Source organism: Vibrio sp. RE88 (assembly GCF_013113835.1).
Taxonomy (GTDB): domain Bacteria; phylum Pseudomonadota; class Gammaproteobacteria; order Enterobacterales; family Vibrionaceae; genus Vibrio.
Genome location: NZ_VTYQ01000004.1, coordinates 1 through 57,671, shown reverse-complemented (window position 1 = coordinate 57,671; position 57,671 = coordinate 1). Strand labels below are relative to the sequence as shown.

General features: G+C 45.1%; 47 protein-coding genes (1 of these 47 running past the window's edge). 18 read left to right on the top strand and 29 right to left on the bottom strand.

Annotation, left to right across the window (positions count from 1 at the left end):
• Positions 1 to 425 carry the end of a threonine/serine exporter family protein gene (locus tag F0265_RS10350; protein WP_065742155.1) on the top strand. It extends 739 nt beyond the left edge of the window, so the window shows 425 of its 1,164 coding nt (coding positions 740-1,164); its start codon lies beyond the left edge, outside the window; it ends in the stop codon at positions 423 to 425.
• A 47-nt stretch (positions 426 to 472) separates the two neighbouring features.
• Here F0265_RS10350 and F0265_RS10345 read toward each other — a convergent pair whose 3' ends face one another.
• A complete protein-coding gene (locus tag F0265_RS10345; protein ID WP_171748819.1) occupies positions 473 to 685 on the bottom strand; it encodes a ribosome alternative rescue factor ArfA in 213 nt (70 codons plus the stop codon).
• A gap of 379 nt (positions 686 to 1,064) precedes the next feature.
• Between F0265_RS10345 and F0265_RS10340 the strand changes: the two genes are divergently transcribed.
• From F0265_RS10340 to F0265_RS10330, 3 genes are all read left to right on the top strand, one after another.
• On the top strand, positions 1,065 to 1,274 hold the full coding sequence (locus F0265_RS10340; protein WP_006960450.1) for a cold-shock protein: 210 nt from the start codon (positions 1,065 to 1,067) through the stop codon (positions 1,272 to 1,274).
• 74 nt (positions 1,275 to 1,348) lie between these two features.
• Positions 1,349 to 1,888, top strand: a complete 540-nt coding sequence (locus F0265_RS10335) for a YaeQ family protein (protein WP_171748818.1) — start codon at positions 1,349 to 1,351, stop codon at positions 1,886 to 1,888.
• A complete protein-coding gene (locus F0265_RS10330; RefSeq protein ID WP_171748817.1) occupies positions 1,881 to 2,417 on the top strand; it encodes a hypothetical protein in 537 nt (178 codons plus the stop codon). Before F0265_RS10335 ends, F0265_RS10330 begins: the two co-directional genes overlap by 8 nt.
• Before the next feature lie 38 nt (positions 2,418 to 2,455).
• Here the strand turns inward: F0265_RS10330 and hmpA are convergent, their stop codons facing one another.
• The gene (gene hmpA, locus F0265_RS10325; protein WP_171748816.1) at positions 2,456 to 3,628 is read right to left on the bottom strand and encodes an NO-inducible flavohemoprotein; all 1,173 of its coding nucleotides are present in this window, start codon (positions 3,626 to 3,628) and stop codon (positions 2,456 to 2,458) included.
• A 244-nt stretch (positions 3,629 to 3,872) separates the two neighbouring features.
• Here hmpA and norR point away from each other — a divergent pair, with 244 nt between their 5' ends.
• The 9 genes from norR (at position 3,873) to F0265_RS10280 (ending at position 13,419) form a co-directional block, all read left to right on the top strand.
• Positions 3,873 to 5,462, top strand: coding sequence for a nitric oxide reductase transcriptional regulator NorR (gene norR / locus F0265_RS10320; protein WP_171748815.1), 1,590 nt, complete (start codon positions 3,873 to 3,875; stop codon positions 5,460 to 5,462).
• Between the two features lie 105 nt (positions 5,463 to 5,567).
• Complete coding sequence (locus F0265_RS10315; protein ID WP_065742161.1) at positions 5,568 to 5,927, top strand: glutathione S-transferase N-terminal domain-containing protein; 360 nt, start codon at positions 5,568 to 5,570, stop codon at positions 5,925 to 5,927.
• 21 nt (positions 5,928 to 5,948) lie between these two features.
• Positions 5,949 to 6,581 (top strand): HAD-IA family hydrolase, encoded by a 633-nt coding sequence (locus F0265_RS10310; RefSeq protein WP_171748814.1) that lies wholly within the window; start codon positions 5,949 to 5,951, stop codon positions 6,579 to 6,581.
• An 81-nt stretch (positions 6,582 to 6,662) separates the two neighbouring features.
• Positions 6,663 to 7,283, top strand: a complete 621-nt coding sequence (locus F0265_RS10305) for an NAD(P)H-dependent oxidoreductase (protein ID WP_065742163.1) — start codon at positions 6,663 to 6,665, stop codon at positions 7,281 to 7,283.
• On the top strand, positions 7,280 to 9,199 hold the full coding sequence (locus tag F0265_RS10300) for a monovalent cation:proton antiporter-2 (CPA2) family protein (RefSeq protein WP_171748813.1): 1,920 nt from the start codon (positions 7,280 to 7,282) through the stop codon (positions 9,197 to 9,199). The genes F0265_RS10305 and F0265_RS10300 overlap by 4 nt, the downstream gene beginning before the upstream one ends.
• Positions 9,200 to 9,251: 52 nt before the next feature.
• Entirely contained in the window at positions 9,252 to 10,586 is a 1,335-nt protein-coding gene (locus tag F0265_RS10295; protein WP_171748812.1) for an MATE family efflux transporter, read from the top strand.
• 199 nt (positions 10,587 to 10,785) lie between these two features.
• The gene (locus tag F0265_RS10290; RefSeq protein WP_171748811.1) at positions 10,786 to 11,709 is read left to right on the top strand and encodes a DMT family transporter; all 924 of its coding nucleotides are present in this window, start codon (positions 10,786 to 10,788) and stop codon (positions 11,707 to 11,709) included.
• A 143-nt stretch (positions 11,710 to 11,852) separates the two neighbouring features.
• Positions 11,853 to 12,743, top strand: coding sequence for a DMT family transporter (locus F0265_RS10285; protein ID WP_171749127.1), 891 nt, complete (start codon positions 11,853 to 11,855; stop codon positions 12,741 to 12,743).
• 52 nt (positions 12,744 to 12,795) lie between these two features.
• The gene (locus tag F0265_RS10280) at positions 12,796 to 13,419 is read left to right on the top strand and encodes a glutaredoxin (RefSeq protein WP_065742167.1); all 624 of its coding nucleotides are present in this window, start codon (positions 12,796 to 12,798) and stop codon (positions 13,417 to 13,419) included.
• 55 nt (positions 13,420 to 13,474) lie between these two features.
• Here F0265_RS10280 and F0265_RS10275 read toward each other — a convergent pair whose 3' ends face one another.
• Entirely contained in the window at positions 13,475 to 13,828 is a 354-nt protein-coding gene (locus F0265_RS10275) for a hypothetical protein (RefSeq protein ID WP_152472519.1), read from the bottom strand.
• A gap of 63 nt (positions 13,829 to 13,891) precedes the next feature.
• Positions 13,892 to 15,070 carry a multidrug effflux MFS transporter gene (locus F0265_RS10270; RefSeq protein ID WP_171748810.1) on the bottom strand — a complete coding sequence of 393 codons (1,179 nt, stop codon included), beginning with the start codon at positions 15,068 to 15,070 and terminating at the stop codon, positions 13,892 to 13,894.
• Positions 15,071 to 15,183: 113 nt separating this feature from the next.
• Between F0265_RS10270 and F0265_RS10265 the strand changes: the two genes are divergently transcribed.
• Together F0265_RS10265 and F0265_RS10260 are read left to right on the top strand one after the other, a co-directional pair.
• The gene (locus tag F0265_RS10265; RefSeq protein WP_171749126.1) at positions 15,184 to 16,077 is read left to right on the top strand and encodes a LysR family transcriptional regulator; all 894 of its coding nucleotides are present in this window, start codon (positions 15,184 to 15,186) and stop codon (positions 16,075 to 16,077) included.
• Between the two features lie 111 nt (positions 16,078 to 16,188).
• Complete coding sequence (locus F0265_RS10260) at positions 16,189 to 18,048, top strand: GGDEF domain-containing phosphodiesterase (RefSeq protein WP_171748809.1); 1,860 nt, start codon at positions 16,189 to 16,191, stop codon at positions 18,046 to 18,048.
• 34 nt (positions 18,049 to 18,082) lie between these two features.
• On the opposite strand, the gene F0265_RS10255 is transcribed toward F0265_RS10260, so the two are convergent.
• Complete coding sequence (locus F0265_RS10255; RefSeq protein WP_171748808.1) at positions 18,083 to 18,571, bottom strand: hypothetical protein; 489 nt, start codon at positions 18,569 to 18,571, stop codon at positions 18,083 to 18,085.
• Between the two features lie 30 nt (positions 18,572 to 18,601).
• Positions 18,602 to 19,114 carry a nicotinate-nicotinamide nucleotide adenylyltransferase gene (locus tag F0265_RS10250; RefSeq protein ID WP_171748807.1) on the bottom strand — a complete coding sequence of 171 codons (513 nt, stop codon included), beginning with the start codon at positions 19,112 to 19,114 and terminating at the stop codon, positions 18,602 to 18,604.
• 110 nt (positions 19,115 to 19,224) lie between these two features.
• Here F0265_RS10250 and nadE point away from each other — a divergent pair, with 110 nt between their 5' ends.
• A complete protein-coding gene (gene nadE, locus F0265_RS10245; RefSeq protein WP_171748806.1) occupies positions 19,225 to 20,052 on the top strand; it encodes an ammonia-dependent NAD(+) synthetase in 828 nt (275 codons plus the stop codon).
• 51 nt (positions 20,053 to 20,103) lie between these two features.
• Here the strand turns inward: nadE and F0265_RS10240 are convergent, their stop codons facing one another.
• The 4 genes from F0265_RS10240 to F0265_RS10225 form a co-directional block, all read right to left on the bottom strand.
• The gene (locus F0265_RS10240; protein ID WP_171748805.1) at positions 20,104 to 20,772 is read right to left on the bottom strand and encodes a LuxR C-terminal-related transcriptional regulator; all 669 of its coding nucleotides are present in this window, start codon (positions 20,770 to 20,772) and stop codon (positions 20,104 to 20,106) included.
• 177 nt (positions 20,773 to 20,949) lie between these two features.
• Entirely contained in the window at positions 20,950 to 21,939 is a 990-nt protein-coding gene (locus F0265_RS10235; protein ID WP_171748804.1) for a trypsin-like serine protease, read from the bottom strand.
• Between the two features lie 67 nt (positions 21,940 to 22,006).
• Entirely contained in the window at positions 22,007 to 23,002 is a 996-nt protein-coding gene (locus F0265_RS10230) for a trypsin-like serine protease (RefSeq protein WP_171748803.1), read from the bottom strand.
• 239 nt (positions 23,003 to 23,241) lie between these two features.
• Positions 23,242 to 26,091: a beta-prism lectin domain-containing protein gene (locus F0265_RS10225; protein WP_171748802.1), complete on the bottom strand. Its 2,850-nt coding sequence runs from the start codon at positions 26,089 to 26,091 to the stop codon at positions 23,242 to 23,244.
• A 269-nt stretch (positions 26,092 to 26,360) separates the two neighbouring features.
• Between F0265_RS10225 and F0265_RS10220 the strand changes: the two genes are divergently transcribed.
• On the top strand, positions 26,361 to 27,575 hold the full coding sequence (locus F0265_RS10220) for a right-handed parallel beta-helix repeat-containing protein (RefSeq protein WP_171748801.1): 1,215 nt from the start codon (positions 26,361 to 26,363) through the stop codon (positions 27,573 to 27,575).
• A 117-nt stretch (positions 27,576 to 27,692) separates the two neighbouring features.
• Here the strand turns inward: F0265_RS10220 and F0265_RS10215 are convergent, their stop codons facing one another.
• The 18 genes from F0265_RS10215 to F0265_RS10130 form a co-directional block, all read right to left on the bottom strand.
• The gene (locus F0265_RS10215) at positions 27,693 to 28,766 is read right to left on the bottom strand and encodes a glycosyltransferase family 4 protein (protein WP_171748800.1); all 1,074 of its coding nucleotides are present in this window, start codon (positions 28,764 to 28,766) and stop codon (positions 27,693 to 27,695) included.
• A 103-nt stretch (positions 28,767 to 28,869) separates the two neighbouring features.
• Positions 28,870 to 29,331: a hypothetical protein gene (locus F0265_RS10210; protein WP_171748799.1), complete on the bottom strand. Its 462-nt coding sequence runs from the start codon at positions 29,329 to 29,331 to the stop codon at positions 28,870 to 28,872.
• Between the two features lie 17 nt (positions 29,332 to 29,348).
• Positions 29,349 to 29,819, bottom strand: a complete 471-nt coding sequence (locus F0265_RS10205) for a winged helix-turn-helix domain-containing protein (RefSeq protein WP_171748798.1) — start codon at positions 29,817 to 29,819, stop codon at positions 29,349 to 29,351.
• Between the two features lie 227 nt (positions 29,820 to 30,046).
• On the bottom strand, positions 30,047 to 31,570 hold the full coding sequence (locus F0265_RS10200; RefSeq protein WP_171748797.1) for a thiamine pyrophosphate-binding protein: 1,524 nt from the start codon (positions 31,568 to 31,570) through the stop codon (positions 30,047 to 30,049).
• Between the two features lie 73 nt (positions 31,571 to 31,643).
• Entirely contained in the window at positions 31,644 to 31,898 is a 255-nt protein-coding gene (locus tag F0265_RS10195) for a hypothetical protein (protein ID WP_171748796.1), read from the bottom strand.
• Between the two features lie 10 nt (positions 31,899 to 31,908).
• The gene (locus tag F0265_RS10190) at positions 31,909 to 32,736 is read right to left on the bottom strand and encodes a hypothetical protein (protein ID WP_171748795.1); all 828 of its coding nucleotides are present in this window, start codon (positions 32,734 to 32,736) and stop codon (positions 31,909 to 31,911) included.
• A 409-nt stretch (positions 32,737 to 33,145) separates the two neighbouring features.
• A complete protein-coding gene (locus tag F0265_RS10185; protein WP_171748794.1) occupies positions 33,146 to 33,964 on the bottom strand; it encodes an RbmA protein in 819 nt (272 codons plus the stop codon).
• Between the two features lie 196 nt (positions 33,965 to 34,160).
• Complete coding sequence (locus F0265_RS10180) at positions 34,161 to 34,892, bottom strand: WecB/TagA/CpsF family glycosyltransferase (protein ID WP_171748793.1); 732 nt, start codon at positions 34,890 to 34,892, stop codon at positions 34,161 to 34,163.
• The gene (locus F0265_RS10175; RefSeq protein ID WP_171748792.1) at positions 34,889 to 36,055 is read right to left on the bottom strand and encodes an aspartate-semialdehyde dehydrogenase; all 1,167 of its coding nucleotides are present in this window, start codon (positions 36,053 to 36,055) and stop codon (positions 34,889 to 34,891) included. Before F0265_RS10175 ends, F0265_RS10180 begins: the two co-directional genes overlap by 4 nt.
• Positions 36,052 to 37,161: a glycosyltransferase family 4 protein gene (locus F0265_RS10170; RefSeq protein WP_171748791.1), complete on the bottom strand. Its 1,110-nt coding sequence runs from the start codon at positions 37,159 to 37,161 to the stop codon at positions 36,052 to 36,054. Before F0265_RS10170 ends, F0265_RS10175 begins: the two co-directional genes overlap by 4 nt.
• On the bottom strand, positions 37,137 to 38,465 hold the full coding sequence (locus F0265_RS10165; protein ID WP_171748790.1) for a phenylacetate--CoA ligase family protein: 1,329 nt from the start codon (positions 38,463 to 38,465) through the stop codon (positions 37,137 to 37,139). Before F0265_RS10165 ends, F0265_RS10170 begins: the two co-directional genes overlap by 25 nt.
• Before the next feature lie 11 nt (positions 38,466 to 38,476).
• Positions 38,477 to 38,977, bottom strand: a complete 501-nt coding sequence (locus F0265_RS10160) for a DapH/DapD/GlmU-related protein (RefSeq protein WP_171748789.1) — start codon at positions 38,975 to 38,977, stop codon at positions 38,477 to 38,479.
• Positions 38,970 to 40,214 (bottom strand): VpsF family polysaccharide biosynthesis protein, encoded by a 1,245-nt coding sequence (locus F0265_RS10155; RefSeq protein WP_171748788.1) that lies wholly within the window; start codon positions 40,212 to 40,214, stop codon positions 38,970 to 38,972. Before F0265_RS10155 ends, F0265_RS10160 begins: the two co-directional genes overlap by 8 nt.
• Positions 40,204 to 41,634 carry an oligosaccharide flippase family protein gene (locus F0265_RS10150; protein WP_171748787.1) on the bottom strand — a complete coding sequence of 477 codons (1,431 nt, stop codon included), beginning with the start codon at positions 41,632 to 41,634 and terminating at the stop codon, positions 40,204 to 40,206. Before F0265_RS10150 ends, F0265_RS10155 begins: the two co-directional genes overlap by 11 nt.
• Positions 41,631 to 42,767, bottom strand: coding sequence for a VpsD family glycosyltransferase (locus F0265_RS10145; protein ID WP_253809416.1), 1,137 nt, complete (start codon positions 42,765 to 42,767; stop codon positions 41,631 to 41,633). The genes F0265_RS10150 and F0265_RS10145 overlap by 4 nt, the downstream gene beginning before the upstream one ends.
• Positions 42,768 to 42,829: 62 nt before the next feature.
• Positions 42,830 to 44,071 carry a UDP-N-acetyl-D-mannosamine dehydrogenase VpsB gene (vpsB, locus tag F0265_RS10140; RefSeq protein ID WP_171748786.1) on the bottom strand — a complete coding sequence of 414 codons (1,242 nt, stop codon included), beginning with the start codon at positions 44,069 to 44,071 and terminating at the stop codon, positions 42,830 to 42,832.
• Between the two features lie 17 nt (positions 44,072 to 44,088).
• Complete coding sequence (gene wecB, locus F0265_RS10135) at positions 44,089 to 45,207, bottom strand: UDP-N-acetylglucosamine 2-epimerase (non-hydrolyzing) (RefSeq protein WP_171748785.1); 1,119 nt, start codon at positions 45,205 to 45,207, stop codon at positions 44,089 to 44,091.
• Between the two features lie 209 nt (positions 45,208 to 45,416).
• Complete coding sequence (locus tag F0265_RS10130; protein WP_253809414.1) at positions 45,417 to 45,890, bottom strand: low molecular weight protein-tyrosine-phosphatase; 474 nt, start codon at positions 45,888 to 45,890, stop codon at positions 45,417 to 45,419.
• A gap of 411 nt (positions 45,891 to 46,301) precedes the next feature.
• Between F0265_RS10130 and F0265_RS10125 the strand changes: the two genes are divergently transcribed.
• Positions 46,302 to 47,630: an anaerobic C4-dicarboxylate transporter gene (locus F0265_RS10125; RefSeq protein ID WP_171748784.1), complete on the top strand. Its 1,329-nt coding sequence runs from the start codon at positions 46,302 to 46,304 to the stop codon at positions 47,628 to 47,630.
• 69 nt (positions 47,631 to 47,699) lie between these two features.
• Here the strand turns inward: F0265_RS10125 and F0265_RS10120 are convergent, their stop codons facing one another.
• Entirely contained in the window at positions 47,700 to 57,656 is a 9,957-nt protein-coding gene (locus tag F0265_RS10120; protein WP_301338226.1) for a cadherin-like domain-containing protein, read from the bottom strand.
• Positions 57,657 to 57,671 lie beyond the last annotated feature (15 nt).

The window sequence follows — 57,671 nt, the reverse complement described above, 5'->3', positions numbered from 1 at the left end:
TACCGACATGGCTCCACATCTCAGGATTGTTTTTGATATCCGTCTCCCTTGGTGTGATATTCAATGCCAGACCTAAAGATATTTTGCTCGGTTTACCTGTTGCGGTACTGGGCATGTGGGGACCGTTTTACTTAGGCTTCGAAAGTGGTTGGGTCGTGGGTACTTGGATTACCACCGTACTGATCACGCTCTATGGTACTTGGGTGGCGAAGAAGATGGATCTCACGGGCTCTATTTACATCGTCCAAGGCATCATCATCTTGGTACCGGGTAGCCGAGTTTTGGTCAGTGCTGGCCAATCTGTGTTTGAACAGTCCATTTTACCTATTCCAAGTATTGGTCTCTCAGCGCTATTTATGTTCTCAGCAATTGTTGCTGGTCAGGTTACGGCTTACTCGATCTACTCGCCGCGAATCGAACGATAGTCGCACTCAATAGATAAAAGAAAAGAGCCCTATTCGAAAGTTGCTGTTTAAGCGGCTTTTGAATAGGGCTCTTTACCCTTATGTTTTAGCTTACGAGAGAAGCTCCCTTTCCCCTTTTTCGACTTCTCTACCCGCGTTTTAAAAAGTTGGCTGGTGACGACGGCTTTTAACGCATTGTCTTGTATTTCACCTCTCCCAACCTCCAAATTGGCTTGAAGGGAAGCGGCATCCCTAAATATTTTTCTGGCACTCTTGCCCATAATTTTGTCCTGCTTTGATTTTACAAACGACTAGTACTTGGTGATAAATCACTCATCAAACCCGTATTTGACAGAATAAATCACCACACAAACGAATGTTACACTATCTATAGCCCAATCAGTAATATTTCCGAAACTCTACCTAGCGCAAATTTCGAATGAAAAGAGCATGGTAACGAAAAAGTATCATATGAATTTTATTGACTTAGTGCCACTTAGCTTTAGACTAGACGGCAGCTAGAAAACGGTTCTTGTTTTTATTCCGCCGTTTCGTTGGATTTCTTGTATTTCTTCCGTAACGTCGTGCGCAATAGCAATCTCCTTTTCCACGCTATCGTTGCCGTCATGGCTTTTACAAGATTTATCAAGGATATACATTATGTCTAACACTGTTACTGGTACAGTTAAATGGTTCAACGAAACTAAAGGTTTCGGTTTCATCCAACAAGAAAACGGCCCTGACGTTTTCGCTCACTTCTCTGCAATCACTGGCGACGGTTTCCGTACTCTAGTTGAAGGTCAAAAAGTTGAGTTCACTGTATCTCAAGGTCAAAAAGGCCCACAAGCTGAGAACATCAAACTAGTTTAATTTTTAACTAGCTAGATAAAGTTTTACAATAGCCAGCTTCAAGCTGGCTATTTTTTTATGTGTAGTAAACGACTATGGCACTCAAACCCACTATCTATAAGTTTCGAATTTCGCTCTCGGACACTAACCGCGACGTCTACGATTCTCCGCAACTGACTATCGCGCAGCACCCATCAGAAACCATCCCGCGAATGATGGCGCGTATTCTGGCTTACTGTATTCAATATCAACCGGAACTAGCATTCACTAAAGGTCTATCTTCAATTGAAGAGCCGGACCTCTGGATCAAATCACTTGATGATACGATCCTACACTGGATTGAAATTGGTGAACCATCCCTTGATCGCATTAAGAAAGCCACTCGCTTAGCCAAGAGAGTCGACATCTTCACCTTTACCAGCAAATCTGACGTCTGGTGGGCACAAACCAAAAACAAATCTCACCAATATGACGCCAACATATACCGACTCAGTGCAGAAGGCATCGATGCTTTGTCTGAAGTAGTTGAACGCGGAATGGATCTATCCGTGATGATTACTGGCAGCAGCCTGTTCATTGACTGTGACAAAGGCTCATTTGAAGTTCAGATCGAGACTCTACAATCTAATGACTGATCTGGAACAGGCATTCATAGCGATTGGCGCAGAGTCACTAGACGCCGTAAAGGAACATCCCAAACTGTGGCAGCAGTTTTTGCAACAACAATCGGCCTTGTTTGACAAAGTAAAACAGAATAAGCCCGATAGCGCGGATGAGTCCCATTTACTCGGCATCATGACAAAAGCGCATATTGAGTGCCTTTCCCGCGTTGAAGCTAACCGAGAAGCGGTTCAAGCCATGTGGAAAGCATTACACGATAACCTTGGTGAGCAACATGCCAAACGATTCGAGTATCAGGATTATCAAATGCTGACTCTGGTAACACATGTTTGGCTCTATATTCAGGGCTACCTGAAAATGGATTTCAGCCTAGCGAATGACCATGCTGAAACAACCGCTCATCTGCAAAGTGATCTTTCGGGTCTAGATGTAAATGCCATCCGGACACAGTATCTCGCGAGCTACTACTTGGGAAGCGACAACTCCCCAGTAGCGCAGCGACACAACCCTATTTGGAGTTGGTTCAAACGCACCTTCGGTTAATTAAAAAGGGCTTCCTAATGGGAAGCCCTTTATCAATCTTACAGATAGGTATGAGGTCCAAACACTTCGTAGTGAATTCGGTCTCTTGTTACACCCAATCCTTCCAACTGCTTAACCACTGCTTCCATAAAGGCTACTGGCCCACAAAGATAGAAGTCGGCACTGTTTAACGGTAACTCGCTTTCCACTAAGGACAGGTTCATCTGCCCTTCGAAATGAGCCTGATCGTTTAAATACCATGTAAACTGCTGCCAACCACGCTGTGAAATCAGCTGTTCCGTTTCACTCTTGAAGGTATGTTGATCAGCACTGTTACAAGCGTAAAGGTACGAGACGTCTTGTTTATCCGCTGCTGCTAACGTTTGTAGCATCGACTGAATTGGCGTCGCACCAACACCTGCAGAAATCAGAACCACTGGCGCGCCTTTTTCTTGGTAGTAGAAATCACCCGCCGGCGCATATAAATGGACGGTATCGCCTTCGTTTACTTCGTCATGCATGAAGTTAGACACCAAGCCATTGTGCTGTCCCACTTCACGTTTAACTGAAATTCGGTAGTTTTTGCCATTAGGTTTCTGAGACAACGAGTACTGACGTATCTCATTGTGCTCACCTGTAGAAGGTTTAACTTCAACACCAACGTACTGGCCTGGATTGTAGTCCAACACCTCACCACCATCCTGTGGCTCAAGAACGAAACTGGTGACGTATTCTGATTCAGGTTGCTTCTGTTTAACCACAAACTGACGTGCGTTTTCCCAGCCACCAATCGCTTGCTTACGTTGAAGATACAGCTCACCTTCGCGATCAATAAATACTTTTGCCAAGAACAGATATGCTGCCGTCCATGCCTCTTCCACTTCTTTGGTAAATGCCTCTGACGCCAATTCACGTAACGTTTCAATTAGGTGATGACCAACAATCTGGTAGTGTTCAGCTTGAATGTTAAAGCTGGTGTGTTTATGAGCAATACGCTCAACCGCTGATGTCAGTGCTTCAAGGTTTTCAATGTTCTTAGCGTAAGCCGCCACCGCTTCAAACAGTGCAACACTTTGACGACCGGTTTTCTGGTGCGTCATATTGAAGATGTCTTTAAGCTCAGGGTTGTGCGAAAACATTCGTTGATAAAAATGCTGTGTTAAAGCCGGGCCGGCACTTTCGAGCAAAGGAATAGTACTTTTTACGACTTCGATATGTTGGTTGTTGAGCATCTTTATTTTCTCCTCATATGGGTATTATCTTTTTCCCTTCTAAGAGCACGATTGATGCCAAGTTTAAACATCTCCTAATTACTTGGATTATCGAGCATTATTCACTGTCAAAAAGTCATAATGACCCAGTTGAAATATGTCGAAATGACTCTAAAATATAATAATCACACGTTAGCACTGGTTACTTTTAACTCACATCGTTCTGTGAGGAGTCACCTACCGTCATTTGGAGCCCTACCGCACCATGCAAGATATCTCTGTTTCGACTTTAATCGATATGACCATCGGCCTAGCAACAGGCCACAATGAGCACGATCGTTTCAACAAACTGCTTGATGCCATTCGCAAAGCCATCCAATGTGACAGTGTGGCGCTGCTGTCTTTGCAAGGCGATACCTTAGTCCCCTTAGCGATTCAGGGCTTAACGCGTGATACGCTGGGTCGTCGCTTTAAGGTCGATGAACATCCTCGCTTTGACGCAATCTGTGCCTCAAAAGCCGCTGTGCGTTTCGACGCAGACTGCGAACTGCCCGATCCGTTCGATAACTTACTGCTTGATTACGATGGCGATTTGCCAATGCATGCTTGTATGGGCCTTCCTCTGCTCTATGCTGACAAACTGCTTGGCATTCTGACTCTGGACAGCCTAACACCTAATGTCTTTGACCAAATCCCTACTCGCAGTTTAGACGCTCTATCGGCGATTGTGGCATCAACTCTCAAAGTTGCTATGACCGTTAGTCAGTTAGAACAACAAGCTAAGCAGACTCAACAACGTTTCGAAGAACTCAATGAGGATGCATGGGAGCGTGAAGGCGGCGAGATCATCGGTGCCAGCGAAAAAATGACGACGCTGAAGTCCGATATCGATGTCGTCGCTCCATCCAATTTCAATATTCTGATCAATGGCGAAACTGGTGTAGGTAAAGAGCTTGTCGCTCGAAGCCTTCATCACCTATCCAATCGCCGTAAGCAACCTCTTGTTTATGTCAACTGCGCAGCCATTCCTGAAAACTTGGTAGAAAGTGAACTATTTGGTCACGTTAAAGGAGCGTTTACGGGAGCCGATAAATCGCGGCTAGGCAAATTTGCCTTGGCAGACGGCGGCACTCTATTTCTTGATGAGATTGGTGAACTGCCTCTTACAGCACAGAGCAAAATTCTTCGTGCATTGCAAAACAACGAGATTCAACCCGTTGGTCAAGATAAAGTGGAGACAATTGATGTTCGCGTTTTGGCCGCGACCAATCGTGATTTGAAAGAAGAAGTCAGCGAAGGTCGTTTTCGCTCAGATCTTTATCATCGCCTTAGCGTGTATCCGATCAGCGTCCCACCACTTCGCCAACGCGAAGGCGATATCGTTCTGCTCGCGGGTTACTTCCTGGAACAAGCGCGGCGTAAGCTTGGTATCGTCCAAATCAAGCTGGGCAAAGAGGCTCAGCTCCTCTTATCGCGTTATAACTGGCCGGGCAATGTGCGTGAGTTAGAACACGTCATTAATCGAGCGGCTCTAAAGGCAAGAGCAAGAGGCAACCACGGCAAACTGATTACTGTCTCCATTGATGACATCGGTGATCTCCACTCTCTTCCCATTGAGGAGTCATCAAGCAACCTCTCCGCCACCAGACATACAAACACCATCGATTGGACAAAAGGCCTACGTGAGTCCACCGAAGAGTACCAGCGACATATTATCACCCTCGCTTTGACCGACGCTGACTTCAACTGGGCAAAGGCAGCAAGGCAGCTGAAAACTGACCGTGCGAATCTGACGCGATTAGCGAAACGATTGGGTATTACCGTGACTAAGCAGCACAAGATAAGTACTAATTGATGAACAACTTGGTTACAATGCAAACACTAGTTAATCACGATATAAAAAGTGGGTGAAACAACCCACGTTTAAGTCACCCTATTTGTTGTATTGTAAAGGAATGTTATGAAGTTTATCCGTTGGTTTTTAGGCCGCGTAATCCTATTGCTTAACTTTGTATTTTCACCAAAAGGCGTCAAGCGATCGGCAGAGAGTCAGCAGGCAGTCAATGACAAAGCCCAATCTATGGCTCTGTACCAGTTCGAAGCGTGTCCATTTTGTGTCAAGGTTCGTCGTGCGATGAAGCGTCAATCGGTCAATATCGAACTGCGCGATGCCAAAACAAATCAGGCGCATCGCTCTGAACTCGAAGCTGGTGGTGGCAGAGTTAAAGTGCCTTGCCTAAGAATCGAGAAAGAAGGCAAGGTCGAGTGGATGTATGAATCTTCTGATATTGTTGCTTACCTAGAGCAGGAATTCGCCTAAAACCAACGAAAGGAAAGTGCCATGGATGTAGTGACTCTGGAGATAGGCGAAATCAAAGCGATTGTCTTTGATTTGGATAACACCTTAGTCAGCTCCAATCTGGACTTTCATTGGTTAAGAACACAAGTCGGCTGTCCAAAAGAGGTCGACTTGCTCACCTTCATTGACGAATTGGATTGCTCTCAGTCAGCTATTCGAGCAAAACAATTGGTACTGCAGCACGAACTGGATGACGCCGATCACTCCTCTCCGATGCCCGGCTGTCATGACCTACTTCACTTCATCACACACCATAACCTTCACACCGCGATTATTACGCGCAACTGCGCACAAGCGTCAGAACGCAAAATTGAGCATAACCAACTCAATATTTCGCGTGTAATCAGCCGTGAACATTTCCCACCTAAGCCCGCTCCAGATGCACTTCTTGCGCTCGCAACAGAATGGCAGTTGGCTCCTCAGCAAATTCTCTACGTCGGTGATTATGTCTATGACCTACAGGCTGCAAGCAATGCGTGTATGCCGTCTTGTCTAGTGACTCATGGTAAACCGAGTACATTTACTCAACATGCCTCATTGACTGTGAATCACCTCAGCGACCTATTGGACTTGTTCTCAATCTTCTATCAACAAAAAACTGAAACTATTTCATAACTTACCAAAAAGTAACCAATGGTTAAAAGTTGATCTGTGTGCAACAATAAAGTTCTAAACCTAAGATCTGCGAACTGGATAATGTCAAAGAATAAAGTTTTAGTGCTCTATGCCCACCCCTCTCAGCGACGCTCCGAAGTTAACCAACCACTGTTTAAAGCCTGTCATAAAGTCGAAGGTGTGACTGCGGTTGATCTGTATTACGAATACCCGACCTACAACATCAATATTGATCGCGAGCAGCAACGCTTAATCGATCACGATGTGATCGTGTTTCAGTTCCCGCTTTACTGGTATTCAACACCTTCAATTTTAAAAGAGTGGCAAGACTTGGTATTGGAGTACGGTTTTGCGTATGGCCACGATGGCACTGCTCTACACGGTAAAAAGTTTCTTTGCGCGCTCACTGCGGGCGGTCAAGAAGAAGCGTACCAGACAGAAGGCTACAACCACTTCACCATACGCGAATTACTCCAACCTCTTGAACAAATGGCAACGCTGACAGGTATGGAATACCTTGCTCCATTCGCTCTATTTGGTGCTCGTACCGCGAAGGAAGACGGTCGCATCAAAACACATGTTGAGGCTTGGCAGGCGCTATTACTGGCATTGGTTGAAGATAGAGTCGATTACGACAAGGCTTCAAAGGTCGAAAAACTCTGCCACTGTTTGGATGAAATCATTGTAGGAGGATTACGATGACCGGCTATTTCCTACAGGCATTTATCTATCTTGTTGCCGCTGTTATCGCCGTTCCCATTGCAAAGCGACTTGGGCTCGGTTCTGTACTCGGTTATTTAATTGCAGGCGTCGTCATTGGGCCAATCATTGGCCTAGTTGGAGAAGAAACAACGACCATTCAGCATTTTGCGGAATTTGGTGTCGTGATGATGCTGTTTTTGGTCGGCCTTGAATTAGAGCCTAAAATGCTCTGGTCTATGAGAAATCGCTTGCTCGGCTTGGGAGGGCTACAAGTCGGAGGAACCACAGCGGCAATCATGGGCGTGGCGTTACTGTTTGACCAGCCATGGACGATTGCCCTTGCGATTGGTTTGATCTTCGCGCTTTCTTCAACAGCTATCGTATTGCAGACCTTTAATGAAAAGGGTCTCAACAAAACAGAGGGCGGACAGAATGCCTTCTCGGTATTACTGTTCCAAGACATCGCCGTCATTCCTATGCTGGCGTTTATCCCACTATTGGCACTCCCTGAACTAGTGGAACAAGCTCAGGCAGCGGTCAACAGTGCAGCGGATCACCATGATGAGCTCAGTTTAGTCGCAGGTCTACCGGGTTGGGCGTATGCCTTGGTGATTATCGGTTCGGTAATTGGCCTGGTCGTTGGCGGGCATTATTTAAGTCGTCCACTGTTTCGTTTCGTTGCCAGTTCAGGGCTTCGTGAGATTTTCACCGCAACGGCTTTAATGTTAGTCGTCGGTATCGCGGCACTGATGAGCTTGGTCGGTTTGTCCCCTGCACTCGGCACTTTCCTTGCGGGCGTGGTTCTAGCAAACAGTGAATTTCGCCACGAACTTGAGTCCAACATCGACCCGTTCAAAGGCTTGTTGTTAGGCCTATTCTTCATCACCGTCGGGGCTGGTATCAATTTCGGCATCCTGTTCGATGACTTTGCGCTCATCATCGGTTTAACACTGGGCGTCATGCTGCTCAAAGCGACCATTCTTTACGTGTTAGCCCTGATATTCCGCATTAAAAACAGCAACAAGTGGTTGTTTACACTCAGTTTGGCACAAGCGGGCGAATTCGGTTTCGTCTTGCTCAGTTTTACGGTGCAGAATCATGTCATTCCACAGGATATTGCTCAAACTCTGTCACTGGTGGTGGCCCTGTCGATGTTCCTGACTCCGGGTTTGTTTATCCTATTCGATAAAGTCATCTTGCCAAGATTTGAACTTGAGTCGAATGACCGTGAGGCCGATCAAATTGAAGAGAAAGGCACTGTCATCATTGCGGGTATCGGCCGCTTTGGACAAATTGTAAATCGATTACTCGTCGCTAATGGGGTCAAAACTGTGGTGCTTGATCATCAGGCTGCTCAAGTTGATGTCGTGAGACGTATCGACACCAAAGCTTACTTTGGTGATGCTACTCGGCCTGACCTACTTCACACCGCTGGTATTGAAGAAGCCTCTATGCTGGTGATAGCCATTGATAACCCTGAAACCAGCGTCGAGCTGACCAAATACGTCAAACACACGTATCCAAACGTCAAAGTACTGGTCCGTGCCTTCGACCGTGGTCATGGCTATCTGTTACGTCAGGCAGGCGCTGACATTATCGAGTCAGAAACTTACCATTCTGCGCTTGAACTTGGTGCACAGGCCTTGAAATCTCTGGGATACCACCCATTTCATGTAGAGCAACAACGAACTGCGTATCGTCGAATTGAAGATAAGAAATCCGACATGCTTTATCAAGCTTGGGAAGATGACTCTGAAGGCGAGCGATTTGACAACAACTACCGAAAACTCTTTATGCACCTCGAAGAACAAATAAAGCTGGCGATGAATACCGATCGCTCAGACAAACATGAGGGCGGTGAGCGAGGATGGACACCTCCTCCCAAAGGTTATGCTGAAGAGTTCAAGGAAGAATAATTTTAGACCGGGGCACTGCCTCGGTTTTTCTTTTACAGAATGATTGAACAATATGACTGCTACAAACATTGAGATCTCCCCATCACTGGGTCAACAGCTATTCAAAATGACATGGCCAATGCTATTTGGTGTCCTGTCTCTGATGAGCTTTCAGTTGGTCGACAGTGCTTTCATCGGCCAGCTTGGCGTACTACCGCTTGCAGCTCAGGGGTTTACCTTACCTATTCAGATGATCATCATTGGTATTCAAGTCGGGCTAGGTATCGCTACAACCGCTGTAATTGCAAAGGCCATTGGGGCTAACAACACACGCTTTGCCCACCAGCTCGGCGGATTAGTAATTGCTATGGGGACAATTGGCGTTGCTGTTATCTCTGTATTTATTTACCTCATTCGTATCCCTATCCTTCAGTTGCTCAGTGCACCCGACACTCTCTTTCCGTTGATTGACAGCTATTGGATTTACTGGCTGGTTAGTGCTTGGACAGGCGCTCTACTCTACTTCCTTTACAGTGTCTGCCGAGCCAATGGTAATACTATGCTGCCAGGCACGATGATGATGGTCACCAGTGTACTTAACCTCGTCCTGGATCCGATTTTCATCTTTACTCTCGATCTCGGACTGAACGGTGCAGCCATCGCCACCATTATCGCCTTTGGTATCGGTATCTTGATCGTTGCTCCAAAGGTCACACGCAAGCATTGGATGAGCTTTGACTGGCATGATCTCAATATCACGCAAAGTGTTAAGTCCATTGGCAATATCATGGGGCCAGCGATGATCAGCCAGTTGCTACCACCGTTGTCTTCAATGCTAGCAACCAAATTACTTGCAGGGTTTGGTACTGCGGCAGTCGCAGCTTGGGCATTGGGGTCAAGATTCGAGTTTTTTGCTATCGTCTCTGTGCTTGCTCTGACGATGTCTATGCCACCAATGGTCGGTCGATTATTAGGGGCGAAAAACATCACTGATATACGTCGACTGGTGGTCATCGCCAGCCAGTTCGTGATTGGTTTTCAACTGCTGATTGCCGCCTTTACTTGGCTGTCGGCAGACTGGCTAGCTTCACTCATGACCAGCGAAGCTCAGGTCACTGAAATTCTAATCTGGCATTTATTGATTGTCCCTGTCAGCCTAGGCCCACTGGGGATCTGCATGCTAATGGTGTCAATTTCCAATGCATTGGGCAAATCCTACACTGCCTTAACCATCTCAGCGCTGCGTTTGTTTGCGTTCTTTTTACCTTGTCTTTGGCTAGGGGCACATCTCGGCGGAATACAAGGGCTATTTTGGGGATCCATGGCTGGTAACCTACTAGCTGGTGCCTGTGCATGGCTGATGTATCAAAAAGCACTGAAACAGATTGAAGCCAATCTTACGCTATAAAACTGGTTGCCTTTCCTATCAAGGCTGGTTAATCTGGTTTTTCAGCACTAAGGAATATCTCTGATGCAAATTTCGTTTACTTACCTTTGGCTCCTTCTCATTGCCTGTAGCCGGTAGGTAAACCTGTGCCTGGCTACGAGAACACGTAGCCAGCCTAATTCTTCTCGTAGCCCAACTCTCAACAAAGGATACGAGAATAATGACAGAAAACACCCAGACGATTCGACCTCCTGCTTTTCGCGCCACTCAAATTGGCTTGTTGCTGGCTCTAGCGGGTTGTCTGCTCTTCTCCATCAAACCTGTACTGATCAAGATCGCCTACCAATACGGTGGTGATGCCACTTCTATCATGACGCTACGCGCGTTCAGTTCTCTGCCCCTTTATCTGGTCATGTTGGTGTATTTGTGTCGCAAACCAGACAATCGCGCCAAAGCCAAACAACATGGTCTTAAAGCCGTGGCTATCGGTATCATGGGTTATTACATCGCGAGCTATCTGGATATCGCGTCATTGGAGTTCATCTCTGCTCAACTAGAACGACTATTGATTTTCTTATTCCCTACTTTTGTCGTGCTCATCAGTTGGGTTTTGTATCAGCAGGTCCCAAGCCGTCAGGTCATTGTGAGTACATTGCTTGGTTACATTGGTATCAGTTTGATCTTTGTTCATGACTTTAACGCTCTCGGTGGCTCTGTTTTATTCGGTAGCGGTTTAGCCATCATGTCAGCCTTAGTGTTCGCCTTTTATCTTGTGTGGAGTAAGCCGCTCATCTCCAGCATGGGCAGTTCTTTGTTCACGAGCATTGGTATGGGCAGTGCCGGAGTTACAATCGTCATTCACCTGCTATTAAGTCAAGCAAAGATCAGCAGTTGGAGCTCTGAACTGATCGCCATCGGCGTTACATTAGGTATTTTTTGTACGGTTGTTCCGTCCTATTTGATCGCAGCCGCGATGGCGCGCTTAACACCAACTCAGCTGAGCTTAACCAGTAATATTGGCCCAGCGATCACTGCAATATCAGCTGTACTCGTTTTAGGGGAAGCATTTACTGTCTGGCACGCCATGGGAATGACTTTGGTCGTATTTTCAGTTTACCTGCTCAATAAACCCAAAACCGACTAGTCCGTCGTCGCTTGCGACACGACACCGCACAATGAAACAGGCTGTTTCTTCAGTTTTTTGATGAAGTACAACAAGATAGATAGATGACGTACTACAAAGAACATCGTATGATTCAGCCTACTACATTCCTTAACACAACGATTATGGCTTCAAGACCCCACCATCCTATTCAAGGCGCGAGCTGGATGCTCACGGCTGGTTTAGCCTTTGCCTTGGTAAACAGCCTAGCTCAGGTCGCCAGTATTAATTTCGGCTTGTCTTCCACTACTGTCGCATTGATCCAATATGCGATTGCGTTGGTTGTCATTCTGCCCTACTTAAAAACATTGGGTATCAGACACTCTCTGCGTACTGAACATCTCGGAATGCACATTTTCCGGGTTTTTCTTTCGGTTATCGGCATTCAATTGTGGCTCTGGGCGCTCGCTTACCCTGTACCAATTTGGCAGGGGATCGCACTGCTGATGACCTCACCACTCTTTGCAACGGTAGGCTCAGGGCTAATTCTTAAAGAAAACGTAGGTATCGCACGTTGGGGGGCAACGCTGTCCGGCTTCATTGGCGCAATGATCATCCTTGAACCTTGGACTGATGGTTTCAACTGGGCAGCTTTACTCCCAGTAGGAGCGGCATTCTTCTGGGCCTGTTATTCGCTTATGGTTAAAAAGCTATCCTCTGATGACTCCCCGTCGACGATGGTGGTCTACCTACTGATCCTTATAACGCCATTTAATATCCTGCTAGCGATTCCAGACTGGCAGACACCAACTGGCGGTACTATCTGGCTGGTGTTATTCGCCGCTGGTGCCCTGACAGCGTTAGCACAGTGGGCTATTGTAAAAGCGTATTCCGTGGCCGATGCTTCGTTTGTTCAGCCCTTTGACCATGCGAAATTACCACTAAATGTGCTGGCAGGTTGGATCGTATTTAGTTGGGTACCACCGGGCAGACTGTGGCTAGGAGCCGCAATCATCATTGCATCTGTCGCTTTTATTACTCAATGGGAATCAAAAAAATCCCGCAAATTGAAATAAATATCAGCGCGCGCCGTTCTATTAGTTAAAGGCATTTAAGGGAGAGAGCTCTATGACAGATCCAATCAAAGTAACACTATATCGCTGGGCCGGCAGTTGGGGACCGTTCAGTGTAAAAATTCCATGTGGCGAGTGCACCCTGACCAAAGACATTCTCAAAGATACATTTGAGAACGAATTGGCCGATGTTCCCGTTGAATTGGAAGTGAAAGATTGGCTCTCTCATTGGTGGGAACCGTTGAAGGTTGGTGCCTGGCATGCTCCTATTCTTATGGTAGAAGGCAAAGTGGTCAGCCAAGGTGAAGCCTTGAATCGCGGTGTGTTGGTACAATCTATTATCCAAGAGTGGACCAAACGCGATACGTTGAAAGGAAACATTGTCTACGGAAAAGCGACCTGCCCTTACTGCGTGAAAGCCAAGAAATTACTTGATGACGCTGGGGTTGACTACCAGTATCACGATGTCGTTAAAGACAGTGCGGCGCTGTATCGCATGATCCCGGAAGTGAAAGCTATTATCGGTGAAAAGACGCCAGTAACGGTTCCTCAGATCTGGCTTGATGGTCATTACATCGGCGGCGCCGACAATCTGCAAGCCTGGCTAGCAGAAAAGGGATTAAGTAACGTGCCCGACAATGTGGTGACCATGGACAATAACCAAAGCTCTGTTGGTTAAAAAGAAACAAAGCCCCAAATATGGGGCTTTGTTTTTATAGAAAGCGTAAGCTCGACTATTTCGCGCGTTTTGGTTGTTGGTACGTTTTACCTGCGGCCTGATAGGTATCTTTACGTTTCACATCAAACATCACTTCAAAGAACCAAGCAACAAATCGAATCACATCATCGCCTTCGTTCATCACATGCTCAACGTATTCTTGCTCTTCACCTTGTTCGTTTTCTTGCATCGTCACATGGTAAATACGCTGTTCACCGTCAACTTCCGCCAAAGCAAACTGACCTGTAAGAGACTGCGCAGCCTCAGCAACTTCTTCATTTTCATGTTGTTTCAACACTTCAAGAGCTTGCGGTAGGTTCTCTTTTGCACAAAGCGCAGTGACTAACTCTTCGAATTGTTTGTGTTCCATCGTCGACCTCTCAGATCGTCATTTCAATCATTGAGGCGCATTGTATCAGGGGTTTTACTCCTTTCAAGCAAACTCTTGGCGTGTCACTGGCCGAACCCGACTTGAGTAAAGCACCATTGCCATCAAGCTTGCAGATATCAAATAAAACGCACCCAATGCCATTTGGCTTTGTACCCAGTTCTCCACCAAATAACCACCAAACACACCCGCAAGACACATCTGAATGGCTCCCGTCAGCGCAGAAACAGAGCCTGCCTGTCGTTTATGTGGAGCGAGCAACATACTGATTGAAAGAGGAAAAGACAGCCCCTGTGCGATCGTCATCCAGGTAAAGGCCCAGATAATGTTGAAGAGCGTCAGCCCTGTTACCGCCAACCAGGCGCCAGCTGCCATCATGATGAAGATCGCCAGAGCCATGAGCTGCTGGGTACTCATATAGCGATTCAGGACATTCAACGCCAGTGTGCCAATCAATAGCCCCGCGGACGGTATCACCATGACCGAACCATACTCGGCGGCCGTTAAGCCCAATTCGTGTTGCAACATGAAAGGCATCACAGACAAAGAAACCATACAAGCAAGGTAAGTGATCCAGTTGTAGCTCGCGCTACTCAGCACCTGTTTATTGGTGATCAGCTCTCCATAGTTTTTCACTACTTGACCGACCTTGAACGACGTTCGGCCGTAGCTCATGGTCTCAGGTAAGATGAAGTAACCCAGTGTAAAAATTGCGGCCAGATAAATCAGAACAAAGATAAACACCGCTTCCCAACCGAGATAAAACGCCACCCAGCCACCAAAGACAGGTGCAATCACTGGCATGATCGAAGCAGTGACAGAAACGTAAGAAAGCGCTTTGGTCAGCTCTGCACCGTCATAGCAGTCACGAAGCACACTTCGGCCTAACACGGACGCACTGCCTGCTCCGAGGCCCTGTAGAAGACGCCCAAACACCAACATCCACAGGTTATGAGAAAACAGCAAACAAATCACGGTTCCGATCAGATATATTCCTTGCCCTAGCAGAAACACCGGACGACGTCCGATGGCATCCGATAATGGGCCATAAAACAACTGCGAAGCACCAAAGCCAACTAAAAATAACGTCACAAGAAGTTGGACATCAGCTTGGTTAACCTGAAGTGTCTCACTGATCATCGGTAATGATGGCAGATAGATACTCACACCTACCTGACCCGTTGCAATTATCATCATCGCCAGCAGAATCGGCGTTTTTTTCATAGCGTCACCTCGTTCATTCTTTATGCAATAAAGTTTAAATTCGACGCTAACGAATGATAATATCCTCAATTGGAAACTAATTAGTTCCCAAAAAGAATCAATGAGAGGAAATGATGGACTGGATACAAAGTGTTCAAAGCTATATTCGTGTGGTAGACGAAGGCAGCTTCAACGGCGCAGCGAGAAAAATGAATACCACCAGCTCAGCGATCAGTAAGCGTGTCCATTGGCTGGAAGAAAGGATTGGTGTTCAGCTTCTCAAGCGTACTACCCGAACCGTGACTCAAACCGAAGCTGGCGCGCTGTTCTATGAGCGAGCCAAGGTTCAGCTGGATGGCTGGCAATCCATCGTCGATGAAACTCGTTCAGTGAACCAAACGCCAGCGGGATTACTGAAAATAGGAGCCACCATTGCTGTTGGGTCCAAGTTTCTGGTTCAGTATCTCGATGATTTTCTGCAAATGTACCCAGACATTCGCATCCAGTTGATCACCACAACGCCAGGCCAACTGCCTGAACTTAGCCTTGATCTGTTCATCAGCCGTGAGATAGAACAGCTTAATTCACTCAGTTTTAAAGCGTCAGCTCTGTTCGAACATAAAGCCGGCTTTTATGCTTCTCCTGATTATTTGGACAAATACGGTGAACCACAGTCGGTTGATGAGTTGACTGAGCATAACACGCTCATCTGGGGGGAAAGGCCACATCGTGAGATAACCCTGACGAACGGAAAGAAAATTGTGTTGTCGGGTAAACTTGCGACCACCAACCCCGAAGCACTTTTTTACGCCGCTAAAAATGCCATGGGAATTTTAATTTCCAACGATGTGATGATAAAGGACGAGATAAAAACAGGGACATTAAAACGAATCCTACCCCGAATAACTGCCGATGAAGCAACAGTTTACGCGTACTATCCTAAATTAGACTACCAACACACTAGGACAAAATTGTTTCTCGATTACCTCAAAGAGCGTTTAGCAAAAGAGCAAATGGAAGATCATTAAACCGAAAAAGATCTTCTCCTAATTTGAATTGTTATGAGATCTGTACCATATTTTGACTGAACCAATACCAACAAATAAGTGATTTGAATCACGATAAGGTAGGTTACTCAAATGGCTAGGTTACGTGAACAAACTGCGTCTATTAACTTAGATGTGGTTAATCAAACTCTCCAACTTGACGGTGCGCAATTACTCGATCAAGTTACTTTAGTGCTACATCAACATTTTGGATCGTACTGCACCTGCGTGATAGAGATTGATAAGTTCAACTCCAATGCTCATACATTATCGCACGCCAGTGATAGCGCTTTAAAAAAGCCATTTTCCTATGGCCTACGAGGAACACCTTGCGCACACGTTAGCAAATCAGATCTCGACTTTGTCCTTTATTCAAATGGTGTGGCGGAAGACTTCCCTGAAGACATCTACATCCGAGAGAATAACCTTGAAGCCTACCTCGGCATTCCTCTGAGAACCCGTTCTGGTGACGTGCTTGGTGTTTTGCTATCAACCTTTAAAAACCCTATTGAGCAAAGTGAAGAGCTGATTTACTACCACACTCTATTCGCTAATGTCGTGGTGCATAGCTTGAGAGCAAAATGGCTCTCGGCACGCTCAGAGAGTCTCGTCAATCAGCTCAGCTATGAAGTGTCGCATGACAATCTCACGGGTTTGCTCAATAGAAGCTTTTTGTCCGATAAACTCGAAAGGCTATCGGAAACCAGCGGAGACTCATTTACTCTGGCCTATGTCGATATTGACAGTTTTAAGTCCATCAACGATTTGTACGGCAATTATATCGGTGACCAAGTCATTAAATTTGTCGCCAAAGCGATTGAAACCTCGATTCAGGACAGACAGCTAGCCTTTAGAATCGCCGGGGATGAATTTGCCTTTATTACTTACAATAGAGACCCGCTCGAAGTGTGCCGCTTAATACTGCACAAGTTAGAGTCCGGGTATAAAGATCCTGCACACAATATCAAAGTCAACGTCAGCATAGGCATTGCGAGAAAATCAGATAGCCGACTCACCGCCGATCAACTTATCCTCAACGCCAGCTTAGCGTTGAAAGATTGCAAGCAGTCAAGAAACTCTCAAGTGCAATGTTATGACACACACCTAAGTGCACAATACTACCGTCGTACTATGGTCATTGACGCACTGCGTAACGAGCTCTCACCATCTAACCTTAAGCCCAGTGAAATCTATGTGCTAGCGCAGCCTATCGTACGTCGAAACCAAGATCACTGGGATTACTTTGAAATCCTCGCGAGATGGGAAAGCGACACGCTCGGGATGATTTCTCCGTTGGAGTTTATTGAAGCCGCTGAGCAGTCTGGGTTAATCGTGGAATTGGGAGAACGTATTGTTGATCTTGCGTGTCAGGCGAAGCAGGAGCTTGAGCAAGGCCTAGGATACAAGATCAAACTTGGAATCAACTGTTCAGCTCATGAGCTCAATGACACCAATCGTTACTTGGAGCACCTCACGTCGACCATTCGCCGTTATGGCTTCAAACCCAACGAATTTACGATTGAACTCACCGAAACCGTCCTGCTTTCCCAAACCAATGAAGTGCGATTTATTCTTGATCAGTTACGCCGATTGGGCTTTACCGTGGCACTGGATGACTTTGGTACCGGATACTCGAGCCTTAATTACATCCACAGCTATCCCATCGATTGCATTAAGATTGACGCGACTTTCATTCGCAATATGCTGTGTAACGAAACGTCCGAACGCGTAGTCTGGCTCATCATTCAGCTTGCTAAGCAGCTCAAGGTTGATTTGGTAGCTGAAGGGGTGGAGAGCAAAGAAGCGTTGGAGAAGTTGCATGAAATGGATTGTTGCCAAATTCAGGGTTACTTCTACTCACGCCCTGAGAAACCTAAAACGATTATTGATATGCAGTCCAAACGTACCGTTCAGGATGAGCCGCCAACAGTCGTCAATATGTTCAAGTCTTAAAAATGGACGCTGGCTGCGTCCATTCCATTCTTCATTAAAACGGTAACTCAAGCTGCATGACTACATCACGCTCGTAGTCATCATGCCAGCGATAATCTAATCGGAGTCGAGGCTCTCCCGGCTTCTTATCACCAAAGCCTACGCTAAGTTGAAGGCCATGGCTCATGATCCAATTCTCTGTATCGGAGACATTAATCTGATCTTCCAACTCAGACGGTACCCAGACACCAATCCCAATATAATTGGAGGCTAAGCTTTGGCTCAATATGGGATTAGTCTCGGTTTGCAGAACCCAATCAGACCAATAGGAGGAATAATCTGGAGATTGTTCTTCTGATACCCAGTCATCGAACGCATCCAGTTTATCAGCGGTATATTGAATACCATCAAGTAAGGAAAAACACACACCTTGTGAGGAATGAAACAACACAGAGTCAGACTGATAGCTAGAGCTATACAGTTCACATGCACCAACAGTCGAAGAAGCTAGACCCGCCAGCAATATCAATGCATGAGCTTTCATTCACACCCCAAATAATTAGTACAGCATTCGTTAATAATACCCTTTTTCGACCAACATTTGGCAAACTTTAGGCGTAGTAAGTGAATTAATGTCTTTTTTATCACTTATTGCCTTTCTTATGTCCGTACTACGAACCTTCACGGTCTCAGGACATGCCATCACTGACCATCGATTAAGTATTTCATCCGCTTTATAAAATTTAGCAAAATTAAACAGATTGTCAGGCCCAATTACGAAAGTAATTTCATATTCTGAATATTGACGCTGCAATTCGCTTAAAACCGCAAATGTCGTTACGCTATCGTTTGGTTGATAAAGCGTTTCTTCAACAGTGCTCCGCTCGACATTGCTCGGCTGCAAATCTTCAATAAAGGCATCAACCAATTCACACCGGGCTTGGTAATCAAGCATTTCCTTGCCCCAAGCATGAGAAATGCTGGGAAGCAGTAGTACCCGTTCGAAATGCGTAAGTGACTCGATAACGCTCTTATGTCCAAGACTCGGTGGGTTAAATGCACTACCAAATACTGCGATTTTGTTCATTTTCTTTCCTGATGATTGTGAAATCACTGTTCACAGTTTTCTAATCTGTTCATTTAGGTATGATATTACCATTATTTTCAAAAAATCATTGCTTGCAGGAAGGAAACATAATGGAACAGCTAATCCGCGACGAGATGCGCGTATTGCCATCAATCGACCCTCAATTTGAGATTTCACGTCGTGTCGAATTTATTAAGCGCAAGTTGCAGGAAGCGCGATGCAAAGCGTTAGTACTTGGTATCAGTGGGGGTGTTGATTCCACAACCTGCGGTCGTCTCGCACAGCTTGCCGTCAATGAACTGAATGAAGAAACCGATGGCGGATACCAATTTGTCGCCGTTCGTCTACCTTATGGTGAACAAAAAGATGAAGACGAAGCCCAGATAGCGTTGCAGTTCATTCAACCAACTCACTCCGTTTCCGTCAATATTAAAGCTGGGGTTGATGGTTTGCACGCTGCCTCCCACGAAGCTCTCGCTCATACTGAGCTTCTTCCTCAACAAGCATCTAAAGTCGATTTCGTCAAAGGTAATGTAAAAGCACGTGCTCGCATGGTCGCTCAATACGAAATTGCTGGGTATGTTGGTGGATTAGTACTTGGTACGGATCATTCTGCGGAAAATATCACGGGGTTCTATACCAAGTTTGGTGATGGCGCATGTGACCTCGCCCCATTATTTGGTTTGAGCAAGCGCCAAGTACGTGAAGTTGCAGCAACATTAGGTGCGCCTGAACTTCTTGTTAAGAAAACCCCTACCGCTGACCTTGAAGAACTGGCCCCACAAAAAGCCGATGAAGACGCTCTCAATCTTACTTATGATCAGATTGATGACTTCTTGGAAGGTAAGCCCGTATCACAGGAAGCGTCAGACAAGTTGCTCGCAATTTACAAAGCTACACAGCATAAGCGTCAACCTATTCCGACCATATACGACTAATAAAAAACGGGAGCTATCAGCTCCCGTTTTTAAAGGATACCGTAAACGCTTCTACACTCTTTCTTCCAATGCGATGTTATTGTTTGCCCACAGCAGTGCCTGCAAACGATTCTTGGCATTTATCTTCTTAAAAATATTGTGCAGATGCGTCTTAACCGTATTTTCACTCACAAACAGTTCATCAGCAATCTGAAGATTGGATGCACCGTGGCCCAATAAGCGCATGATCTCTTTCTCACGTTTAGTCAGATTTGCGTATGCCTGCGATGTGGTGACGTTATTGGCGCAACGGAAATGTTCAATATAGTCTTGCGCGACTTTCCTTGATAACCACATCTCGTCTTGCATGATCTTTTCCATGCCTTTAAGCAGTAACGAAATGTCATCATCGACGTAAAACACACCGACCAAGTTACGCCATTTAAAAAGTTGAGTGGATGGGACATCCTTCGGGCAGTTAATGACAATCTCTTTAGAGTTCTTGTAACTCAGTGAGCGCATTTGATTATAAAAATCAAACTTTTCATCATCCAAATAATGATAGTCGAACAGAATATAGTCGCCGAGAACAGAAGTCTCACCTTCGCACGCTTCAAGCTCTTCAACCGGAACAATTGACACGTTCAGCTGAATGCCCTGCTCTAAAGAGTCTTTAAACAATCTAGACTGCATGCTTACATCTGAAAGAAGGGTTATCTCGTGGGTACATTTATTTGCCATCTGCGAACTCTCCGGCTCAACTTATTATGTAATTTAAAACTATCGTTTAGTTACAATTAGTCAACACAGCAAATCATTGTTCGCTGTCTAAATACACTATTAAGAAGATATCTTTCAATTATTTACGCAGAATTCTCATTTTTGAGAACAATTTTATTTAGCTAACACTAGGCCAAATCAGTGAGCTGAGGCCGATTTTCTTCGCCAATATATTACCATCATCATCAATAAGGCCACATAATGCAGCGAACCTCCTCCGCTGCCACCCGAAGTTGCTGCCACAGCGCTGCCATTCACGTTACTATTCAACACCCTAATACCATTAACGGTTGTGACATAGTACTTTGGTGTGACCTGACCATTAATGACGTTATTAATCCAGCCGATGTAATCATACACATCGGTAAATACTGAAGTCACATTCAGGGAAGGGTCCCCACAAGTGCTTGGCCCAAAACTAGTAATGCCTATTTGTATGTATTGGACACCGTTGAACCAATAGACAGGCCCTCCTGAGTCACCATTACATGTCGAGTTTTGATAACTGCCAATTTGAGGCCCACCAAAACAGATCTGTTTATCGGTTACTTTACTGTACTGCGTTTGGCAGCTAGCAAGCGATATATAGTCTAGCGACGTTTCCAAAAGCTGGGTTCCATTCCCTCCCCCTTCTACCAGGCCGTGCCCAATCGCTTTGTAGTCCGCTGAGCTGGGAAAGTTGTTATTAAGAGTGGTATTTAGGAGAGAGGTGTAATCTGATACGGATAATGGAGATTCAAGTTTTATAATCGCAATATCATTGGGCCACAGCTCAGAGCCCGAATCAATGTAGTCATCCGGATAATAAAACTCCTCCGCTTTTGCTTGCTGAGTAGACAAAAAATTCGTTTCATCTTCTAACTGGGGGACGACAACCGTGTATAGCATGGTACTTTCATTGCCATAAATACAGTGAGCTGCGGTCAAGGCGTATTGACTGTTAATCATAGTCGCGCCGCAATAACTCGAGGTACTGTAAGTATTTCCGTTGCGGTAAAAAAGGCTGGCAAAAGATGGGTAATTGACGATATTCGCGTTGCTGCCGTTCACGATATAAGGTGATACATCGAACGCCAGCAATCGGGAGCTAACCAGTATCAGGCTAAGGAACCAAATTGAATTTTTCATTTTCCCGTCTCCCTTTCGCATCCGTCAACATTAAGTTTAGCTTACGAAAGGGCAAACGGTTTAGATTCTAACTTGTTAATTTCCTTCTAAATAAGGCAGCGCTTATTAACAGAAAAGACAGATAGCCGAGTGAACCGCCGCCACCGCCTCCAGAAGAGTTCGTTGAATTCAAATAACTAGTTCGATCTGAGTCACTAATAGTCCGAACAGGCGTTTCCGAACCGCTAAGCACAGAGACTATCCATGCTTCGTGATCTAAAACCTCAGTAAACACTGAGTTAGGTTCAACTGCAGGATTTCCACACCCACTTGCAGGACCAAAGCTTGTAATACCAGCTTGCTTGTAGATACTGCCATCCAACCAGTAAAGCGGGCCTCCCGAGTCTCCTTGACAAGTAGCATTATCGAGACCATTGCTACTTGGTGTTGGCCACCCCATGCAAAGGTTAGCACTGGTATCAACACCTGTGTAAACATTACAAGATGAGTTGGCTACATATTGGAGTTGAGTGAATAGAAGATTATCATTATTGTCCGCTCCAGGTTCTGTATTCCCGTGCCCGACCGCATGAAAGGTCTCAGAGGTACTTCTATATGTAGCATCATCACCAGTACTAACCCTAACTACGTAGTCTGCTGAACTTGATGTTTGCATAGGGGTTGCAAGCTTCAAAATCGCGATATCATCGGTTAAAGTCGAATCGTTATAGGTACTTTTATAGTAAATCTCATTTACCATTACACGTTCAATGACGCTATATGGAAAATCTGACTCGTTTTGAAGCTTTGGTACGGCGGAGGTAAACAACTGCTTTTCTTCGTCACCATAAATACAATGCGCAGCAGTTAAAACATACTGATCATTTAATAGCGTCCCGCCACAGTAACTTCCGACATAATACTTTTTGTCATAATCAATACGATCTTTAAACAAGCTTATTATCGAGGGGTACGTAGTTACGTTAGCGTAACTACCGTTAACGATGTAGGGCGAAATCTCGGCACTTTGAGCATAACCACTGGCAAATAATGCAAACGGCAACAGTATGGATAGCTTTCTCATACAAAATTTTCCATGCGAATTATTATCATTAATATCAGGCTCTGATAGTACATATCAGAAAATACTTACGTCGAGACATTTCATTCCCTCTGGCTATCTTTTAACTCAAAGTGTTAACTTGGTTGAGACTCACCTTCACTACGGAAACTGATATGTCGATCTACGTTTGACAAAATGCGAATACAAAAATGCCAGTCAGAGAATCTGACTGGCATTGTATGTACTAACTTAAGATGTTATCAGTTCAATTCGAACTGAATCGCATCAACTAACCACCCCGCAGTCCAAGCATTGATCGCTTTGATCTGCTTACCTTGAGGGATATCGAAAGTTTCAACTTTGATTGGCGAAGCGTAGCCTTTAGATCCCATCATGACTGAAGAGCCATTCTTGAACTTAAACTTCAACGCAACGATATGGTTGCCACCCCAATAGTAGTGACCCGAGCTGATTTCAATGCTTTCTACTTGGCTCAAATCAACAGGGCTACGTAGTGCACCTCCATTACCGCCAATCAGTGCATTAAGCTCTGTACCGACTGCATCAATCGCTAAGCCAGAACGTACGTGAAGCAAATTGCTCGCGGTCACTTCCGCTTTTTGAACATCACCATTCGGGTAACCAAATATCGGAGAGAATTCCGTTTTACCCGCACGTAGCGTACTTGAACGGTAAGTGTTGTGGCTTAACCAGCTTGGCTGATACGTTTCAGGAATTTGTCCAGCCTGAGTAACATTCGTTAGGTTAAACGAGTGCTGGTTCCAGATACGTGTTGCGTTTGTCCATGGTTTGTCAGCCTGAGCAGACTGATACACATATACGCCCTTGTTAATGCTGTACTTACTGTCGTAGTTGTTTGCGACCACAATCATTTCAGCATTATCGTCACCCTCTAGATCAACAACGATTGGGTATTCCCACAAGGTTCCGGTTGAGTTATCGATAACGGCTAGCTCTTTACCAGTCTGACCGTCAAGGATACGTACTTTAAAATGGTCTTGCACAAGCACTTCGTCGATGCCATCAGCATCAAAGTCATACGCAGAAACACCAATCTTGCCGCTACCAATATCGTCGTTTTCAACAGACCAAACTAACTCACCTTTAGCATTGTACATGTCCACGGCTTTATAGCCTGCGTAAACAATACCAATGCTGTCGGTACCCGCTGATGTCGCGGTCTCGAATTGAACACCTTCTACCAACCAACCTTGCGACCAAACGTTAACACCTGTAACACTCTCCCCTTCAGGAAGAACAAAACGTTTCGTTTTCAGATGGTAACCATAGTTTTTCGACCCCACCATGACAGATGAACCATTCTTCAAAGAGAATTCCATTGCCAGAAGATGACGACCACCCCAGAAGTACTTACCGTATGTGACGTCGATTGCCGTAACTTGTGAAAGATCGATAGGAGCGCGCAGTGCTCCGCCGTTACCACCAATCGTGTTATGGGCATCCGTACCAATCGCATCGATTGCGGCACCAGATCGGACATAGAGCAGATTGTCATTGCCGACTTGTGCCGACTCCACATTGCCTTTCTCGTAACCAAAAACTTCTGATTGCTGAGTCGCTGATTCACTGTACGCAGCTAGGAAACTTGAAACAGCTTGAACACCACCACCTGGGTTGTTCTCGTTGGTAATTTCCCACTTAGTTGAACCATCATGCTCCAATACCGCAAGAGAACTGTTCTGTGCCGACGAATAACTTGCTGGAACAGAGACGACCAATTCAGGGTTCTTATCTGAATCCAGATTAACCAATGAAGAGAACCAGACTTTATCAGCAGCGCTGTACTGCCAGTCAACGGCTCCTGAGCTTTGGAATAAAGTACCATCAGCAAAGACTTCCTGACGGTTGTCACCGTCAAAGTCACCACTGATTGATGCAGGAGACCAAGTATGGCTAAACACTAATTGATCAGATTGATAATCGTAGACGCCATCCGCAGAGAGAATTTCGATATCACCATCGCCATCCAAATCTGCCAATGCGATATCACCTACTGTTCTCCAACCAGATTCAACAGTCGCGATCTGCTTCTTCACATTACCGTGGTTATCTAGCACTTTGATGAAGTCACTGCCTGTGCTGGTAGTGACAATTTCCACCACACCATCATGATCAAGGTCGGCAACAGCAGGGCTGTAGCGAGCATCAGCAATCACACCGCCGTTGTCGTAGCTCCATAGTTCTGAACCATCCACACCACTCAGTGCGCGAACAAGGCCACCGCTTGAGTAATTGCGGCCTTCAAATGTCACAACAATCACATCTGCGATATCTTGGTTGTCGATTCGACCGTCACCGTTGTCGTCACTAAGCTGCGCCGTAACTGGCGTTACCATCACCTGATCAGATTCAGGTTTAAAGCTGCCACCTTGCCATGACCATTTCAGCTCAGTTTCGATTTTTTTGTCTGGCTCAGTGTAGGCCAAAACACGCATAGAACGCGGGTTGGAGAAATCAAGGATTTCACCGTTGTACGCTTTTACTGACTCAAGCTGAGCATTAGATTTGTAACCACCAAACACCGCTAAACGATTGTAAGAAAGGTTATCCCAGTCACTTAGCATCACTCCAAGCCCTTCTGGAGCTCGAACTTCGACTTCATGGCCTTTGATGTACTCAGGTAACGAGTAACCTGAACGCTGCCCTTCTTTCAGACAGTATTGTTCGTCATTCTCCAGGCTGACAATACACGCTTCTGGGTATTGCTCTGACGCCAATACTCGCATCGAGCGAGGCTTAGAAAAGTCTAAGTAACGACCGTTATACGCTTTCACATTTTTAAGTTGTTCGTTTGACGTATAAGAGTCAAAAACGGCTAGTCTGTTGTATGACAGGTTATCCCAGTCACTCAACATAACAGAAACGCCACTCGGAGCGAGAACATCGACCGGGTGCGCATAAATCCAATTTGGAAGTGAATAGCCTGAGCGTTCTCCCGCTTTAAGGCAATACTTCTCCCCTGACTGCTGACTGATAATGCATCCCATCGGTTCGGATGCATGGGCAGGCAAACTTACGTTGGCTAATGCAAATGAGCCAAATACCACTGCTAATAATTTACGTTCCATTTAGAACACCCTTTGCTGCTTTGTTGCCAAATTAATGTATTGCTCAAGACTGGCGTAATTCTTCTGTTACGTTATTTAATCCAGAAATAAGCGGTTAGGATTGATTCGGGCAAATTATCTGTATGGAATTTGGTCTGTTCAACAATTAGGCGAGAAGATCACGCCTCAATAATGAGACATCTTAGAAACGAGACATTTAAATTGGGATACCGCTTCATTTAACAGACAAAAGATAAAAACTTTTATCTCAATATCCGACGGCGTATAGAATGGCAGTCATAATTCGAGGAAACGTACCGATGCCCAAGCTAGGTCAGTTTATTATGAAAATACTGTTGTTCATCATTGTCGCCCTTATTGCCCTACCTTCGTTATCTCAGGACAAGGTGTACCGACTGGATCAATTTGGTGCTATTGGCAACGATTCCCAAGATGATAGCCAAGCCATTCAAACCGCCCTGTCTTCTCTCAATCCTGGGGACATTCTGGTTATCCCTGAAGGTATATACGACGTGTGCCAGACGCTGTACTTAACCAACACCAAGCAAATTGCCTTAATTGGTAGCCAAGGGGCTGTATTACGTAAGTGCGATAATTTTGTTGGCGAATATCTACTGTACATCAAAGAAACTCAGAACATGTTCATAAGTGGTCTTCACTTTGTCGGGCTAAATAATGGTGACATTAAACAAGTGTGGGGCGAGCAAGGCGTTTATCTCGCCAGTACGTCTGGCTCTCATCTATCGAATAATACGTTTGAGAATTTTGGTGACGCGGCATTGAGAGTCACAACCGGCCCGAATCAAGGGGAATCTCTCTCGCAAGACGCCACATTGTTCGCCAACACGTTTCGCAACTGTAGCCAAGTGACGACCACTCAGGCGACTCAAGGCTCTAACGCACCGGGTACACAAAACATCGCTTTTGAATACAATCTATTTCAGGGATGTACTCTTAAGCTATCTAGTCGGCAGCAAGTTCAGGGGGCTCTTGTTTTTCACAATACTTTCAAAGACATCAGTAGCGCCGCTTTGGAAGTCAGTTATTACACGGATGTCTCTGTGAAAGACAATAAGTTTGACAACATCGCAGGCTTTATCATGAATGTTTACCCCAATACACGCACAGAACAACCAGTGCACTGGGGTAATGTTGAGTTCCACAATAACGATGTATCCAATAGCACAATGGGGATCAGGCTACAAAGCTTTGCCGCAAACGAATCACCGACAAAATCGGTGGAGAACATTTCTATCTCGCACAATCGTTTCTCCAACATTACCTGTGAAGGAACAAATGAGCAGAAATATAAAAAGATCATTCGAACTTACAGTCAAAACAGTGGCTACTCATTTGAAAACGTAAATATTGTTGGTAACGAATACGACGGAGAATCAGGGTGCGATTTTCTCTCAATTGATGTTTCATCTGAAAAAATCAAAATTGAAGAGAATACGAAAACGCTGAAGGTAGATGGAAATTAGGTCCCTAATGTTCAATGCTCCGCATAATAATGGAAGAGTACTCTAAGAAACGAATAATTTGTTTGAGGTTAATTGGAGCTTTGAATAAGTGTACATAAGTATTAATACGCGTTACCTCTAATGCTGAACCTCATCGTAAATGCGCTGTAATTGGGGGATAATTGCTTGTACTGAAAAACGCTTTTCAAATTTCTGTTTTGCATTTTGAATATAGGTTTGGGTCATCTCTTGATTGCTTAGCAGATCAATTAGTGCACGTGCTAAAGCGTCGGAGTCCCCCGCTTCAACAAGAATACCCTCCCGGCCATTGGTAATGGCATCAGGAATCCCACCGGCATAGGTCGACACTACGGCAATACCAGCCGACATTGCCTCCAGAACTCCCATAGGGAATCCTTCATTGTAACTTGGCAGACAGTAGATTTGAGTCTGTTGCAACAAGTTGAGCTTACGTTGACCCGAAACCCAACCTAAAAACTCCACGTGAGATTCCAATCCTAAATCCCGAGCTATGGCGTGATACTTCTCAACATCGCCCTCACCTCCGATCAAGAGGTTAACCTCAGGACAGTGTTGTTTGACCTGAACCATGGCTGTCAGCAGGTCATGAATCCCTTTTCTTTCATCGACTCGGCCAAGAAAACAGATGGTTGATGAAGGTGTTGCTTGGGGGACAAACCCGAGTGATGGCACTGCGTTGTACACCAGTTGAAAATGCTCTGTTCGTTCAAAGGTCGCTTGAGCCCAGTCTATCCATTGTGAAGAGAGGACAATGACCACATCCGACATTTCAAAGGTATCACGAATGTGTTTCTTTTTGTTTTGATCACACTCGTTGGCGTAAAAATCGCGAAATTCCCCACCGTGTAAGTGCAAAACCACTTTGCCACCGAGTGCTTTAATCAACCTCACTAGGATCGATTTTCGTATGTAGCTGCCCCGTGAGGCAACATGAATATGCGCCATCCCGACTCGGTAAAAAATAAAGTAATACACAACTTTGACCAAAGCACTGGAATAACGCACCAGCGCTCCTAAGAGACCAAATCGATTATGAGTTGAATGGGTAGCAATCAGACGGACGGCATTGTGTGAGAGAAAGCCTGATTGTTGATATGTACGTAACACCATCGCTACGCCCCCCTTACCCTTGATATCAGTAGCAATAGTCAGATTGATTACTTTACTCATCACTTAATACCTACAACATCAAACAAAAGATTAAGCCCTCGATCTATTTACAAAGACTACCCGATAGAAATTTACCATTTGAGTAAGCCATTGCTTAAAACAACTAACTGTCGCTTTTTAAATATGAGCTAATAGTTTTGCTTATGCAGGTGTCACCTCTGCATACAAGGTCTGTGTTAAAATGCTCTCCTACAATTGGCGAGTAGAATTTTAAAGTACCTCCATCAGAACCAAAGCTTATAGGGATAATATTATCGACCCGATAACGATCCCTAAACCAATCTTGACCAAAAAAACCTTGACCCAATATTGATTTAGATTGATAGGTAAACAATATTGCTTTATCTGGAAAAAACCGAAAGAGCCTGCCATTCATTATGGTAATATTTTCGATATAACCATGGTCATTTTCTCTTTTGTAAATTGTATTAAACACTCCATTATTTACAAAAATTTCAATGATATAATTACGCTGTCCACATTTACATTCATAGATCATATGATCGTTATAACTAATACTATAGAGTAAAGGCCAACAAATAATAAATACTAAAAATGACACCATAGTCAATCTAATTAACGTCATAATAAACCGATCTTATAATAAGCATAGATAACGAGCACAATCGCTAAAGCAATAATGGCTTCTGGAATGCATCGAATACTCGACGCCATAGACTTTCGTTCACGAATACATGGCTTAGTTTCAGTTATAAGCTCTTCGCCGATGGAGGAAGATTCCTCAAAAGAAATCAGACGTTCATGAAAAATCTTATCGCTTACCTCATGTAGAGTAACGGGACAGCTCAATACGTATCCCTGATGACGGATTGATTTAATTTCCAGATCCATGTTCAACTCTTCTTTAAGCACTTTTCTAATTTTGTGGATTGTTACCTTAATGGAAGACTCCGTCACCACACGTTCAGACCATGCATTCTCAATTAATACACTCTTATTGATTGGGTTTGGGTAGCCATCACATAGTTGTTTTAAGACTAAGTAATCACTATCGGCTAACCTGGAGAAGCTACGTAGCTCTTCATATGCCAAAGCTCTAGACGAGGAATAGTATTTAAGACAAATCATTCACAAGACTCATTAAAAATAAAACAACATTCATTTTTTAATATAATATTGTTAGCGAACAAATATTATGGTGGGTTGATTTTTAACAGTTAAGTAAGAACATCAATGATTGTTTTCAGTCTCATATTTGAGAGTAAAGATCATTTAAAAAACATCAATAATTAATATGTAAAATAGGTAACAGATACATTTTAGTATTCAACATCATAAAATTCTATGCAACCGGGTTTATTCCAGATCAGCATATCTTCCGTAATTCTTGAAGGGGTATATTTTTCATCCGATTCATCTAGAGGATCAAAAAAATTACTTTTCCGGCAATAAAAGTGCTTAATACGCACGTTGAGCATAGAATAGTAATCCATTTTATCCATATTATGATCAAGAACGTCGGATATTGATATTACTCGTATATGAGGATTACTGAGGCTAATACCGATTGCCCAATACAGGCCAAAACCATTAATTTCATTGGAGTTACTAAAAAGGACATTTGCATTCGAGGTCGATATTAGGCTTTCTTTAAAGTAACGATAAACGTCTCCAGTATCACATACAACAATGGTATTCTCATCGAGACATTTATAAATAGGCCAGGCTAAGTGCCCCCCACAACTATTAATATCACCAAGTCCAAAAATTCTTTTTATTAGTAGGCTAGATTCTTTTTTCCTCTTCATTTTTTTCATATTGGAACTGGATACCAATAAGTTAGTAAGGCGATTTATCGTCTCAGATATGTCAAAGACAATGTTATTTCTTGTTATGCAGTTTTCAAGGCTGTAACGTTCGCTTGTAATGCCGTATATTGTCACATCGGGTGAAATTACATTATCGTTTAACTCAAGCTCAGTATGGCACCCAATCAGAATGACCAAGTCCGATTTGTATAATGCTTTGTTCGCAGGAGAGCTTTCGTGCTCACTTCCTACTCTTCCCAAAAAATAATCGCTGTGCTCAAAATCCAAGAGGCTGAAACCTTGAAAGGTCGACACTACAGTAACCGGTGCCACATGCAGCAAGTGAGATAGCGCTTGTCGGCACTTTGTTATCGACGCACCTACACCTGTTACAATGATTGGATACCTTGCGACGGTAAGGTGATGGTATAAACTGGCTATTTGAGACTCTATGTCCTTATAGTTGTCTTCATTCGCAGGTAATTTGGCCATGAGGTATTCTTGCTGGCCAGTTCGCTCAGGCCTTAGTGACAGCCTGATAAACGACACTCCTCCAGCTCCCGACTGGCATGATTTAAACATCTTCGGAAAGCGCGATTTAAATAAACCAAACTCAAATACTAAGCAGTAAGAGGTAAGTTTCTCACCAAGCTCGACCAAGTCATCTATTCCCCCAGATTCTCCCGAACTTTCCCCTCGTTCCCAGAGAAAGACAAACACGCTGTCTGATTCTGATTGGCAAAACATGCACTGCTCAATCGCTGATAAAATGGATGAGTCGTTCCTGAGTAAAACAGTACCTGGACCACGTCCAATTCTGCTGTATCCTGCAGCCATAATGATTGCATCAGATGCGTCTTTACAGATCACCGCTTTAATATTCATAACTTCGAGAACGTAAACAAGCGTTGAAATATCTTTGTCATGTTCACATACCGGCTCAAAAAACACACACTCCACACCGCTCTGAGCAAAGCAGTTAGCAACTTCATAAGAAAGAAATACAGTATTTTTTACAGGTTCTATTGTTGTCATTATTATCAAATGGACTTATTGAGTATCAAACGTTCAACTCTAAATTCAATGGTTAGTTCAGATAAAGAATTTATTACAAACTTAGGTAAGTACGGTCTAGAGACAATTTTATTGTTCGTCCAGAATCAAGTGAAATGACCACACTGCTTGGAATATCAATACTTCCAAGCGCCGTGTATTTACTATCTTTATGAATATATAGTTCAACAACTCGGTTAATCCCCTCTTCTCCACTAAAATAGAGATTCTGTTCAGGCAGAGGATAAAAATATCCTATGTGTTTTATAAATGAGTATATCAGCTCAACATCATTTTTATCCAAAATCATACTTCACCTATTATACGATTGTGTTTATTACGTAAATTTCGCCATTAAAGCGTTTCACTAATGTAGCGGAGTCAATGACTTCCAGAGCTTTCTCAACGTGACCAGGTAGAATTTCATTGTACTTTTCTATATTTTCATTGAGCAAAACACCATGGATATGTGTAGACGGTATAGCGTTTCGTTCTGTGCTTTCTTCGTAAAAAACTTTATTAAGTTTATTGTTAATCAAGGACAGTCTAGAGTCTGTTTTATCTGATACTAAACCCACCACGCATAATCTAGAGTGCACATTTTCATCAAAAATAAATTCTTTTCTCGGATCATGTTTATTTCCATACAAATTGTTTGACAATTTTTTATTATAAAGTTCTTTATAGGTATTCATCTCTACTTCTGCAATACCTACAAATATAAACGGCAACCTTATGTGGCTGTACAGCTTCCTTATCAAATTGGACAAATAATCGCTATCAATTTGGTCATATTTAAATTCCGCATGTCGACCCAGTTCATAGGGCACCAAATACTGCTCGGATTGCAAACTCACATCGTTCAGTTCCAACTTACTAATATGCGATATTTTTTTATTAGTGATTCCAGGAAGATAACAGTATCCATTCAAAAATATAGATTCATCTTTGATTAAATGATTTGAAGGCGCAGAAACACGAATGCCAAACTTATATAGAGATGAGTGGTAGTAGTTGTCATCGTTTTTACATCTACCTCTTTCACGGTCTTTTAATAAAAGTTGTCGGTCAATGACTAACTTGTCTTTAATTGGATATAGTCGAACAAAGTTTTCATCGACTTCAAGTTCTTTTGCAGTTTGTATCATAAAGCCTATAGCTATTCGTTATTCTAATTTAGTCGCTAGAGAATGGCCTAGGTTATACGCACCCTATCTAGCTAACAGCGAAGTCTATAGATACAATTTTCAAGAACAAGCGACATTAGGTTAATAACCATTAAGGAGAACAAATAAACATAAAAAAACATTTAGTACGTAAAATGACAATGAAAATTATCAGTAATCCACTGATTTTAAAGGATTAACAAGAAAAATTAATAGTCACAATAAAATAGGTGTTATTGTCGAGAAATGTCGCCTTTTAATAGAGATAAAAGGCTGAAGAATATAGCAAAAGACAGTACGTCAACTTAAGTAGATATGAATCAGGGATGGATAAAGAAAGTAGCAGGAAGATACCTGCTACAGAATACGAAGTGATGGGTATAGAATCAATTTAGTCAGTAACCGGACGTTCGCCTTTATAAACTTTAATTGCACCTTCAACACGCTTGCCACTATCGACATCATACAGTTGCGGTACGATAGTATATTCGCCATCTGGGTAACTTGCGTCTAAAGTAAACCCGCGAATAATACTGAGTTCCTCAAGAGCTGGTACCGATTTAAGTACACGAGCGTGAATAGGAATTGCTAAACCATCAGGACCAACAGCAGTTACCCAGAACTCAACATTTGCCGATTGCTCTCTGGTATTTTGAGCTTGTAGGTCAAGGATCAGGTAACCACCTTCACTAGGATAAGTCGTGTCGTTAACGGCAAATGCTTCGAGTATTAGGCCATCAATAGCAGCTGGTTGTTCAATACTCACACCTTTTGCAAAAGTCTCTGATTTAGAGAAAGTTTTGCCCGTTTCAACATTAACACCTTCAACAGCAACGTGATATAAGCCATCATCCATATATTCGCGAACCCAAATACCGCGTTCGATATGCAGTGCAGACCCTTCTTCAATATTTTCACTATCAAATTCAGAACTATTAACACCGACAACTGACTTAGCAGGAAATACAATACCTTTAGGGCCTTTCACGGATACCCAGTATTTAAGATTGGCATCTCCATCACCAATATTTGTTAGGTCAATGTTTGCAGATAAATAGCCACCTTCAGTTGGCACTTGATTCTTAGAAAGTTGAATTTGTGCATCAAGAAGAAATTCTTCATTCGCGAGTTGATTCTCTACAGCAAATACAGACAAAGAAGTGCTCAGCGCTATACTACCCGAAAGTAGAGCGATAATTAGTTTTTTCATTTTCACACCAAAATGTTATTAAATAGGATTGATTGGTACGGCAGAACAAAGCGTAACAACTGAACGTTTTATATTCAAATTAAAAACCAATAACATTTCTAGTATTAATTACACTTATTAATCCAAGAAAATATTTTCAGTTGTTACACTAGTTTAGTGATAAAAATCACACTAATAGTTGTATGGGCAGGGTAGATTATTTACCAAATCGCTCTTTCAATAATAAAAGAGCAAATTTTGAGTTTGTCACCAAATAGCGCTTCCACATTCTTCTTGGTTCTTGGATAACTCGGTATAACCACTCTAATCCAGCATTTTGCATCCAAACTGGTGCTCGGTTAACCTTGCCTGCAACCACATCAAATGTACCGCCAACCCCCATAACAAAGTCCACGCCCAACTCATCTCGCCACTTATTAATGAAGTTTTCTTTTTTTGGTGATGTAATTGCTACAAACAGCAATTTTGCGCCTGACTCTTTGATTTTGTTCACTAAAGCCTCTTCATCGTCCCAAAAATAGCCGTGGTGATATCCAGCTATATTGAGCTTTGGGTGGTTGGCTTTCATGACCTGCGCTGTTTTCTCAACGACTTCTTGTTTCGCCCCTAAGAAAAACACCGGGAACGCCTCAGCCTCTGCCATGGCATTAAGGTGATGAAATAGGTCAACACCGGCGACTCGCTCAGGGATCGGATGACCGACAAACCTCGCACCCCACACGACACCCATGCCATCAATGTTGATGATGTCACACTCAGTCACCGACTTTGCTAGCTCGTGATCTTTTTTCATGTTTACCAGCTTGGCAACATTCACAACCACGTGTTGAGTAAACTCCCCGGTTTCAATGCGATCTTTTATCGATTCCACGGTTTGAGCCATGGTCATTGTGTCCATTGGGCTTCCCAAGAATGTCACTCGACTCATGACTTCTCTCCTTTCTGATTCTTTAAATAAATGCTCATCGACAGGTACATCCAAGCTTGAGTCCAACGCACATAGTTAATCGCGTTGGTTATACGCGCATTCTTTTGATAAACGAATTGCTTTTTATCTAAAAGGTAAAGCTCTTGGACAGACCAATTGAGTACTCTGCCTGCCATGTCTAAATCGTCTTGCTCTCCACCGACCTTAATCAAGGTGATCACGGCTTGCGCTACTGAATGTGGGTCGAGGGGATAACGGTTATTGTGGTAGTACTTTGCTGTACCATCCGCTTCAAAAAGATGCGCTTTGTAGTAAACCAATCCATGATCAATTGACTCGTCAAACTCATCGGTTTGCAGCGAATGTTTGAGTTCGTATAACGCTTCGAGGTTATAACCTGTATGAAAACCATCAATAAACTGGTGGTGGCTGCGCGCGCCATATACCCAACTGCCATCAGGAGACTGCTCATGGACACTTTGCCAAGCCACAGTTCGCGCCAGCTCTTGATACTTCGCGTTGCCTGTCTCAGAACCGACAAAACCAACCCAGGCCGCTGCCCACAAACTCGCGTTATGGACGAACGCTTTTTCTCCTGGAATATAAGCAAAAAATTGTCGTTGCTGATCTTCTGTGTATAAATGCTCAACAATAAATTCGGCACTTGAACATGCAGCATCAACATAGCGTTGATTATTGGTCAGTTTTCCAAGGTCGAACAAAGCTCTGCTTACGTAGATGGTTGATATGACGTTGGGTTTACCCTTGGGTACAAAAAATGCCCGAGCTTTCCAATCAAAGTGATACCCCCAGCAGGAAGCGCCCCATGTTTCTGAACAGCACTGGTTCTCCAACAGCCAGTCCGCCAATTTCTGGGCTTCTTCAAGTAAGTGAACTTCCTGTGTAGTCTGGTACTGCTCCAGCATCCCTGAAATGAACAAGGCAACACCTTTCGGATTGCGCTTCTTAGGCACTCCAAGAATGTGGCGCATATTAATATTCGAGCGTTTGAACATCTGAATCCATGCGAGGCCAAATAGCGAATTACGCAAACGCGGGAACGTATCAAAAAGGCGAGCATTGAGTCCATCAAACGGATCAAAACCGGCAAAATTATTGTGAGTGGCATCGTCTAAAAGTGAACGATGGATATCAGCGATCATGCGCGGCTCCTTTGGAGAAGCACGGCGTTATAGATACGCTGCACTTGGGGAATAATCGCTTCCACAGAAAAATGCTCATCAAATTTCTGTTTGGCGTTTTGGATATAGTCTTGATTCATTTCTTGATTAGTCAGTAGTTCAATAAGCGCATCCGCTAGGGCCTCTGAATCTCCAGCTTCTACGAGAGTGCCTTCCTTGCCGTGAGATATCGCATCAGGAATACCACCAGCGTAGGTGGACACCACAGCAATACCCGCCGACATCGCCTCCAATACGCCCATTGGAAATCCTTCGTTATAGCTAGGCAGACAATAGATTTGAGTCTGTTTCAGTACGTCGAGCTTGTGCTGGCCAGAAACCCAACCCAAAAACTCCACATTGGACTCAAGCCCTAAATCCCGTGCCATAGCACGGTACTTTTCAACTTCACCATCACCTCCAATCATGAGCTTAGCGTCAGGGCATTGTTGTTTGACTCTAACCATGGCGCTGAGCAGGTCATGAACGCCTTTACGCTCACCGACTCTCCCAAGAAAGCTGATGGTTGATGAGCAAGAAGTCTGAGGATCAAGCTCAAGTGATGGCACTGCGTTATACACCAACTGGAAGTGTTTTGAACGATGAAAAGTCGCTCTCGCCCAGTCAATCCATTGGGAGGAGAGCACAATCACTACATCCGACATTTCGAATGTGTCGCGAATGTGCTTCTTTCTATTCTCATCACACTCGTTCGCATAAAAATCGCGAAACTCAGCTCCATGCAAATGCAGTATCACGTTGCCACCCAGTGCTTTAATCAATCTCACGAGCACTGATTTCCGCAAATAGCTTCCTCTTGAGGCAACATGAATATGTGCTAACCCGATACGATAAAACGCAAAGTAGAACAAGACTTTAACTAACGCACTGATGTAAAGCAGTAATGCTCCAACGCGACCAAGTCGATTGTTGGTAGAGTGAGTTGCAATCAGCCTCACTGCATTATCAGCAAGAAAACCGGACTGTTGATAGACACCCAATACAGTTGCAATTCCGCCCTGCCCTTTGATGTCAGTCGCGATGGTTAGATTGATGTTTTTTTTCAAAATTTGCTCTCCACGCTGCATACGGCCTGACGCACCTTGCCATTTTTCGTTCTCGGTAATGCATCTACTCTGTGAACATCGACTGTAATGCTTTGTCCAACACGCTCGTTAGTGTTCGCGATGAGTTGTTGTTCCTGCTGTGTCGTAAACTTGGCTTGGTCAACGACAGCTAATACCTTGATTGATTCAGCTTTTTCTTGAACAAACTGGCAGCTTATTAAGCCTTCTATACCCTTTGGTATGTGGTTAAGAATATGGATTTTCTGACCATCTTCACCGAGTAGAAAATCACCGACGCGTCCTTCGATTTTCTCAATAACAGGATAGGTTCTTCCACATGGGCAACGTTGCTCTGTGGCCAGAACAACGTGATCGCCAGTGCGGTAGCGCACGAGTGGATAAAGTGCATTGTTGTAGTTCGTGCCAACAATCTCATGCTTGCCATCACCACTGTCTATAAATTCAACATGCGAATAATCGGAGATAAGGTGATAATTGCCATGTTCACAGCTACCAATCGCCGCAACACGCTCAAACAACCCATACCAATCAAACACCTTGCACTGAAAGCGTTTCTCAATTACTTCTCTATCTTCTTGTGAGAGAGATTCTGAAGAGGTCACGATCGATTTCAATTTGCCTCGGTAATACCAGTCCTTACTGTCTAGGAACTTGGCGAGCGTAGCGATTGAGGACGGATACGCTTGGATAATATCGACGCCGTAATCTTCCATTGCTGTCAGATAACCGGGAATCGCATCCGCTGTCAGGTGAAACGACGACATTAGAATCATGTTTTCAAAGACAGAATAGCGCCAATAGGGGCCAACTTTCTGAGAGAGAGGCACTACCACATCACCGCGAATCCAAGCTCGTTTGTCGCCTTTTTGGTAACCCGCCCACTCTAAATGACGAGAGACAAAAGCCTGCTCCCTAAGAACCGAATTGAGATCTTGTGGGATCGATAGAGGCGTACCTGTTGTGCCACTGGTACTTCCTTTCACTGTCACTTTAGGGTTGAGCTGTGTGTTGAGAAAGGCATCCGGCGAGGCTTTCACATCTTGTTTATCAATAAACGCGAACTGTTCCAGCTGCTGATGGGTTTCGTAAGCAGCAGCACCTTTCGCTCGTAGCAATACCGCCTCAAGCTGCGTATCACAAAAGACCTTGAGTGCATCATGAGAGTATTCGTTTTCCCTAAGTTGACTCTTCAAACCTGCGACACGTTTTTCGCTTCGAATGGCTGCACGCACTAGATCTCGTAAAGACACCATCACGTTCTGAATAAATATTGGTGACTTCTTATATATCGACGAGGTATACACGTTAATATCCCCTAACCACGAAGGTCTTGAAGGAACGGGACTGTTCCTTCAACGTCAGAACGATTGTCATGAATGTCATAATCGTTGTCTTTTACCCACCCAATAATTTTGGCTGGAATCCCACCCACGATAGCGCCTTCTGGGACGCTTTTTGTCACCACACTGTTTGCGCCGATGATTGCATTGTCACCAACAATAATTGGGCCGATGAGTATGCAATTGGGGCCAAGGTAAACACGACTGCCTATTCGAGGTACCTCTCGATAAGGGCCTTTACCTGCTGTTTTGCAACCGACACCTATGTTGCACATTTCACCAATCACCGTTCTGTCATGAAGTAATACGCCCATCCCTTTGTAAGCAAACATGCTCCCTTTGCCAATCTGACACTTGGCAGAGACTCGGCTTCCATATAGAACGAATATGAATAGCTGAAATATCTCGGGAATTATCGGTACTTTTTTTAGATAGAACCAACGTGCAATACGATATAGAGCGATAGCATTAGGCATGTGAACAACCTGAATTTAAATGAGAATTTTGAGGAGCTAGCAACCTTTCCCTAAGTGACTTAGCTAAGTACAAACAAGAGAAAAGTAGAAGCAATGCTGGGGTTTTTGTTGTTAGGGAGTTATTGGTGATACTGACCAGAGCAAAAGACAGGATAGTTACGCGTTCAATATAGTTGCCTGATACAGCAAAGTAGCCCAACGGCACAAAAACCGTTACAAACAGAGGAACAGCACCTACAAGCCCAAAAGTGAAAATCCAACCAACCAAATAGTTTTCTATGACATCAATGTCTAAGTAGAGCTCAATGGACTCAAGTAGACGATGGCTTGCGCCAAATATCCACTCTCGAACACTTAATTGATCGATTAAGTAGAATACGTCCAATCTAGCCGACGCGCTGCCATCAATATAAAGTTTTGATGCAATTCGTTCCGTAATGCCGGACTCAACCAGCAGATACGCACCAGCCCAAAACGAGAAATATCCGATCAGCATAAATAGAGCGATTTTTTGCTTATTATCAGGAATGCCTTGAGTGATAGCTTTCCATAACATGGGAGCAAACGACACCGATACTGCACAGATAAAGATAGCTAACGCAGCTCTACCGCCGAATGCGAATAACGCTAGCGCAACAATCAACATATACACAAAGCCTGGCAGCTTGGTTTTGTTGGCAACGAGTAGCGCAATACTGACCGTTATCAGCGCGTTGTTAAGCGGGTGAGTGAGAAATGCCGTTGAGCGAAAGAAAGAAAACTCCTGAAAATCAACCTTGACCAGGCGAAAATGGAGCATGTATTCCATCACCGCCACAAACGAATTGAGCAGTATTAGATAGGCAATCAGTTTGAGCAGAAAGGACTTTTGATTATCGTTAAGGCAAGCCAGTAGCGGTACGATCAAAACTGGCGCCAAAAATGTATTAACCAAATACGCCATTCCTGATGAACCATGAATGGCAAAACCATATAGGATCACGAACACGTTGCATGCCAACGCAATCAGCCAAAAATGGTAATAGCTGCCTAACCGTTGAGCAATACCTTTCATCCCATCAAACAGAAATACCAACCCAAACCCCATGAGAATCAGGTAGGAGTACAAGTGGATCTTAAACAGTGGCGATCCCCCTTGAGATACATACGGCACCCCAAGGTCTTCTAGCATGTAACCACCAAGTAGAATCGATGATGCAATAGCGATAAAAGGCAGTAGATAGATCTTAGACAGCACCTTGCCTACTCCTTAGCTTGAGTAGCGATGAGCGAACTTCAAAGCTGTTCAACAGCAAATGCGCCAAACCATAAACCGCTAAAGCAATACCAATCGAGATAATCAGAGCCAAGACATTGTTGATTTGACCAAGGGATGGCTGGATAACAAGAATCGCTAGCGCCATCACACCCGTTGCAGTCACGGTTTTTAGCAAGGATTGAGGAATGGGGTATCGATATCCCGCCTTCCAACCAACAAAGGCCGTTAGCAAGAGGCCCACAAACATGGCCAATAGAATGCCGATTGCAGCTCCCAATGCGCCAAATTGAGGAATAAAAGCAAAAGCCGCCAGCACTTGAACAAGTAACACAACCGCCATGATCAAAGGCACGTACTTGGTTTGTAGTGTGAACTGCAAACCATGATCAAAGAAATGTGCGCGTAAGTTAAACATCAAGGCGGCAGCGGCGACCAAATAAAACGTGGTTAAGTCGATATCTGCGTATGCATCACCAAGGAAAATGCCCACTAGTGCCGGAGCTAGCAAACACAGGCCTGTAGTCGCAGGCAAGCTGAGTGCGAACAACAAGCCGCTATACATCTTGTGCTTAGCAATTAAACGTGTTCTGTCTTCGGTTAGTTTGGTGAGTTCTGGATAAAGCGGTAGAGCAATGGCCATAAAAACTAACGCCATAATGCCGAACAATAGATTCGCAATCGCGGCATATTGTCCTGCTTGTTCAAGCCCTGTAAGGTTTGCAATAAAAAGACGATCACTTCTTGCTGCCAGTATTCCCAATAGACCAGACAACATGAGCGGCGCGCCGTAAGAGAACAGCTCTTTTTTAAGCGCGGTTTCCGCAATCACTTTCCTGTGCCACTCTCCAGCACCAACACACATCGCAAACCCTATCGAGTGACTCACGACTAAAGACAGCAACGCCATTTCAAGAGTGGGGAATAGTGATAGGAATAGCACGGTTGCGAATATCGACAAGATCGCCTGAGTCATTACAGCTCGGCGATAGTAGTCCGCCTTCTGGTTCACACGCGCGTATTCAGTCGTAAACAGATAGAGAGCTTTAGCAACAAAGAAGGCGTAAACCGCAAAAAAGACACGCCATTCAAACTCTGTCAGTAGAGCGACCAAAGCACCAATGACAAAGAAAGAGAAGAGGATATTGCCAATCAACCAACGAACAACCGTCGCACAGATCTGTTTCTGCCGATCCAGTTCCGCACTCGGATAGAAACGAATGAGGCAGTTATTGATCCACTGAACTAATACTGAACGTGACGCTTCCACAATCACCATCAAGACAGCGAGAAAGCCGTATTCTTCGGGCAAAAGAAAGCGAGTCTGGACAGCAATAAGCGCAAACAAGCTGAGAGCAGAAAAGATCTGAACAGGGGCATAGGTGAGCAGCTTTTTGATCACAACAACTCTCCGTAAAGCTTTTGGTACTCATCGACTACAGCACGCGGTGAAAACTTCGCTTTCAATGACTCGGTATCCACCAAGGGCAGATTGTGCAAAAACTGCAAAACGTTTTCAGTTTCCTTTTCGGAACCATCAGCCAATGTGTAGTGCACACCAGCAGCGCTAAAATAGGTTTGCTCTTCCTGCAAGATACCCACTTCAGTTGCGATCACAGGCAGGCCAGAGGCAAGCTTTTCTAATGGTGCAAGGCCAAACGTCTCCTCAATGGAAAGAAACACGCCAACATCAGAATTTGCATACACTTGCTTGATTTGCTCCACATTCATTGGGCCAAGCCAAACCATTCTTTCAGCAACACCTAACTCTTCTGCCAGTGCGTTAAGCTCTCTCTCGTAGCCTTCATCAACAGGGCCTATGATCTGTAGCTCAACGCTAATAGATTTCGCTAACCGAGCTACCAGCTTGATGATCTTATCGACTTGTTTGCGTGGTGAAATCAAAGAGCAAGTCACCAAGCGTAACGTATCTGACGTCGATCGATTTGTTCTCTTAAAGTAAACATCATTAACCGGATTCCCCACCTTATACGCCTTTTCGTGCATGGTACTTGGTAGTGAGTCAAACAAAATATCGCCTACGTAAGTTAGCCTATCGGCAGAGCGTAAACTGAAAGCGGGAAGCAAGGTTTCAAAGATTAAGTTGTTGAGCCAGCCACGACTTTTTCTACCCACTTTCCCTAGAGAGTGCAGTGTGATCATCGAACTGACGCCACGGCTTGGCAATAATGGAAGACTCGGCAGATGACTGTGAATCACATCCGGCTGAAAGCGACGAGCAAGCTCACTAAGCTTAACGTTCTGAAAAACAAACCCAGGTACAGGTAGTCCCAATATTTTCCCTTTACTAGGGATGAAAGTGATGTGAGTTCGCTCATTAAGTTGAATTCTTTTGTTTAACTCTTGTTGCGACGAACCCACTTTGATTGCCAGAATTTCATACTCAAAACCTTCAGGCGCACTGAGCTCAAGTGACTGAACTATTTGCTGGCAGACGGAATCAACGCCACCGGCGTTGTCACTTCCCCATTTAAGGGTACTCAATGGCATCACTAGTAGGACTTTTTTCATCATCGAACCTTTAGCGAGAAAGCTCAGAGAGTGAATGACTGAGCCGCTTCACTCTCTGACTCATATCACGCTAGAACACCTCTTGTATCTATCACCACTTTCTTGCTGAAAGCGAGTTTGTCGGCGGCTTTAAATTGCTTATGATCGACAAGGACCACAACCACATTCGCCACTTCAAGAGCACGTTCTAGATCCATAAATTCAACGCCCGCTTTAACCAGATTTTCCGGCAGCGAAGAAATGTTAGGTTCGACAGCGATCACCTGCCCCACATTCTCATTGGCTAACTTTGTTGTGATATCCAGTGCTGGACTTTCTCGCAGATCATCAATATCGGCTTTAAACGCTAAGCCTAAACAAGCGATTACGGGCTTTTTGAATTCATCTGCAGCTTGTTTAACCTGATCAATCACCCAATGAGGCTTGCCATCATTCACTTCACGAGCTGTCGCAATCACTTTTGCTTCTTCTGGGCAGCTGTTCACGATGAACCATGGGTCGACTGCGATACAGTGTCCACCGACACCAGGACCTGGGTTAAGAATATTCACACGTGGGTGGCGATTAGAAAGTTTGATCAATTCCCAAACGTTGATCTTCAACTTTTCACAAATAAGAGACAGTTCATTGGCGAATGCAATGTTCACATCACGGAATGAGTTTTCAGTCAGTTTGGCCATTTCCGCCGTGCGAGAGTTCGTGAGAATACATTCCCCGCGCACAAAGGTTTGATAAAGTTCAACTGCACGTTTGTTACAGGCATCGCTCATGCCGCCAATCACGCGATCATTGCTTACCAATTCTTGTAGAACATAACCCGGCAATACACGCTCTGGACAATGCGCAACTTTGATATCCGCAGCGTCTCCACTTTGCTGTGGGAAAGTCAGGTCAGGGCGTGCTTCTGCTAGCCAGCCAGCCATCTTTTCGGTAGCACCTACTGGTGACGTGCTTTCCAATACCACTAAGTTGCCTTTCTCGAGCACTGGTGCAATTGCCTTTGCGGCACTTTCAATGTAGCTCAGATCAGGCTCGTGGTTATCACCTTTAAATGGTGTTGGAACCGCAACCATGAAAGCATCGGCAGCTTCAGGAACAGTGGTTGCCTTGAGTTTTCCTGTCATTACCGCACTGCGAACTACGATATCCAAATCCGGCTCAACAATATGAATCTCACCTTGATTGATGGTGTCCACCGCATGCTGATTGACATCAATACCGATCACTTCAATTCCGCGAGAAGCAATAACCGCAGCTGTTGGTAAGCCGATATAGCCCAAGCCTACAACTGAAACCTTGTTAAACATTGTGTGTTCCTTAATCTTTAAAGCGCTAAAATATCTGCAATTCTTTGACAAGCCTGCCCATCACCATAAGGATTGTGGGCCTGACTCATGGATTCATAGGCTGCTTGATCAGTCAAAAGCTGAGTGAGCTCGCGGCAAATCAAATCGCTGTCCGTACCGACCAGTTTGACCGTTCCCGCTTCCACAGCTTCCGGTCTTTCGGTGGTATCTCGCATAACCAGAACGGGTTTACCGAGAGATGGAGCCTCTTCCTGTATACCGCCAGAGTCCGTCAATATGATGTGAGCCTTATTCATCAGATAAACAAACGGCAAATACTGTTGAGGCTCCACTAAATGGATGTTTGGAATATCTTTGAGCAAGCGATTGACAGGTTCTTGTACGTTCGGGTTTAGATGAACCGGATACAGTATCTGACAATCTGGGTGGCGCAACGCCGTGTCAGACAATGCCTGACAGATACGCTCAAAGCCGCCACCAAAACTCTCTCTTCTATGGCCAGTCACCAGAATCAGTTTCTTGTCGGATTCAAGCATTGGGAACACGCTGTCTAGTGTTGCTCTGAGGTCTGAATCGTTTTCAATCTTGTCGCGAATCATGAACAGCGCATCGATAACCGTGTTACCCGTCACGTGAACATCCGTGGCAGGCACGTTTTCATCAACGAGATTCTGTAAAGAGGTTTTTGTTGGCGCGAAATGGAATTTCGTTAGGGAACCTGTAAGTTTTCGGTTCCCTTCTTCAGGCCATGGAGAATAGATGTTTCCAGTTCGAAGGCCCGCTTCAACGTGACCTACCGGAATTTGCTGGTAATACGAGGCTAACGTAGCGCCTAAAGTGGTTGCTGTGTCACCATGTACCAAAACGACATCAGGCTTAAACTCGCTAAGAACACCTTCCATACCCGTTAAAATCTTAGTTGTTACCGTTGTCAGTGTTTGACCCGGTTCCATAATATCGAGGTCATAATCGGGCTCGACGTGGAAAAGCTCCAATACCTGATGCAGCATTTCTCTGTGCTGCCCAGTTACACATACTTTGGTTTCAAATCGAGAGTCACTTTTCATTTGATGAACCAAAGGCGCCATTTTTATTGCTTCTGGTCGCGTACCAAACGTAATCAAAACCTTTTTCACAACACTTGTTCCCTGAATTAAGCCAAGAGTCATTTATCGCTATCGATAAAATTTAAAATAATACTTACCCAACCGGACCTGAGCCCGGCAAGACAATAGAAAAATAAATACAAAAAATAAAAATGAGTCTTATATATAAGAAAGACTCAATATCAATTAATAAACAGTTCTTCTGATGTGTCTCATTTTTAATAACTGGAAAAATAAATTTATGCCGCTATTGACGTTATATAATTGAGCACACCATCACTCCCTTGTTCGATCAGTTCAAAGGCTTTCTGGTGACGAACTCGACTCCCTTGATAAGGGTCTGGAATTTCATTTTCATCAATATCAGAATACGAGAGGAACAAAGCGAGCTTGTTTCTGTGCTCCCTAGGACAGAGGTCGTATAGCGCAGCCAAGTTTGCTCTGTCTGCTGCTAACACCATGTCATAGTTAGAAAAATCATTTCTCGTCACTTGTGTTGCCGTCAGACCATTCAGGTCATAACCGTGCTGGCTCGCTAAAGATTGGACCTGTCTGTCTGGCGAGTTGCCAACTTGATCGCGAATGGTTCCAGCACTGGCAATATTGAGTACTAAGCCACGCTGCTGTGCTTTTGTTTTCAGAACAACTTCAGCAAGTGGTGATCGGCATATATTACCCATACAAACAATAAGGATCGAAGGCATACTTTCCATAGCGATTAACCAAATTTTATATATATTTTTTCCAAGCTATAAATCGGCTATAGGTTATCTTATTGATGTAATCTAAGTTGTCTCAATTTTGAGTATATAAAATAATTGCCAAATAATATTTGAGTTATTATTCCAATTATTATCCGTCACACCTCGATGCTAATCCCTTCTGCTACTACGAAGATCGATTTTCCAACCACACACCACAACTCAGCCGTTACTTATCTATTCCGTTCTAATTGTGTGAAATTACTGTTAATAGTCAGTGAGTTGCATTGATATCCTTGTGAGCAACGTCTTAGAAAGCGCTTTCCAATTTTGCTCATCAATATTGTGTGACCATCAACGAAGAAATTTATCTTCCAGCTTCTGACAATACCAATATCCACAATATATTTAAGGAATTACTCTATGTTGTATTTTGAGTTTCTCTTCCTGTTGTTAATGCTCTACATCGGTTCGCGCTATGGTGGTATCGGTTTAGGTGTCGTATCAGGAATTGGATTGGTGATTGAAGTCTTCATCTTCAAGATGCCGCCGACATCACCACCTGTTACGGTCATGTTGATCATCCTTGCGGTAGTAACCTGCGCGTCTATCTTAGAGGCCGCTGGTGGCTTGAAGTATATGTTGCAAGTGGCAGAGAGACTTCTGCGCAAAAATCCCAAACGCGTGACACTCATCGCCCCTTTCGTTACTTACTCAATGACGTTTCTCTTAGGTACCGGCCACGCTGTCTATTCCATCATGCCTATTATTGGCGATGTAGCATTGAAAAATGGTATTCGCCCTGAGCGGCCTATGGCAGCGTCTTCAGTGGCTTCACAAATAGCGATTACCGCATCTCCCATATCTGCAGCAGTGGTCTACTACCTCGCTCAACTTACCGATATTCAGCACGACATCACCTTGCTGTCCATCCTGATGGTGACAGTTCCTGCAACGCTGTTTGGCACGCTGCTGATGTCTCTATATAGCCTAAAACGAGGAAAGGAACTGGATGATGACCCGGAGTATCAGGCGAGACTCAAAGATCCCGAATGGCGCAAGCGTATTGAGAGCACAACAGCCACTTCTCTCGATGAAGTGCTACCTGCATCGGCTCGTAACGCAGTGCTGATCTTCCATGCCTCTATCATAACCATTGTCATTATCGCGATGGTGCCGGAAATTCGCACCGTCGTTGATGGCGATAAACCAATTAAGATGTCTGTAATTATTCAGATGATGATGTTGTGTTTTGGCGGTGTGATCTTGCTGGCAACCAAAACCGATCCTCGCGATGTCCCTAACGGCGTGGTGTTCAAATCTGGCATGGTTGCAGCTATTGCCATCTTTGGTATTGCATGGATGTCAGACACTTACTTTAAATATGCCATGCCTCAATTCCGTTCGGGTATTGTTGAAATGGTGACTAATTACCCTTGGACATTCGCTCTGGCGCTGTTCATCGTCTCCGTAGTGGTCAACTCACAAGCCGCGACGGCTCGCATGATGCTTCCTGTCGGTCTGGGGCTCGGCTTAGATCCCGCACTATTGATTGGTTTAATGCCTGCCGTTTATGGCTATTTCTTCATCCCGAATTACCCTTCGGATATCGCCACGGTGAATTTTGATACTTCCGGTACAACCAAAATCGGTAAGTGGTATTTCAACCATTCATTTATGTCTGTTGGCTTGATAGGTGTGGTTGGCGCGTGCTGTTTGGGGTATGTGTTAGGTCAGGTTGTTATCGGCTAAACACACGAGATAAAACAAAGCGCCCTCAACCTAGCCTGAACAAGGTTAAGGGCGCTTTTCTATTTAGAGTTACTGATCGTGTACGATGATGTGCTGATCAAGCAATGTCGAGATAATTTGCGACGAATCCATACTGTTGAAATCTATCTGTTGACCTAAGTCCTCCACCAATATGGTTTGCTCACCGTTTCCATTGCCATCAGGGTGCACATTCAGTTCAATATCATCTCCATCGACTAACTTAGCATCCAAGTGAGACAGCAAAGTATCCATATCAACATTCGCTTGCTTCAGCTCAGGTAGTACTTCACGCAGGTCAATCTGATCCCCTTCTGCGATACTGAAATCGGTAATAGTATCCGTTGCACCATCATCAATTTCATGCCAGATAAAGGTATCTTCACCAGTACCACCCGTTAGAATATCTGAACCTAAGCCGCCATCAAGAATGTCGTCACCAGCGCCGCCCAGTAAGGTATCATCGCCAGCACCACCGATGAGAGTGTCATTGCCAGCGCCGCCTTCGATTCGATCATCACCGGAACCTGCCTGCAATTCGATACCTTCGTCACTACCCAATAGCTGGTTATCTTGACTAGAGGAAGAAACATCAATATCGGAGATATCACTGGTCACATTAAGGTTGATATCAATAGGCGCTGATTCAGCCGTAGAGTTATCCGTTTCAGTCGACACCGCGGTCAATTGAATAGTATGTGACCCTTCCTGAGCACCAACGATAGAGACGCTATCAATATCGTCTGCTGGCACCACGACTTTGCCGCCCACTGGAACGAGTGTTCCTGACGACGTTTCCACCGTTGCCCCATCAGGGAGGTCCGATAACTCAAGAGATAGAACTTCATGGACATCCGTGAGTGCCGCAACGATACCCAGTAGAGCGATACCATTATTGCTTGCGGTCAGACTGGCATTAATGTTCTTCACATAATTGTTATCTGGCGCAATCGATAGAGTTGGCGCGTTGGCAACAGGTGTAATCGTGATCGGTTTTTGCGTTGTCTCCGACATCACCATGCCTGAAGGGTTGCCTGAATCCGTCGCGGTGATGGTGAGCATCACGCTGTCAGATGGGGCGTGTGTCGCATCAAAGGTTACACCTGTGCCGGCAGATGGAGAATCCAGCAGGGCGTTCAGTTCACCAATGGTGCCCGTCAGTGTAATTGAACTGCCTGACGACGGAGTCGCTGTGATTGAAGAACCCGCAGGTATGGTTACATTCAGCTGTCCAAAATCGACACTGAGCGTGACTGTCATGGCATCATTAGCAAATGCGTCGACATAGTCTGCATCACTGACGGAGATTCCACTGATCAACTGGCCCGAAGACTCATTGATGATGGTTGTAATGTCATCCACATCAATCTCCGGCTTATCATTCACCCCAATCACTGACAGTGAAACCGTACCTGTATCTTGAAGGAAGTCATTGACCCCATTTGTTGTGCCATTGTCCTCAACGGTATAGCTGATGGACACATCACCATTAAAGTCATCTGCTGCCGTAAACGTCCAAGAGACACCGTCTGGGTTAAGAGTCAGCGTACCTTGCTCTGCTGGGACAGAGATGGACTTAACCACCAAATCATCACCATCAATATCGTTGCTGGCGGCAATCAACTGCGCGGCGGTGATCTGAATACTGCCTTCTTCAAGCATATCCCCTAGGTCAAGATCGCCAGCTTGAGGCTCGTCATTCACTTCAGAGACATGAATAACGAATGACGTTTCGTTGGTGTTTGAGGTATCTGGGTTTGCAGCATCCACCGAACCCACATTGCCTTGATCGTCGATGTGGGCCGTCACTTTAACGCCATCAGTGTCGATCAAATCATTGCTGTTTTCATCCGGTTTGAATGTGACAAGGTCTTGAGCAAGAGCCGTATTGATGTCAGCAACTTTACCCGTAATCGTCACAGTCTGACCTGAAGCACCCACCGAGACGGTGAGCCCATTGTTAGCTGCTATCGTGGCGTTTTGGAATAGCTCGCCGCTGTCTATATTCAAAGTCAACGTGTATTCTGCATCAGGATCATCAAGGCTAGAATCCACATCGGACACCGTGAAGCCTTTAATCGCCACGACAGTATCTTCTGCGGTCTGAATATCAGCGATATTGTTGAACTCTGGACGGTCATTCACCGCTTCAACATCAACGGCGACATCAAACACCTGATTCGTTGTTGGGCCAAGATATTCATTGCCATCCGCATCTTTATCCACCGACTGGACGGTAATTTTCAGGCTATCTTCATTCCAAGTTCCTTTGTTGTGATCGCCGGAATTAAACACAATCTTATCGACTTCCTGAGCATCGACACGCAGTTCCCACTTACCATTGCCCAAGTTAGTCGCGGGTGTCACACCATCTGGATAGTAAATAGTCGCACCGTCTGGCACTTGTTCGACAGTGATCAACAGGGTTTCTGGCTGATCTTGGTCAGCATCACCCGGTAGCAGATCGATTTTATCAACGATACTCGCGTTGATGGCAATATCGATGTTCTCACCTTCATTACCCGCCACACTGCTTGTTGGATCAATGTCCACCACATCACCAACTGGGGTCACATCAATGGTGAATTGCCCTTGATGTGCAGTCGGCTCTTGCAGCAGTTGCTCTTGCGTAAACACCGTAATACCAATATCGGCGGTGCCACTGAAATGCTCTGCTGGGCGAATCGAAATCGCTGACAGATCGATTTCTGTCACGCTAGGGTCGGTCAATTGAATGACCCATTCGCCGCCACCGCTGTTCTTCACCACAAAATCAGACGAAGTACTGGTTACCGTAAAGTCATCAGGCACACCCGTTAGTTTGGCTGAAAGGAACTGCTCTGAGCCATCCGTATCATTCAACGCGATCGACAAGCCTGAACCGCCCGAAGTGAGCGAAATATCGGTATCTTCATCACCAACCACAACGACATTGTCCGCTCCGGTTGGCATCGTGACAGGGTCTAGAACCGGCGTGATATCAATATCCACATTCTGGATGAAGGTGCGCTCACTGCCCGTATTAGATACTTGCGTCGTACCTGTGGTGTCGAAAACGGTTTGGTCGACAACCGTTCCTTTCACTGTGAAGGAGATTGAATTGCCACTGCTGTCCGTCGGATAGTTCTCTTTAGGTACAAAGTACAAGCCATCTAATGCCGCCTGAATGACTGCAGGATCGTTGGAATCAACGACAAACACACTGCTGTCTGGTTGGATCGGGTCACCGTTCACATCAGCAAAATAACCCAAACTAGAATCAGGTAACGTGATTTCGACTCTCGTCAGGGTTTCTTGGCCTTGGTGGCTATCGTTGCGAATATCGGCTACATCGATATCAAGATCCAGCTTAATCAGATTGTCTTCCAGCGCTTTAGAGTCCAGCTGAGTACCCGTGCCTTTTTCAACCGAAGTTGCATTCAGGGTGACTTCAGGAGTGACATCGCTATCCAACGGCTGACCTTGCTCTCCCGCTTCTGGGCCAATGTCCACTACCGGTGTGATTGCGACAGGAATATTCAAGTCGACGCGATTCTCATCACCGGACGCTTTATCCGTAGTGACAAAGGTAATCGGTAAGTTGAAGTCACCGGCATAATCCTCTGGCAGCTCTAGTTTGAGGCCATCAGGAACCGAAATACTGCCATCAGGATTGACGGTTGCTTCGAACAGGTAAAGGTTATTAGCGAAATCGTATTCCGCTCCGATCACTTTCAAACCGCTGACTTCTGCTGGAATATCGCTTGGGTCAATCACTATGGTGAGCTGGTCCGCGACATGATCAGCGGTACTGATATTACTGCCATCGACACCAATCTGGATAACATCACCAATTTGGTTGCTCAGATCGACGTAGTTGTCTTCGACTCCAGTCACAATAGCCTCTGGCGTCGTGACCTGTTCAATCACCGCCGCTTCACTATTTTGATCAATAACATCGGTTGGGAAGGTGAGATCCACAGTGGTCGATTTCTGGCTCACTGGGCCGTTCTCGTTTTCATCACCTTTATCGTAAACCTGAGCGACAAACTCAACCGTCAAGGTGCTGCTCGGTAACCCATTGCTATCGGTGTAACTAAGACCATCAGGGGCGACAATGCTGAAGTTTTCTTCATCCGTCACTGTCCAAGAGCCGTCACCATTGTTGACAGCACCTGTGACAAACAGCTGATCCAAGTCATCACCTGAAATGCCGACAAAACGAACCACCACTTCTTTGACTAGTTCATCCGAACTCGGATCAAGATCTTCAAAGACAATAACATTCGCATCACCATTTTGATCGTTGATAGTGAAGTCAATTCGGCCATCGTCATCCGCATCATCAATCGTAGTCACAACAGCATTATTCGATTTAACTTGAAGATCGCCATCGCTCTCAACAATTGGCCTAACCACAACCGTTAATGACCCCGTGACTTCTTTCGGAGCAACACTGTCACCATTGTTATCTGCATCATGCTCTTCAATGGTTAGTTTGGTTTGTAAATCCATGTCGACGCTAGAATCTTCTGGCGGCTTAACACGCACAACAGGTTGACTGGAGTTTTCGTCTAACCCAGTGATCGTAAGAGTATTGGTAGTTTCATTGTAAGTGGCGGTACCACCGGTGTAATCGGCAACTGCCACGCCGTCAATCGTAATCTCAACATCTTCTGGGAAACCAGAGATGGTGATAGACGAAACAAATTCGTGATCGCGACCATTCGCATCTGGTGTTCTGTCAGGGTTTTCCGCATCTGGTAAACTCCACGGCACCACAATAAAGCTGTCTTCGTTACCAGTAGAGGTGCGACTATAAGCATCGTCAGCGCCGCCAGCGTCGATGACAGGGACGACTTTAACCAGAATGCTGCCGTCTACTTCTCGAACATGACCATCATTCTCAGTAACGATCACTTTCGTGGTGATATTGATGTCTTCCGTTGAATTCTTAGGCGGTTCAACGGTGATGCCCGAGCTATATTGCTCCTGAGTAATGTTGGCTTGATAAATCGGCCCATTGGCATCACTACCTACGTATACCAAGTCAATGGTGCCGCCATTGCTGTCGTACAATTGAACACCATCAGGAATATCGGAGAGAAGTACCGTTATCGATTCAGAGTTATCGCTCACCCCATCTTTTTCTTCACCTGATAGGACGGCGAAACTTAGCTCAATACTGGAGTTTTCGTTGATGACAGCCTGCGCACCCGTATTGCCATTTCCGTCGGTATAGTTGTACCAAGTATCCAGTTCGGCACCGGTATTTGGCACATCTTGCACATCGGGGATGTAAGGGATATCAGCGACACCTTTCACCGACACGTTAACGGTTTTACTGGCACCCATTTCAACAACATCGGTAACCTGAGAGCCGTCGCCAAGCGTTGCGGTGTCTTTCACCACACCTGTCGCTTCAAAGGTGAAATTCTCGTTGGAATGCAACGGCGGTTGAATTTCAACTTTATCCAAATCAGATTGTGCGATCTCATAGTAGCTACCACTAGCATCGGTAATCAGTGGCAACGGATCACCAGAACTGACCCAACGCACTTCAAAACCGGTTAGCGGCTGACCATTCTCGTCAGTAAAATCAGACAGACGAACGTAGAGTACTTCCGAGGTATCTCCCGGGGTATCAATGTCTTCCGTCGAGTTGAGCGTAATAACTTTGTCGAGTGTAAACGGTTCATGATCTGTATCTGGATCAATTGTGTTTTGGCTCGCTGCGTTGTCCTCAAAAATGGAAATACGGTTGACTGAGAAACTACTCTCATCTGCTACTGGCGTGACATTGAAGACCAGCTCTTGCACCACTGATTCAGCAGTTTCTTTGCCTGACACAGCATTGGAGCCTTCTTCAGTTAACGCTTTAGCATCAAACTTAATTGCACCAGAGAAGTTATCTCTCGGATTTAGCTGAACACTATTGATGTCATCAGAGCTGATCAGATACACCCCTGGCGATGACTCTGCAATGACGTTTCCTGAAGCGTCTAGTAACTCAAACTCTCCTTGCCCTTGCGTCACTTCTAGACGATAGGTGATCGTCTCCGGATTACTGGTATCTTGTGTCACTGCACTCAAGTTGAGCGTCTGATGAGCCCCATCTTCTGTTAGCGTGTATTCGTAGGTGCTATTAGCATCATCCCAGGTGGCAATATCGGCGACACTTTCCACTTCGATTCTGAAGCTCGAATTTAGCCTATGATCCAACGTACCATCATTGTCAATTTCAAGCTGATACTTGATCTTGATACCTGATTCATCGGTCGAGTAGTTTCTGTCTGGCACAAAATACAGGTTAGTGATCGTGGTGATTTGATCGCCGTCAGCATTGACACTCGAGGTCTGGTCAATCAAAGAGCCATCAATGTAGATTTTGCCTCTGTTGTTTGGCTCAAGTTCGACGTATTGGCTGCCGTCAAAGTAGTAGAAGGTACCGTGATGATCTCCTGCCTTGATCGTCATGCCACCGATAGATTCGTTGTTATCCGCATCATACAGATTCGCTTGAAGCAAAATCTGTGTTGGGGAATCAAGACCAGAAATACCACTCTGGTTATCCTGCACGTTAGCGGTATCGACAGTATTCGGATTGTTTGGATCGTAATCTATCGACGGATCACGGCCAGATTCTTCGAAAGTCGTGACTTTGAGAGCGATTGCTGATGCTTTCCTATCAACGATAGTCAGATCCAATTGCGCCGTTGAGGTATCTTTGTCTCCATCCGTCGCAGTCACGTCAATACTGAAATCAAACGTGTCACCATCATGTTCTAGGTTATCGTACGCTTTGAAACGGATGTCACCATTGGAGTTGACTCTCAATTCACCCAGTTCACGGATATCTCGTGTTCCGTTGCCAGTATCGTATTCTTCGTAAACTTTGATCGTTTGATTGCCAGACTGAATATCGACACTATCGACATAGGTACCATTTTCACCGCCAAATTTAATCACTGAGGTACCGTCTGTGGTCCCTTCAATCATCGTAATCGCAGCGTCATCAGCCCCTTTATCAGTGGAGGCTTCAAACATATTCACTCTCTTGAAGCCACTGCCTTCAACTCTAGAGATCGAGTGGTCGGTCAACAGCGGAACATCATCGACAACTGTGATTGGCAGGTTAATCTCAGCGGACTCATCTCCATCAAAATCTGTCGCTTTGATGGTAAAGTCTATCTGGACGCTGTTTTCACCCGCACCATCTGGATGATCGAGAGGTTTAAGCAATTCAAATTGATAGCTGTTGTCTGACGTGTCAAAAACAATTCTAAATACTGGCTCATGGCCATTTTCAGTCATTGCTGTATAAGTAAACGTCGTACCACTGGTTTGAACAGCTGCCCACTCAAGCGCTTCGCCGTCAGCAGACAAGCCATCTAACGTGTCATCTGCATTGGTCAACTCATATTCCACGACACCGTCAGCGCCTTCAGTGACAACAAAGTTACCATTGAGCGTGGTGTCTTGTGAGCGATCCGAGCCGATACCCGCTAAGTCATCTTCATCGACAGAAGTTTCCCCCGTCGTACCTGTTAGCGTCGGTTGATCATCAATGACTTCAATTGGCAGACGGACAGCAGGCGAAGCGTCGTTGTCTTGATCGATAGCAACCACATCAAACGGAATGGTCAGCGTATCGCTGTTTTGTGCATGGTCCAGAGCTTTGAATTGGGTATAAGTGTAATCACCGTTGTCAGACAGTACTAGAGTGAAGATCACTTGACCGCCAGCAACACCTTGATAAGTGGTCGCGCCAGCAACACCATTTACCTCAGAAATCGTTACCGCTTGTCCGTTAGACGTTAGGCCATTTTGTGTATCGGATACATTCACCAACTCATAAGCAACAACACCATCCGCGCCTTCTGTGGTGACAAAACTGCCTGTCGCAACAGCGGCTGCACCGGAAGTATCAGAGCCTGCTGCGGTGTCATCTTCATCAACGACAAACGTGCTTGATGGGTCAATAGAGCGAATAGTTGGGCTGTCATCGCCAATGGTCACTGGCAGCGTAATGCTGTCGGTGTCACCATCGGTATCCGTTGCCACCACCGTGAAATTAATCAGTTCACTGTCGCTGTTGGCATCATGGTCAATCGGCGCTTTGAGCTCAAAGGTGTAACTGCCATCTGGGCGCAAGGTCAGTATGAATACCTCGCCATCGGCGCTAGAAGCGGTGTACGTCGCCACACCATTGGCATCCACTGATTCCGAGAGCGTCACCGCTTTACCTTGTGAGGTCATGCCGTCAATCGGATTGGTGCTCAGGTCAAGCTCGTAGCTCACCACCTTATCTGCCCCTTGGATGGTGGTGAAGTCGCCGTCTTTGCTCAGCAAGGTGCCATCTGGGCTAGAGCCTCCAGCAAGGTCATTCTCGTTAAGGATCAACGCCTCAGCTGAGGCGATGTTTGGGCTATCATCGCCAATGGTGACTGGCAGCGTGATGCTGTCGGTATCACCATCAGTGTCGGTTGCCACTACCGTAAAGTTAATCAGTTCACTGTCGCTGTTGGCAGCATGGTCAATCGGCGCTTTCAGCTCAAAGGTGTAACTGCCATCTGGGCGCAGGGTTAGTACAAACACTTCGCCATCGGCACTGGAAGCGGTGTACGTCGCCACACCATTGGCATCGACTGATTCCACTAGGGTGACGGCTTTGCCTTGCGAGGTCATGCCGCTGTCGGTGTCGCCATCGGTATCCGTTGCCACCACCGTGAAGTTAATCAACTCGCTATCGCTGTTGGCATCATGGTCAATCGGCGCTTTCAGCTCAAAGGTGTAACTGCCATCTGGGCGCAAGGTCAGGACGAATACTTCACCGTCTGCACTGGAGGCGGTGTACGTTGCCACACCATTGGCATCGACAGATTCAGAGAGCGTCACCGCTTTACCTTGCGAGGTCATGCCATCAATCGGATTGCTGGTCAGGTCAAGCTCGTAGCTCACGACCTTATCTGCACCTTGAATGGTGGTGAAATCGCCGTCTTTGCTTAGCAAGGTACCATCTGGGCTAGAGCCACTGGCTAAGTCATTCTCGTTGAGGATCAACGCCTCAGCTGAGGCGATGTTCGGGCTGTCATCACCAATAGTCACTGGCAGTGTAATGCTGTCGGTATCGCCATCGGTATCGGTCGCCACCACCGTAAAGTTAATCAACTCACTGTCGCTGTTGGCATCATGGTCAATCGGCGCTTTCAGCTCAAAGGTGTAACTGCCATCTGGGCGTAGTGTCAGGACGAATACTTCACCGTCTGCATTGGAGGCGGTGTACGTCGCCACACCATTGGCATCGACCGATTCCACTAAGGTGACGGCTTTGCCTTGTGAGGTCATGCCATCAATCGGGTTGCTGGTCAGGTCAAGCTCGTAACTCACAACCTTATCGGCACCTTGAATGGTGGTGAAGTTACCGTCTTTGCTCAGCAAGGTGCCATCTGGGCTTGAACCACCTGAGAGATCATTCTCTTGCAGAATGAGCGCCTCTGCAGATGCAATATTCGGGCTGTCATCACCAATAGTCACTGGCAGTGTAATGCTGTCGGTATCACCATCGGTATCCGTTGCCACTACCTTGAAATTAATCAGTTCACTATCACTGTTGGCATCATGGTCAATCGGTGCTTTAAGCTCAAAGGTATAGCTGCCATCTGGGCGCAAGGTCAGGACGAACACTTCGCCGTCCGCACTAGAGGCAGTGTACGTCGCCACACCATTGGCATCGACTGATTCCGAGAGCGTCACCGCTTTGCCTTGCGAGGTCATGCCGTCAATTGGATTGGTCGTCAGGTCAAGCTCGTAGCTCACGACCTTATCTGCCCCTTGAATGGTAGTGAAGTCACCGTCTTTGCTCAGTAATGTGCCATCTGGGCTCGAGCCACTGGCTAAGTCATTCTCGTTGAGGATCAACGCCTCGACCGATGCGATATTCGGGCTGTCATCGCCAATGGTGACTGGCAGCGTAATGCTGTCGGTGTCGCCATCGGTATCCGTTGCCACCACCGTGAAGTTAATCAACTCGCTATCGCTGTT

Coding starts and splice junctions, on each gene's coding strand:
- F0265_RS10210 (WP_171748799.1), bottom strand. CDS start 29,331: ATGGTGTCATTTTTAGTATTTATTATTTGTTGGCCTTTACTCTATAGT.
- F0265_RS10260 (WP_171748809.1), top strand. CDS start 16,189: ATGGCTAGGTTACGTGAACAAACTGCGTCTATTAACTTAGATGTGGTT.
- F0265_RS10295 (WP_171748812.1), top strand. CDS start 9,252: ATGACTGCTACAAACATTGAGATCTCCCCATCACTGGGTCAACAGCTA.
- F0265_RS10225 (WP_171748802.1), bottom strand. CDS start 26,091: ATGGAACGTAAATTATTAGCAGTGGTATTTGGCTCATTTGCATTAGCC.
- F0265_RS10250 (WP_171748807.1), bottom strand. CDS start 19,114: ATGAACAAAATCGCAGTATTTGGTAGTGCATTTAACCCACCGAGTCTT.
- F0265_RS10255 (WP_171748808.1), bottom strand. CDS start 18,571: ATGAAAGCTCATGCATTGATATTGCTGGCGGGTCTAGCTTCTTCGACT.
- nadE (WP_171748806.1), top strand. CDS start 19,225: ATGGAACAGCTAATCCGCGACGAGATGCGCGTATTGCCATCAATCGAC.
- F0265_RS10170 (WP_171748791.1), bottom strand. CDS start 37,161: ATGCAGCGTGGAGAGCAAATTTTGAAAAAAAACATCAATCTAACCATC.
- F0265_RS10275 (WP_152472519.1), bottom strand. CDS start 13,828: ATGGAACACAAACAATTCGAAGAGTTAGTCACTGCGCTTTGTGCAAAA.
- vpsB (WP_171748786.1), bottom strand. CDS start 44,071: ATGTTTAACAAGGTTTCAGTTGTAGGCTTGGGCTATATCGGCTTACCA.
- F0265_RS10230 (WP_171748803.1), bottom strand. CDS start 23,002: ATGAGAAAGCTATCCATACTGTTGCCGTTTGCATTATTTGCCAGTGGT.
- F0265_RS10330 (WP_171748817.1), top strand. CDS start 1,881: ATGACTGATCTGGAACAGGCATTCATAGCGATTGGCGCAGAGTCACTA.
- F0265_RS10340 (WP_006960450.1), top strand. CDS start 1,065: ATGTCTAACACTGTTACTGGTACAGTTAAATGGTTCAACGAAACTAAA.
- F0265_RS10265 (WP_171749126.1), top strand. CDS start 15,184: ATGGACTGGATACAAAGTGTTCAAAGCTATATTCGTGTGGTAGACGAA.
- F0265_RS10180 (WP_171748793.1), bottom strand. CDS start 34,892: ATGAGTCGAGTGACATTCTTGGGAAGCCCAATGGACACAATGACCATG.
- F0265_RS10160 (WP_171748789.1), bottom strand. CDS start 38,977: ATGCCTAATGCTATCGCTCTATATCGTATTGCACGTTGGTTCTATCTA.
- F0265_RS10130 (WP_253809414.1), bottom strand. CDS start 45,890: ATGGAAAGTATGCCTTCGATCCTTATTGTTTGTATGGGTAATATATGC.
- hmpA (WP_171748816.1), bottom strand. CDS start 3,628: ATGCTCAACAACCAACATATCGAAGTCGTAAAAAGTACTATTCCTTTG.
- F0265_RS10285 (WP_171749127.1), top strand. CDS start 11,853: ATGGCTTCAAGACCCCACCATCCTATTCAAGGCGCGAGCTGGATGCTC.
- F0265_RS10310 (WP_171748814.1), top strand. CDS start 5,949: ATGGATGTAGTGACTCTGGAGATAGGCGAAATCAAAGCGATTGTCTTT.
- F0265_RS10175 (WP_171748792.1), bottom strand. CDS start 36,055: ATGATCGCTGATATCCATCGTTCACTTTTAGACGATGCCACTCACAAT.
- F0265_RS10185 (WP_171748794.1), bottom strand. CDS start 33,964: ATGAAAAAACTAATTATCGCTCTACTTTCGGGTAGTATAGCGCTGAGC.
- F0265_RS10280 (WP_065742167.1), top strand. CDS start 12,796: ATGACAGATCCAATCAAAGTAACACTATATCGCTGGGCCGGCAGTTGG.
- F0265_RS10240 (WP_171748805.1), bottom strand. CDS start 20,772: ATGGCAAATAAATGTACCCACGAGATAACCCTTCTTTCAGATGTAAGC.
- F0265_RS10220 (WP_171748801.1), top strand. CDS start 26,361: ATGGCAGTCATAATTCGAGGAAACGTACCGATGCCCAAGCTAGGTCAG.
- F0265_RS10195 (WP_171748796.1), bottom strand. CDS start 31,898: ATGATTTTGGATAAAAATGATGTTGAGCTGATATACTCATTTATAAAA.
- F0265_RS10305 (WP_065742163.1), top strand. CDS start 6,663: ATGTCAAAGAATAAAGTTTTAGTGCTCTATGCCCACCCCTCTCAGCGA.
- F0265_RS10200 (WP_171748797.1), bottom strand. CDS start 31,570: ATGACAACAATAGAACCTGTAAAAAATACTGTATTTCTTTCTTATGAA.
- F0265_RS10345 (WP_171748819.1), bottom strand. CDS start 685: ATGGGCAAGAGTGCCAGAAAAATATTTAGGGATGCCGCTTCCCTTCAA.
- F0265_RS10315 (WP_065742161.1), top strand. CDS start 5,568: ATGAAGTTTATCCGTTGGTTTTTAGGCCGCGTAATCCTATTGCTTAAC.
- F0265_RS10215 (WP_171748800.1), bottom strand. CDS start 28,766: ATGAGTAAAGTAATCAATCTGACTATTGCTACTGATATCAAGGGTAAG.
- F0265_RS10290 (WP_171748811.1), top strand. CDS start 10,786: ATGACAGAAAACACCCAGACGATTCGACCTCCTGCTTTTCGCGCCACT.
- F0265_RS10190 (WP_171748795.1), bottom strand. CDS start 32,736: ATGATACAAACTGCAAAAGAACTTGAAGTCGATGAAAACTTTGTTCGA.
- F0265_RS10145 (WP_253809416.1), bottom strand. CDS start 42,767: ATGATGAAAAAAGTCCTACTAGTGATGCCATTGAGTACCCTTAAATGG.
- F0265_RS10335 (WP_171748818.1), top strand. CDS start 1,349: ATGGCACTCAAACCCACTATCTATAAGTTTCGAATTTCGCTCTCGGAC.
- F0265_RS10125 (WP_171748784.1), top strand. CDS start 46,302: ATGTTGTATTTTGAGTTTCTCTTCCTGTTGTTAATGCTCTACATCGGT.
- F0265_RS10300 (WP_171748813.1), top strand. CDS start 7,280: ATGACCGGCTATTTCCTACAGGCATTTATCTATCTTGTTGCCGCTGTT.
- F0265_RS10270 (WP_171748810.1), bottom strand. CDS start 15,070: ATGAAAAAAACGCCGATTCTGCTGGCGATGATGATAATTGCAACGGGT.
- F0265_RS10235 (WP_171748804.1), bottom strand. CDS start 21,939: ATGAAAAATTCAATTTGGTTCCTTAGCCTGATACTGGTTAGCTCCCGA.
- norR (WP_171748815.1), top strand. CDS start 3,873: ATGCAAGATATCTCTGTTTCGACTTTAATCGATATGACCATCGGCCTA.